The organism is Microbacterium sp. Au-Mic1 (assembly GCF_021341785.1).
Taxonomy (GTDB): Bacteria; Actinomycetota; Actinomycetes; order Actinomycetales; family Microbacteriaceae; genus Microbacterium.
The window spans coordinates 169,222-226,892 of the sequence record NZ_JAJTTF010000002.1; the positions used below are offsets into that span (position 1 = coordinate 169,222).

Annotated in this window: 46 protein-coding genes and 1 tRNA gene (2 of these 47 only partly in view); 30 read left to right on the forward strand and 17 right to left on the reverse strand. The window is 70.4% G+C overall.

Annotation, left to right across the window (positions count from 1 at the left end; translation table 11 throughout):
• From LXM50_RS03360 to LXM50_RS03370, 3 genes are all read left to right on the forward strand, one after another.
• Positions 1-342, forward strand: the end of a protein-coding gene (locus LXM50_RS03360) for a hypothetical protein (protein WP_233309821.1). Its footprint begins 387 nt before the window's first position; 342 of the gene's 729 nt are visible here — the last part of the coding sequence; its start codon lies off the left edge, out of view; its stop codon occupies positions 340-342.
• A gap of 24 nt (positions 343-366) precedes the next feature.
• Positions 367-996 carry a DUF2510 domain-containing protein gene (locus LXM50_RS18670; protein WP_233309822.1) on the forward strand — a complete coding sequence of 210 codons (630 nt, stop codon included), beginning with the start codon at positions 367-369 and terminating at the stop codon, positions 994-996.
• 599 nt (positions 997-1,595) lie between these two features.
• Positions 1,596-2,177, forward strand: coding sequence for a TetR/AcrR family transcriptional regulator (locus LXM50_RS03370; protein ID WP_233309824.1), 582 nt, complete (start codon positions 1,596-1,598; stop codon positions 2,175-2,177).
• Positions 2,178-2,198: 21 nt separating this feature from the next.
• Here the strand turns inward: LXM50_RS03370 and LXM50_RS03375 are convergent, their stop codons facing one another.
• The 3 genes from LXM50_RS03375 to LXM50_RS03385 all read right to left on the reverse strand — a co-directional run bounded on the left by LXM50_RS03375 (position 2,199) and on the right by LXM50_RS03385 (position 6,665).
• Positions 2,199-3,299, reverse strand: coding sequence for a hypothetical protein (locus LXM50_RS03375; protein WP_233309825.1), 1,101 nt, complete (start codon positions 3,297-3,299; stop codon positions 2,199-2,201).
• A gap of 55 nt (positions 3,300-3,354) precedes the next feature.
• Positions 3,355-6,168 carry a hypothetical protein gene (locus LXM50_RS03380; RefSeq protein WP_233309827.1) on the reverse strand — a complete coding sequence of 938 codons (2,814 nt, stop codon included), beginning with the start codon at positions 6,166-6,168 and terminating at the stop codon, positions 3,355-3,357.
• Between the two features lie 119 nt (positions 6,169-6,287).
• A complete protein-coding gene (locus LXM50_RS03385) occupies positions 6,288-6,665 on the reverse strand; it encodes an MmcQ/YjbR family DNA-binding protein (protein ID WP_233309829.1) in 378 nt (125 codons plus the stop codon).
• Positions 6,666-6,817: 152 nt separating this feature from the next.
• Here LXM50_RS03385 and LXM50_RS03390 point away from each other — a divergent pair, with 152 nt between their 5' ends.
• From LXM50_RS03390 to LXM50_RS03400, 3 genes are all read left to right on the forward strand, one after another.
• Positions 6,818-7,249: an SRPBCC domain-containing protein gene (locus tag LXM50_RS03390; RefSeq protein WP_233309831.1), complete on the forward strand. Its 432-nt coding sequence runs from the start codon at positions 6,818-6,820 to the stop codon at positions 7,247-7,249.
• Positions 7,250-7,392: 143 nt separating this feature from the next.
• The gene (locus LXM50_RS03395) at positions 7,393-9,111 is read left to right on the forward strand and encodes an amino acid permease (protein ID WP_233309832.1); all 1,719 of its coding nucleotides are present in this window, start codon (positions 7,393-7,395) and stop codon (positions 9,109-9,111) included.
• A gap of 1 nt (position 9,112) precedes the next feature.
• Positions 9,113-9,937, forward strand: coding sequence for a glutamate ABC transporter substrate-binding protein (locus LXM50_RS03400; protein ID WP_233309834.1), 825 nt, complete (start codon positions 9,113-9,115; stop codon positions 9,935-9,937).
• A 56-nt stretch (positions 9,938-9,993) separates the two neighbouring features.
• Here LXM50_RS03400 and LXM50_RS03405 read toward each other — a convergent pair whose 3' ends face one another.
• Positions 9,994-11,880 (reverse strand): bifunctional UDP-sugar hydrolase/5'-nucleotidase, encoded by a 1,887-nt coding sequence (locus tag LXM50_RS03405; protein ID WP_233309836.1) that lies wholly within the window; start codon positions 11,878-11,880, stop codon positions 9,994-9,996.
• 255 nt (positions 11,881-12,135) lie between these two features.
• On the opposite strand from LXM50_RS03405, the gene LXM50_RS03410 reads away from it, so the two are divergent.
• Positions 12,136-12,546 (forward strand): DUF4383 domain-containing protein, encoded by a 411-nt coding sequence (locus LXM50_RS03410; protein ID WP_233309838.1) that lies wholly within the window; start codon positions 12,136-12,138, stop codon positions 12,544-12,546.
• A 7-nt stretch (positions 12,547-12,553) separates the two neighbouring features.
• Positions 12,554-13,084: a hypothetical protein gene (locus LXM50_RS03415; RefSeq protein ID WP_233309839.1), complete on the forward strand. Its 531-nt coding sequence runs from the start codon at positions 12,554-12,556 to the stop codon at positions 13,082-13,084.
• A gap of 75 nt (positions 13,085-13,159) precedes the next feature.
• On the opposite strand, the gene LXM50_RS03420 is transcribed toward LXM50_RS03415, so the two are convergent.
• The gene (locus LXM50_RS03420; RefSeq protein ID WP_233309840.1) at positions 13,160-14,083 is read right to left on the reverse strand and encodes a M23 family metallopeptidase; all 924 of its coding nucleotides are present in this window, start codon (positions 14,081-14,083) and stop codon (positions 13,160-13,162) included.
• A gap of 252 nt (positions 14,084-14,335) precedes the next feature.
• Complete coding sequence (locus LXM50_RS03425) at positions 14,336-16,873, reverse strand: bifunctional lysylphosphatidylglycerol flippase/synthetase MprF (protein WP_233309843.1); 2,538 nt, start codon at positions 16,871-16,873, stop codon at positions 14,336-14,338.
• 193 nt (positions 16,874-17,066) lie between these two features.
• On the opposite strand from LXM50_RS03425, the gene LXM50_RS03430 reads away from it, so the two are divergent.
• A complete protein-coding gene (locus tag LXM50_RS03430) occupies positions 17,067-17,312 on the forward strand; it encodes a hypothetical protein (RefSeq protein ID WP_233309844.1) in 246 nt (81 codons plus the stop codon).
• 13 nt (positions 17,313-17,325) lie between these two features.
• Here LXM50_RS03430 and LXM50_RS03435 read toward each other — a convergent pair whose 3' ends face one another.
• Positions 17,326-17,802 (reverse strand): Lrp/AsnC family transcriptional regulator, encoded by a 477-nt coding sequence (locus LXM50_RS03435; RefSeq protein ID WP_233309846.1) that lies wholly within the window; start codon positions 17,800-17,802, stop codon positions 17,326-17,328.
• 113 nt (positions 17,803-17,915) lie between these two features.
• Between LXM50_RS03435 and LXM50_RS03440 the strand changes: the two genes are divergently transcribed.
• The 9 genes from LXM50_RS03440 (at position 17,916) to LXM50_RS03480 (ending at position 31,900) form a co-directional block, all read left to right on the forward strand.
• Positions 17,916-19,121 (forward strand): PLP-dependent aspartate aminotransferase family protein, encoded by a 1,206-nt coding sequence (locus LXM50_RS03440; protein WP_233309848.1) that lies wholly within the window; start codon positions 17,916-17,918, stop codon positions 19,119-19,121.
• A 127-nt stretch (positions 19,122-19,248) separates the two neighbouring features.
• On the forward strand, positions 19,249-20,514 hold the full coding sequence (locus LXM50_RS03445; RefSeq protein ID WP_233310082.1) for an MFS transporter: 1,266 nt from the start codon (positions 19,249-19,251) through the stop codon (positions 20,512-20,514).
• 147 nt (positions 20,515-20,661) lie between these two features.
• Entirely contained in the window at positions 20,662-23,016 is a 2,355-nt protein-coding gene (locus LXM50_RS03450) for a hypothetical protein (RefSeq protein ID WP_233309850.1), read from the forward strand.
• Positions 23,013-25,673, forward strand: coding sequence for an ABC transporter permease (locus LXM50_RS03455; protein ID WP_233309852.1), 2,661 nt, complete (start codon positions 23,013-23,015; stop codon positions 25,671-25,673). Before LXM50_RS03450 ends, LXM50_RS03455 begins: the two co-directional genes overlap by 4 nt.
• 75 nt (positions 25,674-25,748) lie before the next feature.
• The gene (locus LXM50_RS03460; RefSeq protein ID WP_233309854.1) at positions 25,749-26,702 is read left to right on the forward strand and encodes an ABC transporter ATP-binding protein; all 954 of its coding nucleotides are present in this window, start codon (positions 25,749-25,751) and stop codon (positions 26,700-26,702) included.
• Complete coding sequence (locus LXM50_RS03465) at positions 26,699-27,403, forward strand: ABC transporter ATP-binding protein (protein ID WP_233309856.1); 705 nt, start codon at positions 26,699-26,701, stop codon at positions 27,401-27,403. The genes LXM50_RS03460 and LXM50_RS03465 overlap by 4 nt, the downstream gene beginning before the upstream one ends.
• 83 nt (positions 27,404-27,486) lie before the next feature.
• Positions 27,487-28,074, forward strand: a complete 588-nt coding sequence (locus LXM50_RS03470) for a helix-turn-helix domain-containing protein (protein WP_233309857.1) — start codon at positions 27,487-27,489, stop codon at positions 28,072-28,074.
• The gene (locus tag LXM50_RS03475; RefSeq protein WP_233309859.1) at positions 28,071-29,369 is read left to right on the forward strand and encodes an MFS transporter; all 1,299 of its coding nucleotides are present in this window, start codon (positions 28,071-28,073) and stop codon (positions 29,367-29,369) included. The genes LXM50_RS03470 and LXM50_RS03475 overlap by 4 nt, the downstream gene beginning before the upstream one ends.
• A gap of 104 nt (positions 29,370-29,473) precedes the next feature.
• Positions 29,474-31,900 carry an HAD-IC family P-type ATPase gene (locus LXM50_RS03480; protein ID WP_233309860.1) on the forward strand — a complete coding sequence of 809 codons (2,427 nt, stop codon included), beginning with the start codon at positions 29,474-29,476 and terminating at the stop codon, positions 31,898-31,900.
• Between the two features lie 66 nt (positions 31,901-31,966).
• Here the strand turns inward: LXM50_RS03480 and LXM50_RS03485 are convergent, their stop codons facing one another.
• Positions 31,967-33,124 (reverse strand): acyltransferase, encoded by a 1,158-nt coding sequence (locus LXM50_RS03485; protein ID WP_233309862.1) that lies wholly within the window; start codon positions 33,122-33,124, stop codon positions 31,967-31,969.
• 70 nt (positions 33,125-33,194) lie between these two features.
• Positions 33,195-33,686 carry a YbaK/EbsC family protein gene (locus LXM50_RS03490; RefSeq protein ID WP_233309864.1) on the reverse strand — a complete coding sequence of 164 codons (492 nt, stop codon included), beginning with the start codon at positions 33,684-33,686 and terminating at the stop codon, positions 33,195-33,197.
• A gap of 63 nt (positions 33,687-33,749) precedes the next feature.
• Between LXM50_RS03490 and pepN the strand changes: the two genes are divergently transcribed.
• Both pepN and LXM50_RS03500 read left to right on the forward strand, forming a co-directional pair.
• Positions 33,750-36,242 carry an aminopeptidase N gene (gene pepN / locus LXM50_RS03495; protein ID WP_233309865.1) on the forward strand — a complete coding sequence of 831 codons (2,493 nt, stop codon included), beginning with the start codon at positions 33,750-33,752 and terminating at the stop codon, positions 36,240-36,242.
• An 80-nt stretch (positions 36,243-36,322) separates the two neighbouring features.
• Positions 36,323-37,492, forward strand: coding sequence for a cation:proton antiporter (locus LXM50_RS03500; protein ID WP_233309866.1), 1,170 nt, complete (start codon positions 36,323-36,325; stop codon positions 37,490-37,492).
• Here the strand turns inward: LXM50_RS03500 and LXM50_RS03505 are convergent.
• Together LXM50_RS03505 and LXM50_RS03510 are read right to left on the reverse strand one after the other, a co-directional pair.
• Complete coding sequence (locus tag LXM50_RS03505) at positions 37,461-37,988, reverse strand: GNAT family N-acetyltransferase (RefSeq protein ID WP_308192504.1); 528 nt, start codon at positions 37,986-37,988, stop codon at positions 37,461-37,463. The genes LXM50_RS03500 and LXM50_RS03505 overlap by 32 nt on opposite strands.
• 1 nt (position 37,989) lies before the next feature.
• On the reverse strand, positions 37,990-38,628 hold the full coding sequence (locus tag LXM50_RS03510; protein WP_233309870.1) for an MBL fold metallo-hydrolase: 639 nt from the start codon (positions 38,626-38,628) through the stop codon (positions 37,990-37,992).
• A gap of 129 nt (positions 38,629-38,757) precedes the next feature.
• Between LXM50_RS03510 and LXM50_RS03515 the strand changes: the two genes are divergently transcribed.
• The 7 genes from LXM50_RS03515 (at position 38,758) to LXM50_RS03545 (ending at position 44,740) form a co-directional block, all read left to right on the forward strand.
• Positions 38,758-38,830 (forward strand) — tRNA-Glu (locus LXM50_RS03515).
• Between the two features lie 156 nt (positions 38,831-38,986).
• Positions 38,987-39,721, forward strand: coding sequence for a DUF1684 domain-containing protein (locus tag LXM50_RS03520; protein WP_233309872.1), 735 nt, complete (start codon positions 38,987-38,989; stop codon positions 39,719-39,721).
• A 68-nt stretch (positions 39,722-39,789) separates the two neighbouring features.
• The gene (locus tag LXM50_RS03525; protein ID WP_233309874.1) at positions 39,790-41,298 is read left to right on the forward strand and encodes an ABC transporter substrate-binding protein; all 1,509 of its coding nucleotides are present in this window, start codon (positions 39,790-39,792) and stop codon (positions 41,296-41,298) included.
• A 37-nt stretch (positions 41,299-41,335) separates the two neighbouring features.
• Positions 41,336-42,307 (forward strand): ABC transporter permease, encoded by a 972-nt coding sequence (locus LXM50_RS03530; protein ID WP_233309876.1) that lies wholly within the window; start codon positions 41,336-41,338, stop codon positions 42,305-42,307.
• The gene (locus LXM50_RS03535; RefSeq protein ID WP_233309877.1) at positions 42,304-43,131 is read left to right on the forward strand and encodes an ABC transporter permease; all 828 of its coding nucleotides are present in this window, start codon (positions 42,304-42,306) and stop codon (positions 43,129-43,131) included. Before LXM50_RS03530 ends, LXM50_RS03535 begins: the two co-directional genes overlap by 4 nt.
• The gene (locus LXM50_RS03540; protein ID WP_233309879.1) at positions 43,131-43,955 is read left to right on the forward strand and encodes an ABC transporter ATP-binding protein; all 825 of its coding nucleotides are present in this window, start codon (positions 43,131-43,133) and stop codon (positions 43,953-43,955) included. The genes LXM50_RS03535 and LXM50_RS03540 overlap by 1 nt, the downstream gene beginning before the upstream one ends.
• On the forward strand, positions 43,952-44,740 hold the full coding sequence (locus LXM50_RS03545) for an ABC transporter ATP-binding protein (protein ID WP_233309882.1): 789 nt from the start codon (positions 43,952-43,954) through the stop codon (positions 44,738-44,740). The genes LXM50_RS03540 and LXM50_RS03545 overlap by 4 nt, the downstream gene beginning before the upstream one ends.
• On the opposite strand, the gene LXM50_RS03550 is transcribed toward LXM50_RS03545, so the two are convergent.
• The gene (locus LXM50_RS03550; protein ID WP_233309883.1) at positions 44,706-46,046 is read right to left on the reverse strand and encodes an acyltransferase; all 1,341 of its coding nucleotides are present in this window, start codon (positions 46,044-46,046) and stop codon (positions 44,706-44,708) included. The genes LXM50_RS03545 and LXM50_RS03550 overlap by 35 nt on opposite strands.
• A 227-nt stretch (positions 46,047-46,273) precedes the next feature.
• On the opposite strand from LXM50_RS03550, the gene trpS reads away from it, so the two are divergent.
• Positions 46,274-47,314: a tryptophan--tRNA ligase gene (gene trpS, locus LXM50_RS03555; protein WP_233309885.1), complete on the forward strand. Its 1,041-nt coding sequence runs from the start codon at positions 46,274-46,276 to the stop codon at positions 47,312-47,314.
• On the opposite strand, the gene LXM50_RS03560 is transcribed toward trpS, so the two are convergent.
• The 5 genes from LXM50_RS03560 to glgX form a co-directional block, all read right to left on the reverse strand.
• Positions 47,302-48,435, reverse strand: coding sequence for a DUF4349 domain-containing protein (locus LXM50_RS03560; protein ID WP_233309887.1), 1,134 nt, complete (start codon positions 48,433-48,435; stop codon positions 47,302-47,304). The two genes, trpS and LXM50_RS03560, sit on opposite strands and share 13 nt — an antisense overlap.
• On the reverse strand, positions 48,432-48,992 hold the full coding sequence (locus LXM50_RS03565; RefSeq protein WP_233309889.1) for an RNA polymerase sigma factor: 561 nt from the start codon (positions 48,990-48,992) through the stop codon (positions 48,432-48,434). The genes LXM50_RS03560 and LXM50_RS03565 overlap by 4 nt, the downstream gene beginning before the upstream one ends.
• A gap of 54 nt (positions 48,993-49,046) precedes the next feature.
• The gene (gene glgB, locus LXM50_RS03570) at positions 49,047-51,245 is read right to left on the reverse strand and encodes a 1,4-alpha-glucan branching protein GlgB (RefSeq protein ID WP_233309891.1); all 2,199 of its coding nucleotides are present in this window, start codon (positions 51,243-51,245) and stop codon (positions 49,047-49,049) included.
• On the reverse strand, positions 51,242-53,206 hold the full coding sequence (locus LXM50_RS03575) for an alpha-1,4-glucan--maltose-1-phosphate maltosyltransferase (protein WP_233310083.1): 1,965 nt from the start codon (positions 53,204-53,206) through the stop codon (positions 51,242-51,244). Before LXM50_RS03575 ends, glgB begins: the two co-directional genes overlap by 4 nt.
• A 163-nt stretch (positions 53,207-53,369) precedes the next feature.
• The gene (glgX, locus tag LXM50_RS03580; RefSeq protein WP_233309892.1) at positions 53,370-55,469 is read right to left on the reverse strand and encodes a glycogen debranching protein GlgX; all 2,100 of its coding nucleotides are present in this window, start codon (positions 55,467-55,469) and stop codon (positions 53,370-53,372) included.
• Positions 55,470-55,568: 99 nt separating this feature from the next.
• Here glgX and LXM50_RS03585 point away from each other — a divergent pair, with 99 nt between their 5' ends.
• Both LXM50_RS03585 and mnmA read left to right on the forward strand, forming a co-directional pair.
• The gene (locus tag LXM50_RS03585; protein WP_233309894.1) at positions 55,569-56,738 is read left to right on the forward strand and encodes a cysteine desulfurase family protein; all 1,170 of its coding nucleotides are present in this window, start codon (positions 55,569-55,571) and stop codon (positions 56,736-56,738) included.
• Positions 56,739-56,875: 137 nt separating this feature from the next.
• On the forward strand, positions 56,876-57,671 hold the 5' portion of the coding sequence (mnmA, locus tag LXM50_RS03590; RefSeq protein ID WP_233309897.1) for a tRNA 2-thiouridine(34) synthase MnmA. It continues 302 nt past the right edge of the window; 796 of the gene's 1,098 nt are visible here — the first part of the coding sequence; it begins with the start codon at positions 56,876-56,878; the stop codon falls past the right edge of the window.

Sequence of the window (57,671 nt, forward strand, 5' to 3'; positions counted from 1 at the left end):
GTCGCCGCGCTCAACCGATACGGGCAGGAAGGGCGCTTCTACTTCCTGGACGCACTCGCGGACAATCCGCAACGTGAGGAAAGTCCTCAGGTGTTCTGGGATGCTGCTGAGCGCGTTGCACTTGAGAATGAGCCCGAACTGAACGACCTCTTCCAACGCATGATCGGTGACTACTCGCTCTCCGATGAGTTCTACCGCAAGCTCAACGAGCGCATGGCCGATAGCTTGCAGCGGTATTGGGATCTCGTTGCGATTGCAGGTGTTCAGGGCGTGCTCGGGGACCGCGGCAAGGGGTGGGGGCACGACTTCAAACTGATCGGGCGTCAGATCGCGGGTGGCTGAGCGGGCGTCTGCCAAGATGTGGCCGTGGGGAAGAACGATTTGAACAAGCGCATCCTGGACATTGCGGCAATCACAGAGAAGGAAGCTCAGCGCGCGGCAGACGCGGGCGACTTGGCCGAAGCTAAGCGCGTCATCTCCAACGGCATACGTGATCTGCGCGACTACAAGCGGGAGCTCACCGAAGCAGAGCGGTCAATCCGTGAGCAGTTCCAGGATGCCAAGTTGAAGAACCGTGCGTCGGGGCAGACCGTGGGCATGTTCGTCGGCAGCAAGACGCGCGCTGCGATCGCGCGAGGTCGCGCGGCTGAGGGGCGTCGGCTTTCGTCCAATCAGGCTGCTGTGTTGCAGCCGTACGCGCGGGCGAAAGCGAACGTCGACCGAGCGATTGCGGCGATGGACCGTGCCAAGGCGGACGTCACGAACGAGGCAGCACGGATGCGCGAGGGGAAATCCTCATCAGCCACCAGCGCGACGAGCGCACAGGCGACCGTGACCCAAGCACCCGCTGCCCCCACCGCTCCACCCCCTCCACCGCCCGTGCCTGCTCAGTGGGCAACTGACCCACACGGGCGGCATCAGCACAGATGGTGGGATGGAACGCGCTGGACGGAGCACGTCTCGAACGACGGGGTTGTATCCTCCGATCCGGTCTAGCCGTTCATGCTGACGACCAGCGCGAGCGCGGGGTGGCTCGCCACGGCGGCGAGGCAGGCCATGTCGTCGGCGTGGTCGTCGCCGAACAGGCGCAGGTAATGCTTGTACATGGTGCCAACGCGTGTTCCTGTCCCACTCTTCGGGATCAGTTCGAGCGGAGCTCGTCCGTGTCGTGGCGCCGAGTTCCCTTCCTGGTCTGAGACAGGCGCGCCGCAGAACCATCGCGTCGACATTCCCTGAGCAGACCTGTCCTCATTAGTTGGACGGCTGACTTAGTATGATTAGGATCTTCGTGAGTCCGCCGCGCGCGGCTCGGGATGATCGGAGTGGCGGTGAGCGCAAGAAGGTCACCCGGGGGCATGTGGTGACCGCGTCAGCGCTGAGCGGCAGGGGGTGTTGCCGCACCGCCCGGAGTTCCCGTACCGATCGGGCGGTACGGGAACTCCTCAGCACGCGAGCGGGCGGCACGGGTCGCGTTCCGCCGATGATCGCGGCAAGTCCGTGACAGGAACCTACGATGTAGGGGGCTCGACACCCCGCTGTCGACGCAAGGACCGGGAGGCGCGATGGAGGCGAAGGCCGCGAAGCGAGCGAATGGCTTGGAGACGCAGCGCGCATTGCTGGTCGCCGCCGGAGCGGTGTTCTCGCGGATGGCGTACGCCGACGCCCGGCTGAAGGACATCGCCGAAGAAGCCGGGATCAGTCAGGGGTCGCTGTACTTCCACTTCGGGAACAAGGATGACGTGGCTCGTGCGGTCCTCGCCGTCGAGCAGGAGCGCATGGCGCAGGTCCTCTCCGACGTTCGGGCCCGTTCTGACTCCGGTCTGGACTGCATCCTCGGGCTGTTCGAGGGCCTCGCAGAGCTGATCGCGACGGATGAGCTCGTGCAGGCGGGGATCCGCCTCTCGATGCAGCCCGCGACGGGGCTGGAGGTCGACTCCAGCCCGCCCTACGCCGCGTGGGTCGATGTGGCCTCGGCCATCCTGAGCGACGGCGTCGCGGACGGATCGATGGCTGCCTCTCTCGAGGTGCGTGCGACCGCCGAGGTGTTGAACGAGATCTTCGTCGGTGCGCAGGTCCTGTCCGGGCTCGAGGACAAGTGGGCTTCCCTGCCGCGTCGGGTCGCCGTGGCGCAGGCGGGAATTCGGATGCTGCTCACGTCATCCCACCGACCGGAGTGATCGTTCCCGACTGAGGGCGGGTCACGGAACCGAGGGAGCCGTACAGGTCAGCCCCGGCTGATACACGCCGTAGCCGCGCCCTTCCGGATCCATCGACATGCCCACGTAGTTCTTGTAGAACGCGACGTGCGCGGTGAAGCCGGTGTGCACGTGCATCATGTCCGTCGGATCGTCGTACTCCGCATAGGTGCCGAGCAGCGCGGCGCGGACCGGCTTGCCGGTCGCGGTCGCGAACTGGGCTGCGAAGGCCGACGCGTTGGCCGCGCAGAACACGTACTTCAGGAACTTGAACTTCGTCGTGATCGTGGAGCGCGAGGGGAAGGGCGTCTTCAGGATCGGCAGCAGGAAGCCCTCGATGTAGTCGACGTCCTCCTTCACGACGCGATCGAGCGTCAACACCGTGTCGTCGTCGGTCCCGCTCGTCGCGTAGCCCTTCGCACCCTCCATCGCCCACATCGCGTGGTGGATCACCCGGGGGAACGCGCAGCCCCAGAGCCAGGAGAAGCCGTCCGTGGCGAACGCCGCCTTGAAGAGCGTGAGCGCGGCGGCGTCCTGCGTCGGCGCGACGAAGTCGTACTCGCCCCGGGAGTCCTTGTCGTTCGGATCCCGCTGGGTCGGCCCGAGCGTGGCCGTGATCGTGGTCGGTGCCCCGCCTGTGGAGGGCACGGGGATGATCGGGGAGCGGTCGTCGAAGCTGTTGACCAGGATCAGCCCGCCCATCCAGCCGTGCCCGAAGAAGCTCACCTCCTGGAGCGTGCCCGGCGCGTTCTGGCCGATGTCGCGGACTGCCGCGTACAGATCCGTGATCGACATCACGCTGAACTGGCCCGGTTTGAAGCCCGTGCGGCTCACCCCGGCGGAGTCGGTGAACGTGCCGATGCTCGAGCGGGCGACCGCCCCGAACGTCGCCACGACGCTCGACGTCTCGGTCTTCGTGCCGCCTGGATACGTGACGTCCACGCGCGTCACCTGGCCCGCTCGGACGTCCATCATGAGGAACCGCAGATCCGCCTTCGCGGTGTTCTGCCGCGTGAGGTACTTGCGGCGGTTCGTGGCCAGGACCTGGAAGTCCACCCCCTGGAACTCCCAGTCCACCCCGGCCATGATGATGTGGTTGCGCATGACTCGACCTCCTGCCGGTCGTCGTCGGCGACTGCCGCCCTCGGGGCGGTCGCCGCTAGTTCGACGGCTGCCAGTCCTCTCCGACCTTCGTCCAGGTCGGCAGCGCGTCGTCGGCGCGCAGCTTGGCGAGCGTCGTGGGCAGCCGCACCAGCCACGGGTCGCCGACCGGCACCTCGTCGCCGGGTGCTCCGGTCGCCTCCTGGATCTCCTTGACGATCGGCACGTACAGGGAGCTGGAGATGTCCGGTGCGGGTCCGCCGTTCCAGATCTCCCCGGTCTCCAGGTAGTGCACGACCGCGGCCTCGAACCCCGGCCGCACCGGGAAGACCACGCGGCCGGCGCCCGCCCTCAGGAAGTCGGCGAACTCGGTGTCGACGTCGTCGAGCAGCATCCGGTGCGACCAGGCGGGCTTCCAGCCCCAGAAGTACGGGTAGAAGAAGTAGACGACGTGCTCCCACTCGAAGGCCTGCTCGAAGAAGCGCACATACGGCATCTGCTGCTCGCTGCGCGGCAGATCCGGCTGCGGATACCCCTCGGCGGAGGTCTGCAGAGCGCCGAACGCGTCGAACTGCTGTGCGGTCAGCAGCGTGAGGCACTGCTTGCGCAGCTCCGTCGTCACGATCCGCGAGTTCCACATCGGGTTGCGGCCGGAGATGACGACGCCGGCAACGGCTGCCGCCTCGTCGAGCTGCGACTGGTAGGCCTGCTGCTTCGCGAGGTAGCCCTGGGTGAGCGCGGCGTGCGTCTTCAGCTGCCAGGCCGTCATCGCACGCGCGGTGCGCTCGCAGAAGATCTCGACGGTCGTCGCGAAGTCGCGGACCTTCCAGCCATAGGTGGCGATCGAGACGGATCCCACCTCGCCGGACATGTCCACGTACGTCGAGTCGGTGAAGACGTCGAGCGCGTTGTTGCCGATGATCAGATACCAGGCGTTGCCCGAGTAGGAGTACCACGCCGCCGTCCACAGGGCGTACTTCGCCTGGTAGCCGTCGTCGATCACGATGTCGGCCGACTTGCTGAACTCGTACGGATCCTGCGGCACGGTGCCGTCGTACGCCTTGCTGAACGTCTTGACCGGGGGCGGCGGCGCCTCGATCCCGGTGACGTCGTACTGGTGCGCCCAGAACGCGTAGTTGCCCTCTGTGACCTGCGTCGGCGTGAGGGTGAACGGCACCGGCGCGGTGAAGGTCTGCCCCTCGAGCTTGCCCTTGGTCTGCGCGACGATGAAGGCGGTGCCCGGTTCCGGCAGCGTGACGTCGAAGAGCATGCGCTTGCCGTAGTTGTAGACCTGCGCCTGCAGCACCTTGTCCACCCACTGGTACACACCGGAGATGTTGCCCGTTCCCGTGGTGTTGTCGAAGCCGTGCGAGTACTTCTCCTCGAACTCGTTCAGCGTCGTGGTCGTGCGCCGCTCGAGCACCCGGTCGACGACCTTGCTGACCGAGCGGGCGACGACGTCCTTGCTGAACTCCGACGCCTGCTTGGTCGACTCCTCCGACGAGTGGTTCGTGGCGAAGTCGGCGTTGGCCTTGACCTCCACGAACGGCCCGTACTTCGCGTCCACGGACAGACCCGCCTTGAACTGGGTGTCGTCCTTGATCGTGGAACTGGTCTCGCGGCTGAGCGAGAACCGGTCCGTCGACTGCGTGTCGCGCTCCTCCTCCTTGGTGGTCTCCTGCTCGGTGAGGATGGTGGTCTCGGTGCGCTCGAGACGCCGCGTCTCGCGGTCGAGGTGCTCGGACTTCAGCACGTTCTCGACGTGCGCGAGTTCGCCGCCCTCGTAGCGCAGGACGTGCTCCTTGACGAGCAGCAGGTCGCCGACCCCGACGGGACGGATGGATCCGTGCCCGGTCGGCATGCCGGTCGCGGGATCGCCGACGAGATCGGCGGCGCCTGAGGTCTGCACCAGCGCACTGCCCACGAGGGAGACGGCGGAGACCGCGGAGATCGGCACGGTGAGCGATGTCAGGAGCGATCCCCGCGCCTCGTCCAATGTCCGCAGCATGACGGGCAGAGGCGCGGTGGCGACGTCGAGCGACAGCCCCCGCAGGGTGCTGCGTACCGCGGTCGGCAGCTTCTGGACGGTGGTCGTGTCGAGGACCCAGGGGATCCGCGGGGTGACGGACCCGGAGCTCTCCGTGTCCGTCCGCGCGGTGCTCGTGCGCGCCGTGCCGCCGTCGCCGGCGGCTCGTGTCGTGCGGGTCTGCGGCCGGGGTGCCGCCGAACGGGTCTGCGCGGCGAAGCCCGAGGCGGAGAGCCCGCCCAGCGCGGCGATCGCACGGTCCAGGCGATCGATCTCGGCGCGGATCCTGCCATCGTCTGGCCCGGCCGGCGCCGGAGCCGGGCCCTGCGGGGGCGTCTCGGATGCGGGTCTGTCCGTCTTCGGCAGGCTCGCCGGCATGACGAGCGGGCGCACGGCGATCTCGGGGTCGCCGTGCGCCGTCCGCGCGATGACGTCGAGACCCTGCGCGACCGTCGCCAGGCCGCGCGCGTCGGTGCCCGAGGAGTCGGAGAGCGCCTTCGCAGCGATCAGCGTGTCCTCGACGCGCTGGCGGTAGGCGGCGAAGTCCCCTCCCGATGCCACTGCCGTCGATGCGCGCCCTGTCGCTGCGAGGATCACCGCCTCCGCATCGGCGTTCGCCATGCGCGCCACCCCGACCGCGGTCGCGACGTCACGGGCCGCGACGCCCAGCGGATCCTCGGTGACGGTGCGCACCGCGGCATCGGACTGGAGGAGCGCCTTCGCCGAACGCCGAAGGGCGGACGCGCCGTCGCCGATGTCGATCGCGTGGGCGTTGAGCGTGTGCACGTCGGCCGCGGCGGGCAGATCCGCCGGACGCATCACCATGAAGCGGAACAGCTCGTTCATCCTGATCACCCTGACTCTCATCGTGCTGGGATCCAGCGATGACAAGGAGTCAGGACGGCCGCTTCTGATACAAGCGGATCGGCCTCGCCGGCGTGCGCGTCGCCGAGGACGGACTCCGTTCAGAGCCGTCCGAAGACCTCAGGATCCACCGGGCGCTGCGCCCGCGGCAGCTTCGCGACGACGAGGCGATAGGCCTCGGTGACGAGCTCCTCGACCAGCCCCCGCTCGAGGCTGCCGTCGGCACGCAGCGTGATCCAGTGGCGCTTGTTCATGTGGTAGCCGGGGATGATCGCCGGGTACGTGGCGCGCAGGGCTTCGGCATCCGCCGGAGCCGACTTGAGCGTCACCCCCGTGCGGGTCGACGGCGAGAGCGCCATGAACATCAGCCCGCGCACGCGGAACACATCGACCTCGGGTCCGAACGGCTGATCCACCGTGACGCCGGGGAGCTCGTCGGCGCGCGCCTGCACCCAGTCCTGCATGTCGTCGCCTGTCATGCGCTGAGCCCTTTCGTCCGCACGGGTCCGGATCCGGATCCTCGAGTTCATCATGCCGTGCGTCGGGGACGCCGGTGCGAGGAGCGCGGCTCTGTACGCGTCTCGGATTTCGGCGGATCATGGGGCGGGAGCCGAACGAACGGGAGTCGAGCATGTCCGAGGATCATGTGGCCACAGCGAGCATCACGATCGATGCATCCCCCGACCGCGTGTGGGAGGTGCTGACAGACCCCGATGCGGTCCGGGAGTTCATGTTCGGCACCACGGTCGTCACGGACTGGACCGTCGGGGCGCCGATCCGCTGGCAGGGGGAGTGGGAGGGGCGCGCCTATGAGGACAGGGGTGTGATCCTGGAGGCCGACCCGGGCCGGCGGCTCGTCTGCACGCACTTCAGCCCGCTCACCGGGAAGCCGGACGTCCCGGAGAACTACCACACGCTGACCTGGACGATCAGCGGGGACCGCCCGGTCGAGTTCACGCTGAGTCAGGACAACAACCCCGATGAGGCGGCGGCCCTGCACTCGACGACGATGTGGGACAGCCTCGTGCGCACCGTGAAGGACATCGCCGAGCGACAGGGCTGAGCACAGGAACGGGAACGCGCCGCGGATCCATTGCCCTCGGTCCAGAAAACGTGCCATCCTCGGTACCACGTCAGCGCCGATGCTCCGAGCCGTCCTGCGACCCGCCCCACCGGTGACACGGGTGAACGACAGGGGGGAATCGCATGTCGCAGACCGATGCCGGCAATCTCACGCACGCCGAAGACCACGGCGCAGAGCACGACGCGGAGCAGGCCGGGTACAAGAAGAGCCTGAACCGCCGCCAGGTGCAGATGATCGCGATCGGCGGTGCGATCGGGACGGGCCTGTTCCTGGGATCCGCCTCCCGGCTGCACAGCAACGGCCCCGCGCTCGTGCTCAGCTACGCGTTCGTCGGCGTCATCGCCTACTTCCTCATGCGTGCGCTCGGAGAGCTCGTGCTGTATCGCACCACGTCCGGCGCCTTCGTGTCGTGGATGCGCGAGTTCTTCGGAGAGAAGGCCGCGTACTACACGGGCTGGATGTACTGGACGAACTGGGCGCTCACCGGCATCGCCGAGCTCAGCGCCGTCGGCCTCTACATCCAGTACTGGTGGCCCCAGATGCCCACGTGGGCGACGGTGCTCATCGCACTCGCCGTCGTGCTGGTCGTCAACCTGCTCTCCGCGAAGGCCTTCGGCGAGTTCGAGTTCTGGGCATCGGTGCTCAAGGTCACCGCGATCATCGTCTTCCTCGTGGTCGGCATCATCGTCGTCGCGTTCAGTTTCGACGTCGGCGGTCATCGCGCGGGGATCCAGAATCTCTGGTCCAACCCCGGCGGGTTCTGGCCCACCGGCGACGGGTTCGCCTGGTACGGGCCGATCATCGTGATGTCCGGCGTCGTCTTCGCGTACGCGGCCATCGAGATGGTCGGCATCGCGGCGGGCGAGATGGAGGATCCGAAGCGCGAGGTGCCGAAGGCCGTGAACGCGGTCATCGTCCGCATCGGCGTCTTCTACTGCGGCGCGCTGCTGCTGCTGGTCTGCATCCTGCCGACGAGCGAGTTCACTCCGGGCATCAGCCCGTTCGTGACCGTGTTCGGGCGGATGGGCATCCCGTGGATGGCCAACGTGATCCAGGCGATCCTCATCGTCGCGGCGATGTCGTCGCTGAACTCCGGGCTGTACACGACCGGGCGGGTGCTGCGCAGTCTCGGCATGGCGAAGCAGGCCCCGGGCTTCACGCTGAAGATGAGTCAGTCCGGCGTCCCGTGGGCCGGCATCGTGATGACCGCGGTCGTCTACGTGTTCGGATCCATCCTGAACGCGGTGAGCCCCGACGCCTTCGAGATCGCGCTGGAGGCGGCCTCGATCGCGGTGGTGTTCACCTGGGGCACGATCTTCATCTGCCAGCTGCGTCTGCGAAGACTGAGCGACCGGGGCGTGCTGCCGCCGAGCACGTTCCGCGCGCCCGGCACGCCGTGGACGAGCTACCTGGGGCTTGCCTTCCTCGTGTTCGTGATCGTCGGCATGGCGATCTCGGGCTGGCAGGCGTCGCCGTACTTCTGGCACAAGACCGGATTCGTCGTGGTGGTCGTCGGGATCCCGGTGCTGCTCGTGATCTTCGAGCTCGGCTGGCTGATCGTGAAGGGGCGGGTCGTCGCGCACACCGACGGCCGGATGCTCAGCAAGTGGACCGACACGGGCCTGCGCTATCCGCCTCGGGAACCCGGCCCGCGCACCGAATCGATCGCCGCCATCGGCACCGTCCAGTTCGACGTGCACGAGCGCGATGAGGACGAAGCGGACCACCACGGCATCGACATCGGACCCGTCGAGATCGAAGCGCACGAATGGGACAACCTCGAGGAGCCGGACAAGAACCCGCATGAGGGCGGGACCGGCAAGAGCGAAGGGGGACGGTGACATGCGCCGTCTCAGCGCCGTCGCGCTCGGCCTCGTCGCCGCATCGGTGCTCGTCGCGGGCTGCTCCTCCGCGACCCCGCAGAACACCGGCGACAACAGCGCGACCGGTTCCGGCACGCTCACGATCGGCATCGCCGACGATCTGCCGGGGGTGAGCCTCAAGACCGAGTCCGGGTACGCGGGCTTCGACATCGACACGGCCAACTACGTCGCGGGCAAGCTCGGCGTGCCGACGAAGAACATCACGTGGCAGCGCATCGACCAGGACGAGCGGGTGAGCGCGCTCACCTCGGGCAAGGTCGACCTCGTCGTCTCGACCTTCTCGATCACGGCCGAACGGGAGAAGGAGATCGCCTTCGCGGGGCCGTACTTCGTGGCCCATCAGGATCTGCTCATCCGCCGCAACGACGACACGATCACCGGTCCGGAGACCCTGGACGGGAAGAAGGTGTGCGCGGCCGCCGGCACGACCTCGATCGACTACCTCACGTCGCACTATCAGGGGAAGATCACCGTCGTGAAGGTGCCGTCCTGGTCCGAATGCGTTCGCGATCTGGCGGCGGGCACGGTCGATGCGGTGTCGACCGACGACCTCATCCTCGCCGGCTTCGCGACCCAGCCCGAGTACAAGGGCGTGCTGCGCGTGATCGGCAAGGGCTTCACCGACGAGAACTACGGCGTCGGTCTCAAGCAGGGCGACAACAGGCTCGACACGGTGCGCGCCGCGCTCAAGGAGTTCATCTCCTCCGGCGCGTGGAAGAAGTCCCTGGACGCGAACATCGCCCCGTCCGGCTACGCGATCCCGGCTCCGCCCTCGGTGAAGTAGCGGCGGGACGACGACGCCCTCCGTCCCGACGCCGGGACGGAGGGCGTCGTCGGCGATCAGAAGACCGGGGTTCCGGCGCGCGTGAGCTGCCAGTTCACGACGTGGAAATCGGCCGGGTCGATCGTGCCGGCGGCCGAGGCGTAGGCCACGATGGCCTCACGGATCGCGACCTGCGCGTTGTAGACGACCGGCGCGGTCGCGATGTGCGGGAAGCCGCCGCCGCCGGACTGGCGGTAGTTGTTCACCGCGACCACGAACTTCTGCGCCGGGTCGACGGGCGCGCCGTTCCAGGACAGGTTCTGGATCCGGGATCCCTGCGGCTGCGCGATGTCGACGTCGTAGGTCACTCCGGAGAACTGGTCGTAGTTGTAGTCCGGGGTGTTCAGCGCGTTCGTCCAGCTCGCCGGATCCACCGGGGCGCCGGGGGCCACCTGCTGGAAGTACTTCGCCGAGTACTCCAGGTAGTCCTTGATCTGCGCACCGGTGAGCACCGAGGCCATGAGCGTGTTGTCGTAGATGTACAGTCCCGCGACGTCTCGGATCGTGACCTCCCCGGCCGGGAAGGTGGCCTGCCGGTTGAAGGGCGCCGCGATCGACACGATCGGCAGCGATGCCTCCGCCGTGCCGGCGATCGCCTGCGACACGGTGTCGACCTGCACCTTGTTCACGTAGTCGAGGATCGCGGTGTCCTTCCAGCAGGACTCGGCGGCGGACAGCTCCTCCGTGGAGTTCGCCACCGGCTTGTTGACGTACGCGACCACGGCGTCGTGCTGTGCCTGGATGAGGGAGACGAGCGCCGGGTCGTCCTCGACCGTGTTCGTGTTGACGTTCGTGGACTTCTTCGACACGACCGTCCACTGACCCTTGACCTGCTGCAGCTCGATGTCGAACACGCTCAGGCGCTGGCCCCAGCACATCGGTTCGCTCAGCACGACCTGCTGTCCGGTCGTCGCGTTGGTCACGAAGCGCTGCGGGATGTCCTTGTGCGCGTGCCCGAACAGGATCGCGTCGATGCCGGGGACCTGTTCGGCGAGCAGACCCGCGGCGTTCTCGTTCGGCAGCGCGTCACCGTACGACGAGGTGCCACTGTCGCCGGAGTGCACGCTCACGACCAGCACGTCCACGCCCTGGGCGCGGATCACGGGCACCCAGCGCTTCGCGGTCTCGACGATGTCCAGGACCTCGAGCTTGCCGCTCACGTTCGCCTTGTCCCAGATGACGATGCCCGGGTTGGTGAGGCCGAGCACGCCGACGCGGATCGGCTTGGCGCCCTTGGGATGCAGCGTCTTGATCGTGTACGGCGTGTAGGCGGGCACGGTCGTTCCCGCACGCACAGCATTCGCGCCGAGGACCGGCGCCTTCATCTGCGAGATCCACGTGTCGAGGAAGTCGAGCCCGTAGTTGAACTCGTGGTTGCCGAGCGCCACGGCGTCGTAGCCGATCGCGTTCATCTGCGCGGCCATGGGATGGATCGCGCCGCTCTTCGTGATCGGATCCACCGTCGCGTAGTAGAAGCCGAGCGGGGTGCCCTGGATCGTGTCGCCGGCGTCGAACAGCAGGGTGCGGTCCTGTCCGCGGTCGGCGCGGATCTGGTTCACGACGCTCGAGACGCGCGACAGACCGACGACGTTGCCGGCCTTGTCGGAGTACGCCGCGTCCTTGTAGTAGTCCCAGTTCACCGCGTGCGAGTGGATGTCGGACGAGCCCATGATAGTGATGGTCACGGACTTGCCGACACCGCCTGCCGCTGCGGACGCCGGCTCGGAGCTGGTGGCGACCCAGCCGGCGGCGGCGAGGGCGCTCGCGGCGGAGACGCCGGTGAGGAATCCGCGTCGGCTCAGCCCTGAGCGACGCTCCTGCTCCACGTCGTCCGGGACGGCGCACGAGCACCAGCGGGGCTGCGGGGCGTCGGCGTGGCGGTGGAGATGTGTTTCATCTGTCATGAGGACCGATGCAACCATGCCGACGGGGGCTGGACAACAACGCGCGCGTTAACACTCGGGGAGCGCTCGCATGAGCGGCCTCTGCGCTCCGACATGCGCTCCCGAGCATCGTGAGCGCGCCCGAGTCGCTCGATGAGACGAGCGGATGCCACCTCGCGGCACGCGCCCGGGAGGCAGCAGGATCCATCCCCATCCGATCGGGCGCGGGCTCCGAACAGAGGGTGAGCGGCACCGTGCCGCACGCGAGGAGGAGAAATGCGTTCGTCACCGAACCGTCTGATCGCCGTCGTCTTCGGCGCCGTCTACATCGTCGTGGGGGCACTCGGCTTCGCCGTCACCGGGGGAGTGTCCTTCCTGGCGACCCAGGGAGGAATGCTGCTCGGCATCTTCATGGTCAACCCCCTGCACAACGTGGCGCACCTGCTCATCGGCGCGGTGCTCCTGATCTCGGGCCTCGTCTCCACGAGGGCCGCGAAGGGCGCCAACACCGTGATCGGGGCCGCGTATCTGCTGCTGGGCATCGTCGGGTTCTTCCTCGTGGGAACCGCGGCGAACATCCTCGCGCTGAACACGTTCGACCACTTCCTGCACCTCGCGAGCGCGCTGCTGCTGCTCGCGGTCGGGCTGGGGGTCGAGCGCAGCGCTTCCCGCGAGGCGATGGCCTGAGCTCATCATGTTGCGCAGCTGGCCCGCGCTCCTCGCCTGGGGCGCGGGCCTCATCCACCTCGCGGTCGGCGCCGCGATCACCCGTTCCGGTGCGCTGTGGCCCGGCAGCCTGCTGCTCGCGCCGATGCTGCTCGCCGGACTCGCCGAGCTCGGCTGGGGAGTCGCGGTGCTGCGCGCCGGTCGGATCCTCCGGGGAAGAGGCGCGGCGATCGGCGCGATCATCGTCGTGCTGCTGGGGGCTGTTGCCCTCCTGGGCGGCGCACCGGTGATCGCGATAGGGACCTCGTCCGCACTGACCGTCGCGTCGGGAGCGATGGCGGCGCGGACGCGGGAAGCGGGGGAGGCGCGGGCCGGCACTGGGGAGGAGCCGGCCCGGAAGCCCCGATCGCGGGCGGCGGGGGTGGTCCTGGGGGCCGTCCTCGTCGCCGCGCTCGCCACGCCGGGCTTGGCGCAGACCGATGCTGCGGCCAACGGCGGCAGGCACGATCACGGGGTCGGTGCCGAGCTGCCGCTCGTCGATCCGCACGCTCATCACTGAGCGGCGGGTCGGGAGGCCGGAACGAGAAGAGGCCCCCGCGGATGCGAGGGCCTCTTCTTCTGATCCGCGTTCGGATCAGAAGACGTTCGACTGCAGCCAGGCGAGCGGGTCGATGGCGCTGTCGTTGATGTGCACCTCGAAGTGCAGGCAGGATCCGACGGTCCAGCCGGTGTCGCCGACGCGGCCGATGAACTGACCCGCGGTGACGCACTCGCCGGCCTGGACCGCGCGGCTGCCGTAGGTCATGTGCCCGTAGAGGGTGGAGACGGCGTTGCTGCCGCTCAGGGACGGGTGCGCGATCTCGACGGTGACGCCGTAGCCCTGGTAGCTCTCGGAGGAGAGCGTGACGCAGCCGTCTGCGACGGCGTAGATCGGGGTGCCGATGCCGGCCGCGAAGTCCTGTCCCATGTGGCTGCGCCCGGTGCGGGCCGCGCCGAAGCCGTCGGTCAGGGTGTAGGAGCCTGCGGCCATCGGGTAGATGACCTGACCCGGCTTGGCGATCGACGCGACTCCGGTGCGCTCGGCGGCAGCGGTCGCAGCCTGCATCGCGCTGAGTTCCGAGGGGGTGGTCGCCGTGAACGTGCCGTGGACCTGCACATCGGGGAGCACGCCGCCTGCGGCCGTGAAGGACTGCGCCCGGATGTCGGCGGCAGCGCTGGTGGCGGGCTTGGCGTCGCTCGCGCGGACCATGCCGAGGGCGGGGAGCGCCGTGCCGACGACGAGCGCTGAGATCGCGAGGGCGGCACCGGTGCTGCGCCCGATGTTCCTGGCACCGCGGCGGGGACGCTTGCCGGCGGGGACGATGTGCGCAGGCAGCTGCTCGGGGGCTGCGGAGCGGGTCGTCGGCTCGGGGGCCTGCGGTGGTGCGGGGATGTGCGCCTGCGGTGCGGTGGGGTCGAACAGCCGTCGCTGGGCCGGCTCGGACGGAGCGCTCGCGGTGTCGGCAGGGGCCGGCGTCTGCACGGTGGCGGGCGCCTGTGCGGCGGCCTGCTCCCTCATCTCCCGGCGCGAACGGGGCGCGGCGGGGCCGGCGGTCGCGGAGGGGGATTCTGTCGTGCGGGCAGACGGGTGCGCGGTTTCGGGGGCTCGCGAACTGATGATGTGCTCCTCGGGCAGCGGAGAGGGTGTGACGTCTCCGCTTTCGGGGGGAACGGAGGGGTGTTACAACTCCGTAATAATACGGACCGTTCCTGAGAGTTCCATACATTGGTCGCGAAACGCCGTCTCGGCGTGGCGCGATCGGAGCGGTCGTCAGTGCTCGCCGCCGCGGTTGGTGATGGTCTGCACGAGCGCCAGGTACTCCTTCGGAGTGGCTTCCGGGAGATACGCACTGCCGATGGCCATGCCGATCGTGGCGAGCTGCGCCGGATCCGCGTACGCCATGTAGATCGTGTCGTAGCGCGGGTTGAACTTGCTCTTGAACCGGAACAGAGAGGTGAAGCCGTAGGCGGGCTCGAGCATCTCGCCGAGCCAGCCGAGCAGTCGGGTCATGACGGTCGGATCCGGGGCCTGCTCGCCCGGCTTGGTGGCCAGCGGCGCACCCGAGAGACTGAGCCTCTGCGCGCCCTGCTCCTTCATGTGAAGCGCCGCCGACGCGATGATGAACTCCATGATGCCCGGCATGGATCCGTCGCTGCGGCGCATGAAGTCGATGGTCCAGCCGGTGATCCTCCCGTCGGTCCAGCTGGGCAGCCAGCTCGTGGTCGCCTCGATTCCGCCGTCCTTGTTGAGAGCGAGGAAGATCCCGACGTCCGAGTCCTTGAGCTCCTCCATGCCGCCGAGCGTGAACCCCATCTCGGGGAGCTTCTTGTGGGCGACCCACTCCTCACTGACCGCCGTGATCTCCCGCGAGTAGCGGGTCGGCAGATCGTTCCATGTCGACCACAGGGTGGTGATGCCCTCGCGCTCGCCGCGGTTCAGCGGCTGACGCACCTTCTGCCATGCCTTGCCCGCCAGCTCGAAGTCCGGCAGGTCGATCACGGTCTCCTCACCGACGGACATGTACTGCCAGCCGAAGGACTGGAAGATCGGCAGGAAGCGCTCGTGGAAGCTGTAGAAGCAGGCGGACCAGCCCTGCGATTCGCAGTAGGCGATGAAGGCCTCGACGGTCTCGCGCTCGGTTCCCTCGGCGCAGACCGGATCCGACACGGTCAGCGCGATCTTGCGGATGACGCGGTAGGCGACGGCGCCCTGACCGTCCGCGGTGAACCAGTAGCTGTTGCCCGGCCAGGTGCCCATGAAGCCGAGGGTGCCGCCGCCTCCTGCGCGCAACAGCGCCCGGAATCGCGCCTCCTCGACCACGTGGCGGTCGACTTCGGTGGCGCGGAACAGCCGCACGCTCGCGACGATGAAGACGATCCAGAACGGCACGCCGATCCACTGGTAGACGAACAGCGCGGCCCCGTCGACCGGGATCCCCGCATCCGCGATGGCGGGGAGAAGGCCGCTGGAGACGAAGGGGCGCACCAGGTCGGCCAACAGCTCGCCGAGGGGCGGCTGTCCGTCCAGATAGTTGTCGCCGTCGATCAGGCCGATCACGAGGTAGATGCCGGCGCACACCACGAACGCGCCGATGACGGTGGCGGTGAAGCGCCGGACGGCGATCCGGGGCGCGACCACCCGGAAGTGCCGCCGGGCGACCAGCAGCAGGGCGATCACCCCGATCGGCACGAGTACGGCCAGGATCATCGCGATCCCGTCCTCGATCAGCAGTGTTCCGCGGATCTCGTCGTCGAGCAGATCATTGATGCCGACCGAGGTGGCGGTGAGCACGGCGATCACCACGTTGACGACCAATGCCATGATCCACGCCGCCCGGCGTCCGGTGCGCAGCCCCCAGGCGGCGACGAGCGTGAGCAGCAGCGGGACGAGGCTCACCAGGAACGGTCCGGGGCCGGAGTTGAGGATCGCGTCGGCCTGGCGCACGCAGTCCTGGGTGAAGTCGGTGGCGCACGAGGCGGGCATCTTGTCCACCTCGAGCGGGGAGAAGCCGGAGACGACGAGCCCGAGCGGCGAGTACCAGGCGCCGGAGATGAGCACGATGAACGGCCCGAGCCCGGTGGCCGCCACGATCGCCGCGACCAGGGTGCGCACCTCTCGATGAGAGCTGCGATGCCAGGTCGGTCGTGTGGCGCCGCGCGCCAGCACGAGACCGAGGAACAGCCCGAGCACGCCCGAGAGCAGCCGGAACACGCTGTCGCTGTCGGCGGCGTACAGCGCGAACATCACCAGCAGGGTGAAGCCGACGACGCGGATGCGGCGCTGCCACAGCGCGGGGGCGAGCGCGCTCGCGGCCATCAGCATGCCGACCGTGCCGATGGTGGGATCGGCGACGGCGTCGTAGCTGGCCAGCAGCCCCCACTGCGAACCCCAGGACACCATCAGCCATTGCGCGGTCAGGCCGATCACCATCGCGACCACTCCGGTCAGCAGGAAGGTCCATGCGGCGCGGACGCTGCCGAGCTTGCGCTCCGCGTACGCGCCGGCGGTCAGGATCAGCAGGATGGCGAGCACGCCGCCGATCACCGAGTCGCCGAAGAGCAGCGCGGTGAGCGGGGTCCACCAGCCGCCATCCTCGATGGTCGTGCTCACCGAGGCGGCGAACTCCTGGGGGAAGCGGCCCAGGAACGTGCCGGTGACGAAGCCCGCGGCCAGCACCACCAGGGCGAGCATCGCACTGAACGGGTTGCCGAGCAGGTACGCCCGCACGGACCGGATCCAGCGCGGCGTCTCGCGCGGTGCGGGCGGGGGAGTGACGGTGCCGGCGGGGGCGTTGTCAGAGGCGGTCATACATTGCTCTCTCTGCGAGGAGGCGCGGTTCGTACCGGATCCATGCGGCGGCGAGGCGCCACCTCCTTCAGAGTGCCCAACCTCCGCGGCGTTGTACAGTCGCCATGCCCTGCGCCGAGAACCTGTCCCCTTCGGTGCCGACGGTCGTACCCTGAAGAGGAGAGATGCGCCATCTCCCGATGGGAGGATCAGCATGAGCCAGGACGACCGACCCCAGATCCCGGATCCGCGCGACGGACTCGAGGGCACGTACACCGAGGTCGACGGGGAGCCCGGACAGGAGCGCACCGTGCACGGGCAGTACACCCGCACCGAGCGCGGCGGCCCCGATCCCGAGGACGAGGGCGCCTACGCCGATGCCGAGCACGGCGGCGGCGCGGAACCCCCGCGGCACTCCGCCCACGACCGCCACGGCAAGTACAACCGCCACGACCAGTGATCCGCTGAGGGCGTCAGCGCGGCGCGACGAGGCCCGAGCCGTCGCGGCGTTCGAACACGAGCTGCGTCTCCGTGGCGCGGACGACGTCGTGCACGGTGATGCGCTCCAGCACGATGTCGCGGAGAGCACCGGCATCGGCGACGGCGACGTGCACGAGGAAGTCGTCGGCGCCCGCGATGTGGAACACCTGCAGCACGCCCGCGGTCACCTCCAGAGCGTCGAACAGCGCCTCCACGCCCGCCTTGCTGTGGTTGCCCAGTCGCACCCGGATCACCGCCTGTACCGGACGGCCGAGTGCGGCCGGGTCGAGCTGCAGCCGCAGCCCGAGGATCACCCCATGCGATCGCAGCGAGCGCAGCCGGAACGCGCACGTGGAGGCGGGGATCCCCAGGGCGGCTGCAAGCTGCTTGATCGGCGCGTCAGGGCGTTCGGACAGGGCGCCGAGTATTCGCAGATCGAGTCCGTCGAGGCCGTGCTGCTCCGCGCTCAAGATCCGCTCCTCCTGCCGTCCGATGGTTGTGCTGAGAACAAGCATCCCACTCGTGTCGGCTCCCTGCAGCAACGCATGTGGTGGATCTCTGCGCACGGGGGGATCCTGGGGGCATGATCGACGACGATTCCCTGCGTGACATGCCCCTGCGTCCCGAGACGGTGGCGGTGCACGCCGGCCGAGCCGACCTCGCCGCCCTCGGCGTGCACGCCGCGCCGATCGACCTCTCCTCGACCAACCCGCTGCCGGACATCGTGCACGGCGGCGACTCCTATGAATCGATGGCGACCGGCGGCCACCCGCTGCCGGACGGCGGAAACGTCTACGCCCGCCTGTGGAACCCGACCGTCGCACGCTTCGAGGAGGGCCTCGCCGAACTCGAGCACGCCGAGGCCGCCGTCGCGTTCTCCAGCGGCATGGCCGCGATGACGGCGGCGATCCTGTCGCACACCACGGCGGCAGGCAAGCACCACATCGTCGCGGTGCGGCCGCTCTACGGCGGCACCGACCACCTGCTCGACTCCGGGCTCCTCGGCGCCGAGACCACCTTCTGCGCCGAGGACGAGGTGCGTGCGCATCTGCGTCCGGACACCGGCCTCGTGGTCGTCGAGACCCCCGGCAACCCCACTCTCGACCTGGTGGACATCGCCGCCGTGGTGGCGCAGGCGGGCGACGTGCCCGTGGTCGTCGACAACACGTTCGCGACCCCGCTGCTGCAGAACCCCCTGGATCTCGGTGCCGCCATGTCACTGCACAGCGCGACGAAGTACATCGGCGGTCACGGCGACGTGATCGCCGGCGTCATCGCGTGCTCGGAGGAGACGGCGCAGGCGCTGCGCCGCGTGCGTGCGATCACCGGGGCGCTGCTGCACCCGCTCGGCGCCTACCTGCTGCACCGCGGGCTCGCGACGCTGCCGGTGCGGATGGAACGGCAGCAGCGCTCCGCCGAGCGCGTCGTGGCGTGGCTCGCCGAGCACCCCGCTGTGGCCGAGGTGTTCTACCCCGGCATCGACGACGAGCGCGGTCTCATCCCGCGGCAGATGCGCGGCGGGGGCGCCATGATCGCCGTACGGCTGCGTGACGGCTACGCCGCCGCAGAGGCGCTCACCGGATCCGTGCGACTGTTCACGCATGCCGTGTCGCTCGGTGGCGTGGACTCGCTCGTGCAGCACCCGGCCGCGCTCACGCATCGTCCCGTCGCGGCCGAGGCGCGCCCGGGCGCCGATATCGTGCGACTCTCGATCGGGCTCGAGGATCCGGAGGATCTCATCGGCGATCTCGCGCAGGCACTCACCAGGATCGCCGCCCGCGTGGTGTGACGCGGCGCGCACCGCGCGCTCCGTCCTGACGCCCCGTTTCCCGAGCGGGTGCGGCGCGGCGAGGGGCGCGCGGAGGTCGCGTGCCGTCGATGTCCGAGGCACCCGGCAGACTTGACGGGTGACCGGAATGAGAGCCTTCTGGACAGCGCTGCCCACCGCGGGGCGCTGGCTGTTGTCGACCGTCGCGATCCAGACGTTGGGCCGCGGGCTGACCCTGCCGTTCACGATCATCTATCTGCATGAGGTGCGCGGGTTCGATCTGGGCGTCTCCGGTGCGCTCATGAGCGTCATCGCCGTGACCGGGCTGGTCGTCACCGGGCCCGCCGGCACGCTGATCGACCGCTACGGCGCCCGTCGGGTGCTGCTGGCCGGTCTCGCGTCGATGATCGCGGGCTGCACCCTCCTCGCCTTCGCGACGTCGCCGATCACCGCGGCGATCGCGCTCGTGCTGATGGGCGTGAACTTCGGCGTTTCCTGGCCCGGCTTCAACGCGCTGATCGCCACGATCGTCGCCGGCGAGCTGCGTCAGCAGTACTTCGGCGTGAACTTCGCCCTCGTCAACCTCGGCATCGGCGTGGGCGGGATCATCGGCGGCTTCTTCGTCGACGTGCATCGGCCGGAGACGTTCATGGCGATCTTCCTGATCGACGCGGCCAGCTCGCTGATCCCGATGGCGCTGCTGCTCGGACCGCTGCGGCATGTGCGCACGCACGCCGACCCCGGCGAGGAGCACGAGCAGCGTGCCGAGGGGTACCGGCAGATCCTGCGCCGCCCGGCGGTGCTCTGGCTCACGTTGCTGACGTTCCTCGCCGTGTTCATCGGGTACGGGCAGATGGAGGGCGGCTTCCCGGCCTTCGCCCGTCAGGTGTCGGGGGTCTCGACGCAGGTCATCGGGTTCGCGTTCGCCGTGAACACCGCCGTCATCGTGCTCCTGCAGTTCGCCGTCCTGAAGCTCATCGCCGGCCACCGGCGCACCAGCGTGATGCAGGTGATGACCCTCGTCTGGGGGTTCTCCTGGGTGCTGCTGGGACTCACCGGGCTGCTGCCGAAGACGCTGGCCTCCGCGATCGGCGTGCTGCTGTTCATGGGCGTGTTCGCCTTCGGGGAGACCATGCTGCAGCCCACGGTGCCAGCGATCTGCAACGACCTGGCTTCCGACCGCAGCCGCGGGCGGTACAACGCGATCAATGCGGCGGCGTTCCAGGGTGGGGCGATCGCCGGCCCGATCGCGGCCGGCGTGCTGCTCGGCGAGGGGCGTCAGATGTGGTTCATCGTTGCCATGGTGGTGGGATCCCTGCTGATCTGCGCTCTGACGATCGCGCTCGAGCGGCGTCTGCCCGCGGCCGCGAACGGTGTGCCGGCCGCGGCGGTGCCCGAGGTGCACGGCGCCTGACCGCGGGCTCGAGTGCGGCGCCGGTGGTGCGGAGAAAAGCATTGCGCGGCCGCGGCACTGCCTCCAGGATGGGGAAGTGCGTTTCGTTCGGATCGGTAACGATCCCCTGACGAGTGCGCGGAGCGGTCGGTGACACGGACGAGGACGATGACGTTAGCGGTGAGGCGGGCGCGGCAGCAGACCGCGCGACTCCTGCTCGTCCTGCTCGCCGCCGGCCTTGTCGTTCTCGGCGTCGGCGGAACCGAAGCCCTGTCGGTCCGGCTCGTGGGGGACGGGGTGCACCGGGTCGCGGAACGCGCAGAACCGACATCGCGCGCTGCGAACGTCACCGCGTTGCGCGCGGAGGATCCGGACGCGCAGGACCGCGCCGTGCGAGCGGCGATCGCGAAGGCGTTCGCCGGCGCACCGGTCGACGTCAGTCGGATCGCGGTGAGCGAGATCTCGGTGGGCAACCCCGACGCCGTGCAGGCGATCAACGGGAAGGACGTCCCCGGTCGGGGTGAGCTGGCCGACGGAGCCTGGCCGCGACGCTCCGGCGAGGCGGCCGTGCTGGCCGCCGCGGCGGAGAAGCGCGGATGGCGCATCGGCGACGTGATCCCGCTCGGGGCGGACGCGGCGGGGGGAGTCGTCGAGGTCACCGTGGTCGGAACCTGGACGGCGAAGGACCCTGCGGACCCCGCCTGGGCGGGGGATCCCGCGGTGGCGTCCGGCGACTCCGACGGTGCGGCGGGGCCCGTGCTCATCACCGCGGACGACATGGCGCGGCTGTGGACCACGCCGACGGTCACCTGGATCATCCAGCCGACGGCGCTGGCCGTCGACCGGCTGGACGGGTACCGCGCGGGGCTGGCACGCCTGGCGCAGCTCCCGGCCGAGGTCGATGCCGACAATCGCTCGAACACTGCGGTCGGGGGTGCGCTCGGCGACCTGCTGGATCGGGAGATCCGCGCGGTCGCAGTCGCCCGCGGCATGATGGCGGCGCCCACGGCGATCGTCGTGGCGCTGGGGGCGATCGCGATCGCCGTGATCCTCACCGCGTTGGCGGGAGCACGTCGAGAGGAACTGCGTCTGGTCCGCGCGCGCGGCGCTGCCGCGTCGGGCATCTCCGCGGCGGCAGCCGGCGAGGCCGCAGCGACGACCGGCGTCGGCGCCGCGCTCGCCCTGTGCGTTCTGCTCCCTGCCGGCGCGCCCGGCGTCCCGACGATCGTGGCGGGTGCGCTCACCGTGCTGATCGCCGCGGGAGTCGCCGCCTTCACCGCGGTGCGCGCCTCGGCGCCGACGACAGCGGCGCGTTCCGATGCCGGTCGGGGGATCGTGCTGGCGCTGCTGCTGCCGGCGCTGATCGTCGCAGCGCTGGCGGGGTTCGCGCTCTGGCAGCTGTTCGCGCAGGGCGGGGTGGTCTCGGAGGACGGCGCCGCGGATCCGGTCGCGTCCGCGGCCGGCGCCGCGTCACTGCTCGCGCTCGGCCTGTTCGTCCCTGTGCTCGCCGTGCTCGTCGCGGCGATCGCCGAACGCGCGGCCCGTCGCGGTCGCGGCATCATGCCCGTGCTGCCGCTTCGACAGATCGCGCGCCGTGCCGGGATCGCCGCGGTCGCCATCCTGTGCCTGGCCCTCGCCGCGGGTTCCGCGACGATGGCGATCGGCGCCGGGCCGCTCGCCGAGGCCGTGGACCGCTCCGCCGTCCGCGCCGCCCTCGGGCAGGACGTGCGCGCTTCGGTCGGCGCGCAGCAGGCGGTGCCGCTCACCGCGGCGGAGGCGGAGGCGCTGCCGACGGTCACCCGCGCCGCCGAGGTGCTGAGCCGGGATGCAGACGTCGGTGCGGACACCGTGGCGTTCGTCGCCGTCGACCCGTCTGCTGCCGCGATCCCCGCATCGGCGCGCGGGGTGCTCACCGCCCGGACCGGCGCCGACCTGCCCGTGGCGATCACCGCCGCACTCGCGCAGCGGCTGGGCGCCGTGCAGGGGACGCGCTTCGCGATCACGCTGCGTCCGGAGGGCACGCGCCTGCAGGCCGAGGTCGCCGCGATCCTGCCGACGATCGCGGGCATCGGATCCGGCCCCGGTATCCTCGCCGATCGCACCACCGCCACGACGATGGCCGAGGGGGTGCCCGCGAACGAGCTGTGGCTCGCGACCTCCGACCCTTCCTCCGTCGCCGCGACGATCCGGGCCCGGTCGAACACGCCGGTGCGGATCCTCACTCCCGCCGCGGTGAGCGTCGCGCCGATCACCGGGACGTCCGCGATCCTGCTGGCCACCGGCTCTGCGGCTGCCGCTCTCCTGGGCCTGCTCGGTTTCCTCTCGGCCGTCGCCGCGGATCGCTCCCGCCGGACGGAGGAGCGCATCATCCTGCGCGCCCTCGGGCTCAGCGCGGTGCGGCAGCGGTCTGCGAGGTTCGGCGAGGTGGCGGGCATCGCGGTCTTCGGCGTGCTCGGCGGCGTGGCCGCGGGGCTCGCCGTGGTGACCGTGGTGCTGCCGATGATGTGGGGGAGCGGATCATGATGCGCCGTCCCGCCACCGCCGCCGTGGTCGTGCGCACGGTGCTCACCGCGCCGCTGCTGTCGTCCTTCCTCGTCCTCGCGATCGCCGCCCTGACGTTCGTGGGCGTGCTGGTGCCCGCGCTCATCGACCAGGCGCGCACGGCGACGGTGCAGCACCAGATCGAGGAGATCCCCGAGATCGGCCGGCCGCTCACGGCGTCGCAGCCCGGGATCGCGGGTCTGTCCAACGGTGCTCCGGTCGAGGAGCACGCGTGGTCCAAGCCCCTCGCGGCCCTGCAGGCGGAGCGCGAGCGGCAGCCCGAGCCGCTGCGCAGTGCACTGGGCGCCCCTCGCGTGCTCGGGAGCTTCGGAGCGACGGCGCTGCAGGCCGAGCGCAAGGTCCCGCGCAACCTGGTGCAGCTGGTCATGGATCCGGGGCTCGAGCATCGCAGCCGCCTCGTCGCGGGGGCGTACCCGCAGCCCACCGACCCCGCCACCGGCATCGACATCGTGCTCACCGAGCAGGCTGCGGCGGATCTGGACTGGAAGGTCGGCGAGGTGCGTCATCGCCAGGACCTCACGGTGCGCCTGACCGGCCTGGTCGCTTCCAACGGCGCGGATCCGCTCGCCTGGAAGATGCTGGTCGGCTCCATGAAGCCGACCATCCAGTACAGCCCTGACGGGGACCGCATCCTGCAGACGGTCGGTTTCATGGCGCCCGACGAGGCCCTGCGGCTCGGGGACCTGCTCACGCAGACATCGACGGCGTCCTGGATCCCCCTGGATCCGCACGGGATCTCCGCTCCGGACGCGGCGACCGTGAGCACCCAGTTGCGGCTGTTCGTGGCGAACCCCGTGCACGTGGGCGAATCCGGGGGATTCTTCGATCGCGGTCTGCAGTTCTCCTCGCCGATCGCGGACGCCCTGGATCGCGGGGTCGCCCGCGGGAACGCGCTCGTCGCGGTGGTCGCGGTCGCCGCTGTGGGGCCGCTCGCCGTGGCCGGAGTGATGCTGGCACTGGCCGGACGGCAGCTCGCGCTGCGCCGCTGGCGGGCCGCCGCCCTCGCCCGGGCCAGGGGCGCTTCGATGGCGCAGCTGTCCGTGGTCCTCGGCGGAGAGGCACTCGTGCTCGGTCTGCTCGGCGCGGGGATCGGGTTGGCGGTCGGGGCGGTGCTGTCGCCGCGTGGTCCGGATGCGCTGAGCTTCCTGCTGGCCGCGGTGCTCGTGCTCGTCCCGACCTGTGCGGTCCCGGTCACCGTCACCACCGACCTGCGCCGTGCCGAACGCCGGGACGGGATAGCGAAGCGATCGCGGCCGTGGCGGCGCCTCCTCGCAGAGGCCGTCATCATGGCGCTCGCCGTCGCGTTCGCCGTCCTCCTCCTGGGTCGTGGTGAGGTGGTCCGGGTGGATCCCGTGCTGCTCGCGATGCCGGTGCTCATCGGCGGTGTGGGCACGGTGGCGGTGCTGCGGCTGCTCCCGCTCCTGCTCGACGCGCTGCACCGCGGTGCCGGGCGCCGCACCGGCCTGATCGCGCTGCTGGGCCCGGCACGAGCGCTGCGCGATGCCGCTCTGCGCACCGCGCCGGCGCTCGCCGCCGTGATCGGCATCGCGGTGGCGGTGTTCTCGGTGTCGTTCGCGGCGACCGTGTCGGACGGGATCGGCCGTACGGCGCGGGACGCCACGGGTGCCGACGTGGCCGTGTCGATGCCGTACTTCGAGGATGCGCAGATCGAGGCCGCACGGAAGATCCCCGGCGTCGAGGCGGTCGCGACACTGGACGCCGACGAGATCGGTCAGGGTGCCTCGCCGGGCGCTTCCGATCGGGTGCGCATCTATGCGATCGACCGGGACGCCTTCGCGCGCGTGCAGCGCGGCTTCGACGGCGCACTGCCGCTGCCCGCATCGCTGACGGCGGCATCGGGCGGATCCGTCCCGGTCGTCGCCTCCGAGCAGCTGCTCGCCCAGTTCGGCGACACGCTCACGGTGAACGGACACGCCGTGCGGGTCGTCGCCCGCACCGCGCAGCCGACGCCGTTCGGGAGCGCGGAGAAATGGGTGATCGTCGACCGCGGGAACATCGACAGGATCGGCATCGCCTCGCCGCTGGTCACGAGGCTGTTCGCCTCGGTCGCCCCCGGTCACGATCCGCGTACGGTCGCGACGGCGCTCACGGCGCGACTCGGCGACTCGGCCACCGCGACGACCGTCGACCAGATCATCGCGCAGGCCGCTTCGGATCCGGCGTCGTCCGCCCTGCGGACCGCGCTGCTCGTCGCGACGGCGGTCGTCGCGGTTCTGCTCGCGTTCGCCATCATGCAGACGCTCATGCTCGGGTCGGCGGCGCGTGCTCGACTGCTTGCACTGCTGCGCGCGGTCGGCTATCCCCGCCGGAGGGAGTTGCCGCTCGTGGCCTGGGAGGTCGGGCCGGCGCTCGTCGTGGCTGTTCCGGTGGGCGTGGTCTCGGGGCTCGCGATGTCGTGGCTCGTGGTCGGCGCGCTGGACCTGCGCGGCTTCACGGGAGGGCAGGCCGCTCCTGCGCTCAGCCTCCCTGTGGTCTGGCTCATCGCGGCGGTGCTCGGATTCGTGGCGGTCACCGCCGTGGCCGTGCTGCTGGCGACGGGCGCCGCGATGCGGCTGCGCAGCGCCGACGCGATCAGGGTCGCCGATGACGAGGGGTGATCGCATGCGGCGAGGACACAAGGGGCATGGCGATGAGGAACGGAAGATCATGAACGCACGAGGAGGGGCCGGGCGATGAGCGACGTCGACATCGCGTGCGAGGGACTGGTGCGCATCTTCACAGCCAAGGGCATCGAAGTGCAGGCGCTGCAGGGGCTGGATCTGCGTGTGCAGGCCGGGGAGATGGTCGCCCTCGTCGGCGCGTCCGGATCCGGCAAGTCCACGCTGCTCGGCATCCTCGCCGGACTCGATGCGCCGACGGCCGGCAGTGCGCGGGTCGCCGGGCACGACCTGGTGACGATGCGCGGCGCGGAACGACTGCGCTACCGCCGCCGCAGCGTCGGCTTCGTCTGGCAGCAGTCCGGGCGCAACCTGCTGCCCTACCTGACGGCGCGGGAGAACATCGCGCTCGCGCACGGCGTCGCCCACGTCGTGCCGAAAGGGGAGCGCGCCGGTCGCGCGCAGGCGCTGCTGGAGCTCCTCGACGTCGCGGATGTGGCCGATCAGCGGCCCGCGCAGCTGAGCGGAGGCCAGAAGCAGCGGGTGGCGATCGCCGTCGCGCTCGCGAACGAGCCGCGCGTGCTGCTCGCCGACGAACCCACCGGCGAGCTGGACGAGCGCACCAGTGCCGACGTGCTCGCCGCGATGCAGGCCGTCAACACCGAGCACGGCGTCACGACGCTCATCGTGACGCACGACGCCGCGGTGTCCGAACATGTCGACCGGACCGTCCGGATCCGCGACGGACGGACCTCGACCGAGACCCTGCGCAGCACGCACACCGATGACGAAGGGCGCGAGGTGCGGATCGCGCAGGAGTTCGCGGTGCTCGACCGCGCCGGCCGCATGCAACTGCCCGGTGAGTTCGTGAGCGCCCTGGACCTGCGCGATCGTGTGCGTCTGACCCTCGAACCCGACCATGTGCGGGTCGGGTCGGGCGCGGCTCCCGTCCCACCGGGCGGCGAGCCGAGGACCGACGACGCGCCGGGGCAGAGCGATGCGCCGGCGTCCGGGGAGGAGCGATCATGACCGAGGTGCTGCGTGCAGAGGGACTGACCAGGGTGTTCGCCGCACCCGGCGGTGACGTCACCGCCGTCCGCGACGTCGATCTGACGGTCTCGGCGGGAGAGCTCGTCGTGATCACGGGGCGCTCCGGATCGGGCAAGACCACGCTGCTGACCATGCTCGGGGGCCTCGATCGCCCGACCCGTGGACGTGTGCTGCTGGACGAGCACGATCTCAGCGCGGGGGACGCGAGTCATGTGCTGGGGGAGCGGGTCGCCTCGATCTTCCAGACCGCGGGCCTGCTGCCGGTGCTCTCGGCTGCGGAGAACGTCGAGGTTCCGTTGCGGATCCGCCGCACGCCGGTGGCAGAGCGGGAGCAGCGCGTGGCGCGGGCGCTGGAGGCTGTGGGGCTGGCCGATCACGCGCGGCAGCGCCCGACGGAGCTCTCCGGCGGCCAGCAGCAGCGCGTCGGGATCGCCCGTGCACTGGTGATGGATCCGGCGGTGCTGATCGCGGATGAGCCGACCGCGCAGCTGGACAGCGAGACCGGTGCGCAGATCATGGATCTCATCGCGGGCCTCGTCCACCAACGCGGGACGGCCGCGATCGTGGCCACGCATGACGCGGCCATGCTGACGCGCGCGGACCGGGTGCTGGACCTGCACGACGGCGTGCTGCACGAGCTCGGCCCCCGGGCGCTCGCGGCGAAGACAGGTCACCACTGACCTCACCGCCCCGCGGATCTCATCGTGCATGGAAGTTGTGCACAGTACTTGTGCATAACTTCTGTGCATGCAATCCTGGAGGCATGGACACCCCGGAACCTCCCGTCAGCATGCGCCTCGACGAGAAGGCTGTGCGCGTGCTCGCCCACCCGCTGCGATCCCGCCTCCTCGGCGAGCTGCGCGTGCACGGTCCCGCGACGGCGACGCAGCTGGCCGCGGCGCTCAAGACGAACACCGGAGCGACGAGCTACCACCTCCGTGCACTGGAGGATGTCGGTCTCGTCGCCGACACGGGCGACGGCGTCGGCAAGCGGCGGGTCTGGCGTGCGAGCACCGACTCGCATTCCTGGACCAACTCGGACTTCGCCGACGATGAGGACGCGCAGACCGCGTTGGGCTGGCTGCGTCGCGACTACGTGCGGCAGTTCGCCGCGCGAGCCGAGCGCTGGCTCGATGCTGAGAGCTCGTGGCCCGGCGTGTGGGTCGACCGGCTCGGCCTCGAGGACGTGCTGCTCACCGTGACCCCGGATCAGCTCGCGGACTTCCACACGGAGTTCGACGCGCTCGCCGAGAAGTACCGGCGCATCGGAGAGGGTGATCATGCCTCACGGCGGGTGCATGTGGTCGTGCAGAGCACGCCGGTCGACCTCGACCCGCCGGAGGAGTCATGAGCGCCGGCGTGGCAGACGTCGAGGCCGGGATCGCGATCGCGACGGCGCAGCGTCGGCTCCTGCTGCTCTCCGCACTGCGCTGGCTTCCGGTCGGCGTCACGCTCGGGGTCACGGTCCTGCTGCCGCTCGAACGCGGTCTGTCGCTCGCCGAAGTCGGATCCATCCTCGCCATCCAGGGATTCGTGGCGCTCGCACTGGAACTGCCCACCGGCGCCCTCGCCGATACCCTTGGCCGCCGTCCGGTGCTGGCCGCCTCCGGAGTGCTCGCGGTCGTGGCCGCCGTGCTGTTCCTGCTCGCCGACTCGTTCGCGCTGTTCGCGGTGTCGCTCCTGCTGCAGGGCGTGTTCCGCGTGCTCGACTCCGGTGCGCTCGAGGCCTGGTTCGTCGACGCCGTGCACGAGCACGATCCGCAGGCCGAGGTCGCGCGGCCCCTGGCGCGCGCCGGCACGGTGCTCGGCGTGGCGATCGCCGGCGGAGCGCTGCTCGGCGGCCTCCTGGTGGCGTGGCACCCGCTGAGCGCGCTGTCCGCGCTCGTGCTGCCGCTGCTCGTGGCGATCGGACTATACGCGGGATACACGATCCTCGTCATCGTGCTGGTGCGCGACAGCCCTCAGCCGGACGCAGCGCCGCGGCGGCTGGTTCAGACCATGGCACACGCCGCACGGCAGACCCCGCGGACGATCGTGGACGGGTTGCGTCGTGCGGCGAGCTCCCGGGTGCTCGCGGGGCTCGTGCTCGTCGAGGTGTTCTGGTCGGTCGCGATGATCGCCTTCGAGACCCTCACTCCGGTGCAGCTGGAGGGCCTGCTCGGCGGGGAGGCGGCGGCCGCCGCCGTCTTCGGGCCCGCGTCGGCGGCCGCGTGGGGGCTGTTCGCCGTCGGATCCCTGCTCGCCAGCCGTCTGAGCGGGATCATCGGCGTGACCTGGACGGCGATCCTGAGCCGCATGCTGAACGGCGCCTTCGTCGTGCTGATGGGACTCTCCTCGGGCCTGGTCGGCCTGCTGATCGGTTACGGGCTGACGTACCTCGCGCATGGTGCCGCGGGGCCGATGCACTCGGCCCTCCTGCACCGTGAGGCCGATCGGTCCACCCGCGCCACGGTGCTCTCCCTGAACTCGATGGTCTCCGGCGGCGCGTACAGCATCGGGCTGCTGGTGCTCACCGCACTCGCCGGCGCGACCTCCGCGGCGACCGCGACGGCCATCGCCGGGGCGTTCAGCATCCTGGGCGCGGCCTGCTATCTGCCGGCCCTGCGCCAGGAGCGCCGCAGAGGGGCGGCTCTGCACGTCGCCTGAACCGCGGGTGGCCGCCGGGCGAGGACGGGCGGAGCACGGAGCGGCTACCGGCCGGCCCCGGGCGCCCACCGACCCGGCCGAGCATGCGCTGTTACGGTGATCGCATGACACCCGGAAGCCCCGTCCCGGCGACCCGTGCCCCGCTGACCGCCGCACAGGTGGCCGAGAGGATGTCGCGCGGCGAGAGCAATCTCATCGAGTCGCGCACGAGCCGCAGCTTCGGGGAGATCTTCCGGGCGAACGCCTTCACCCGCGTGAACGGCATCTACCTGGTGATGCTCCTGCTCATCCTGGGTACCGGCTACTTCATCGACGGCCTGTTCGGTCTGCTCATCATCGTCAACAGCGTCGTCGGCATGGTGCAGGAGATCCGCGCCAAGCGCACACTGGACCGGCTCGCGCTGCTCAGCAAAGCCCCTGCCCGCGTGGAGCGCGCCAAGGGCGTCTCGGAGATCGACGTGGAGCACCTCGTGCTCGACGACGTCGTGCTGGTCGCGGCGGGCGATCAGATCCCCGTGGATGGCGAAGTGCTCGATGCGACGGGTTTCGAGGTGGACGAGTCGCTGCTCACGGGCGAGTCGGAGCCGGTTCTCGCCGGCGCCGGATACGAGCTCAAGTCGGGCAGCTTCGTCGCCGCGGGATCGGCGAGCTTCCGCGCGACGGCGGTCGGCGAGCACGCATTCGCCGCGCGGCTCGCGAAGGAGGCCTCCGAGTTCCGCAAGCCGTCCTCGCAGTTGCGCGCCGGGATCGATCAGATCCTCAAATACGTCACCTGGGCACTGATCCCGGTGGGCGTGCTCACCATCGTCAACCAGATCTGGGGGCACGCGGAGGACTGGCGCAACGCCGTGCGCGGCCTCGTCGCCGCGCTCGTGCCCATGGTGCCGGAGGGCCTCGTGCTGATGACGAGCGTCGCCATGGCGGTGGGCGTGATCCGCCTCGGCCGCCGGCACTGCCTGGTGCAGGACCTGCCCGCGATCGAGCAGCTCGCCCGGGTCGACGTGGTCTGCACCGACAAGACCGGGACGCTCACCGAGGACGGCATGCGGGTGGGCGCCGTGGAACGACTCGGCGAGGCCGATGACCGCATCGAGGGGGCCCTCGCCGCGATCGGGCGCGCGGAGGGCAAGCCCAACGCCAGCATGGCCGCGATCCTCGAGCACGTGGGTGACGTGCCGGCTCTTCCGGTGCACACCTCGATCGCCTTCTCCTCGGCCCGCAAATGGGCGGCGATGCAGACGGCCGATGTCGCCACCGGCGCCGTGGAGAGCTGGGTGCTCGGCGCCCCGGACGTGCTGCTCGCCGTCGGCGACGCCACGCGCACCCGCTCGGACGCGCTCGCCTCCGAGGGGCTGCGCGTGCTCGCCCTCGCCCGCACCGCATCGGCCCTGCCGGATGCCGAGGCCGATGGCGACGGCCTTCCCGACGGCCTCGTCGCGAGCGCGCTCGTGATCCTCGACCAGCGGCTGCGCGCCGAGGCGCCCGGCGCGATCGCCTACTTCGCCCAGCAGAACGTGGCGATCAAGGTCATCTCAGGCGACAACGCCGCGGCGGTGGGCGCCATCGCTGCCGAGGCCGGGGTGCCCGATGGACGCAACGCGGTCGACGCGCGCACGCTGGATCCGGAGTCCGCGCACTTCGATGCGGAGGTGCAGGGCCGCACCGCCTTCGGCCGGGTCACGCCCACGCAGAAGCGCGCGATGGTGCACTCCCTGCAGGGCGACGGCCACGTCGTGGCGATGACGGGCGACGGGGTCAACGACGTGCTCGCTCTGAAGGACGCCGATGTGGGCGTGGCGATGGGATCCGGGTCGCCCGCGGCGCGCGCGGTGTCGCGCATCGTGCTGCTGGACAACTCCTTCGCCACGCTGCCGCATGTGGTCGCGGAGGGGCGTCGGGTGATCGGCAACATCGAGCGGGTCGCGACGCTGTTCCTCACCAAGACGCTGTACTCGATCCTGCTGGCGCTGCTGGTCGCCGTCACGGCGGTGCCGTTCCCGTTCCTGCCCCGGCACGTCACTCTGATCGCCTGGTTCACGATCGGGATCCCGGCGTTCTTCCTCGCACTCGCCCCGAACACGGCCCGCGCGCAGGAAGGCTTCGTGCGCCGGGTGCTGGATGCGGCTGTGCCCGGCGGGATCGGCGCGGCGCTCGCGTCCTACGGCGCGTACCTGACCGCGCGCGCCGTGTTCGGCACGGATCACTCCGAGCGCGTGCTCACCTCGTCGACGGGGTTCCTGGCGCTCGTGATCGTGGCGTTCTTCGTGCTGATCACCGTGGCCCGACCGTTCCGGCCGTGGAAGGTCGGACTGGTCGGGGCGATGATCGGCGGAATGCTCGTCGTGATCCTCACCCCGCTCGGATCCCGGGTGTTCGACGTGGATCTGCACGATCCGAGGGCGGTGCTGATCGCGTGCGCTTTCGGTGCGACCGGGATCGCGGTACGCTTCGGCGCCCGCGCCGTGCTGCGCGGGATCTACGGCGCCGTGTCCCGGCGCCGCGTGCGCCGCGAGGCCGAGGCCCGCACGTGATCTCGGACCCCACCACCTCGTAGTCCTTCCGCTCCGAGTCGGAGTCGACGGGGTGCCACCTGGCCGCTACTGCGCGCGGGCGAGCACCACCCGGCGGGCCGCGCGGATCCGGCCCACGTGCACCCGCTCGGCCAGCGCCGCCCCGATGTCGCCGACCTGGCGGGCCAGGTCCTGCGCCTGCCTTTCGACGAGCGCGTGGAAGAGCGCCGCCGCGACGAGGCTCAGGGGCATCCCGATGAGGCACGCGAGCCACCACTGCTCGGCCCCGAGCAGGTAGCAGAGCGACGCCAGGATCGGCGCGTGCACGAGGTACAGGCTGAACGACACCGAGCCCAGCCACTGCATCGGCCGGGTGTCGAGCACCCGGTGCGCGCCCGGCCAGACGAGGGCGATCACGACCAGCAGCGCGGCACCGGCCCCGGCGAGCGCCCACAGCACGTCGGCCGCGACCGTTCCCGCCGTGAGCGGACGCGTCAACCAACTCGCGATGAGCAGGATCGAGGCGGCCACCGCGAACCAGGGGAGGAGCCGACGCACCCGTGGTCGCTCGGCCCAGGCCCGCAGATCGGGGAAGCGCACGGCGATCAGCGTGCCGAGCAGGAACACCGGCAGGTAGGCGAGCGCGGACTGTCCCGTCGTACGGCCCACGAACATCAGCACGATCGCGAGCACGGCGGCGGGCACCGCGAAGCGGCGCACCCGCAGCGCGACCCAGAGGTACAGCGGCAGCAGCAGCGAGAAGAACAACTCCCAGCGCAATGACCACAGCACGTTGTCGATCGGATAGTTCGACCGCAGCAGCGTCATCTGCGACAGCACGTCGCCGGCCGAGACGGTGGTGGCCTGCGCGTCCTGCATCCAGGAGTCCTCGGGCATCGTGGACGCATCGCGCGGGATCACCTGGACGAGCAGCGCGGCGCCGCCGAGCGCCGCGATCACCGGCACGTACAGCCGCACCAGGCGTGCCGGGTAGTAGCGCGCCCAGGAGAACCCCGTCCGCAGCGCAGGCAGGGCGACGACCATGCCGGACAGCACGAAGAAGACCATGACGGCCTCGGATCCGGCCAGGAGCAGCTTGAGCGGCGACTGCGTCAGCAGCGCCCACCCGGCGGGATCGACCCACGGCTCCGCGATGAGCGAGGCGTGGTGGATGAGGACGATCCCCGCCGCGAGGCCGCGGAGTCCGTCGAGAGAACTGATCCTGCTGTTACCGTTCCGTGACATCCCTTTCCACGGTAGGCACCGAGTCTGGACGCCTCCTGGATCGCACCACGGAGCCCGCGAAGGAGCGTGTTCAGTCCTCCGCGACGACCACGACAGCGCCGCCCGTGAGAGCCACGAGCTCGTCGAACGTCATCGGCATCACGGTGTGCGGGGTTCCGCCGGCGGTCCACACGGTCTCGTAGTCCCGCAGCGCCGCATCGACGAGGGTGCGCACCGGGGCGGGGTGGCCGACCGGGGCGACCCCGCCGATGGCCTGTCCTGTCACCTCGCGCACGGTCGCGGCGGGGGCCATCGCGACCGACTCCGCAGCCACGGCCGCGGTGAGAATACCGACGTCGACGCGGTGCCGCCCGCTCGTCATCACGAGAAGCGGCTCGCCGTCGGCGAGGAAGAGCAGACTGGATCCGATCGCGCCGACCTCGCAGCCCAGCGCGGCTGCGGCCTCGACGGCGGTGCGCGCGGAGTCGGGCAGCTCGCGCACCTGCGAGGCGAGGCCTGCCGCCCGCACGTGCTCCTGCACGATCCTGCTGCGCTCGGGGAGGGAAGCGGTCTGCTCTGTCATGCGACCATGCTGGCACAGCGCCCGGGCGCCCGGCACAGGCTCGGATCATGGAACGATGGATTCATGAGCACCGCCAACCTCACCCGCACCGAGACGGCCGAGCGATCCGCGGCCGTCGACCTGCACCGCATCCGCCTCGAGCTCGACGTCACCGGCGCCGTCGACGTCGCGAACACGGGATTCCCCGTGACGACGTCGCTCGAGTTCGACGCGAGGACGGCCGAGACCTGGGTGGACTTCCTCGGTGAGGCCGTGCACGAGGTCGTGGTGAACGGGCAGGCCCGTGACGTCGAGTGGGACGGTGCGCGCGTGCGCCTCCGTGGCCTGGCAGGGCACAACACCGTCGTCATCCGCGCCACCGGCGCCTACAGCCGTTCCGGTGAGGGGCTGCATCGCTTCGTCGATCCGGTCGACGGGGGCGTCTACCTGTACACGCACGACGAGCCGGCCGATGCGCGCCGGTTCATGGCGTGCTTCGAGCAGCCGGACATGAAGGCGGCGATCGCGGTCGTGGTGACCGCCCCGGAGGGCTGGGAGGTGCTGTCGAACCAGTCGCCGGTCACGACGAGCGTCCGTGACGGGGCGCAGACCGTCGAGTTCGCACCGACCCTGCCGCTGTCCAGCTATCTGACCTGCATCGCGGCGGGTCCCTATGCGCGCGTGTCATCGGAGTGGCGCCGTGACGACGTCGTCGTGCCGCTCTCCGTGCTCAGCCGCGCGTCGATGGCCGAGCACCTGGCCGCCGATGAGATCCTCGAGATCACGCGGCAGGGTCTGGACTTCTTCGCGGAGGCGTTCGCCTTCCCGTATCCGTGGGGGAAGTACGACCAGATCTTCGTGCCCGAGTACAACATCGGCGCGATGGAGAACCCCGGCCTGGTCACCTTCACCGAGGCGTATCTGTACCGCGGAGCCGCGACCCGCGCCCAGCGCCAGGCGCGCGCGAACACGATCCTGCACGAGATGGCGCACATGTGGTTCGGCGATCTCGTGACGATGCAGTGGTGGGACGACCTGTGGCTCAAGGAGTCGTTCGCCGACTACATGGGCTCGCACGCATCGGTCGCCGCGACCGAGTACACCGACGCCTGGGTCGCCTTCGCGAACCGGCGCAAGGCATGGGCGTACACGCAGGACCAGCTGCCGAGCACGCACCCGATCGTCGCCGACATCCCCGACCTCGAGGCCGCGAAGCTGAACTTCGACGGGATCACCTACGCCAAGGGCGCCGCGGTGCTCAAGCAGCTCGTCGCGTTCGTCGGCGAGGACGCGTTCTTCGAGGGCGCCCGCCGCTACTTCGCCCGGCACGCGTACGGCAACACCACGCTCGAGGACCTGCTGGTCGAGCTGGAGCAGGCGTCCGGCCGCGACATGCGGGTCTGGGCGCAGGCATGGCTGCAGACCACCGGAATGAGCACTCTGAGCATCGAGCGCGACGGGGACGACGTCGTCCTCGTCCAGACGGATCCGCGTCCGCATCGGCTGCAAGTCGGCCTGTACGACCTGCGGGACGACGCGCTCGTGCTGCGCGAACGGATCCCGGTCGATCTCGCCGAGGAGCGGACTGAGGTCGCCCTCCCGGACGCCGATCTGGTCCTGCTCAACGACGGCGATCTCACCTACGCGAAGGCGCGGCTCGACGAGCGTTCGCTGTCCGCGGTCGAGCGCGGCCTGTCCTCGCTGGAGGATCCCCTCGCGCGCGGCCTGGTCTGGTCGGCGCTGTGGAACGCCACGCGCGACGGCGAGCTCGCCGTCGCGACGTACCTCGAGATCGTCGTCGCGCACGCGCCGCGGGAGACCGACAGCGCTCTGCTCGGCGGGGTCGTGCTGAACGCTCCGTTCGCGATCGGGCACTATCTGCCGGACTCCGAGCGGGCCGACGCCCGGCGCGGCTGGCTGGACGCGACGTGGGCGGCGCTCGGCGGAGCTGCGCCCGGCAGCGACGCTCAGCTGATCTGGGCGCGCGCGTTCGCCGCCGCTGCCGCCTTCGACGACGGTCGGCGTCTCGATGTCTCCACGCTGCTGATCGGATCCGGGCCCGAAGGGCTCCCGATGGATGCCGATCTGCGCTGGGCGCTGCTCACCGCGCTCGTCGCGACGGGCCATGCCGGCGCGGAGGAGATCACGGAGGAGCAGCTGCGCGACCACACGGCGAGCGGGCGCACGGCCGCCCTCGCCGCGGCGGCCTCGACGCCGAGCGCCGCCGTGCGCGCGGCCGACTGGCGCGCCGCGTGGGGCGATCTGACGCTCACGAACGATCACCTCGACGCCACGATCCGCGGCTTCGACGCCGGCGGGCGCCGCGATCTCGTCGAGGTCTTCGACGCCGAGTACTTCTCGCGCATCGAGGCGGCATGGAACGAGCGCTCGATCGAGATCGCCCGGCGCCTGGTGATCGGGCTCTACCCCGAGGCGGAGAGCACGGAGCTCGTGGACGCCTGGATCGAGGCGCACCCGGACGCTCCTGCCGCGCTCCGCCGTCTCGTGCTCGAGCAGCGCGATCACCAGAGGCGTGCGATCCGCGTGCGCGAGGCGCAGGGCGTCCTCGTCGCCTGAGCCGCGCGCCCTGCGGGCGGCACGGCTCGGGCGCGCTCCGGATCCCGGACTACCCGGACCGGCGGATCTAGAGTGTGGCCATGACGTTCGCGACGCTGGCGCTGCTGGTGCTGGTGGGACTGGCCGGTCCCGTGCTCTCCGCGCGGCGCGCGTGGCGGATCCCGGTGATCGCCGGGGAGCTCGCTGCGGGACTCGCGATCGGATCGACCGGGTTCGGGTGGGTGGATGCGGCGGAGCCGACGTTCACGCTGCTCGCCCAGCTCGGGTTCGGCCTGATCATGCTCGTGATCGGCTCGCACATCCCGATCCGGGACACCGTCGTGCGCGCGGCGGTGGGACGCGGGGCGGCCGGAGCCGCGATCGTGGCCGCGGTCGCCGTGGCGCTCGGCGTCGGGGCGGCGCTGCTGTTCGGGACCTCGCACGGTGCGGTCTACGCCGTGCTCATCGCATCCTCGTCCGCCGCCCTCGTGCTGCCGATGCTGCAGTCCCTGGACATCTCGGCCGATTCCGCCCCGCAGCTGATCGCGCAGATCGCGATCGCCGATGTCGCGTGCATCGTGGCGCTCCCGCTCGTACTGCAGCCGGAGAGAGTGCCGCTCGTCGCGCTCGGCGGGGTCGGCATCGCTGTGGTGGGCGTTCTGCTCGTGGTGCTGCTGCGCCGGATCGGCACGCATCGGCTTCGCGTCCTGCACGAGGTGTCGGAGTCGCGCCGGTTCGCGCTCGAGCTGCGGTTCAGCCTGCTCGCCCTGTTCGGGCTGGCCGGCATCGCCCAGTTCACGCACGTCTCGGTCATGATGGCGGGCTTCACCCTGGGGCTCGTGCTCTCCGCGGTCGGGCAGCCACGTCGATTGGCCCGCCAGCTGTTCGGGATGACCGAGGGCTTCTTCGGCCCGCTGTTCTTCGTCTGGCTCGGCGCCTCGATCAATCTCCGAGATCTGGGATCCCATCCGCAGATGATCTTGCTGGGACTCGTGCTCGGCGCCGCGGCGATCATCGCCCACCTCGCAGGGCGCATCACGGGTCTGCCCTGGACGCAGGCGGTGGCGTCGGCAGGGCAGCTCGGCGTCCCCGTCGCGGCGGTGGCGCTCGGCGTCGAGACCAAGGCGCTGCTGCCCGGAGAGGGGGCCGCGATCCTGCTCGGGGCTCTCGTGGCCGTGGTCGCGTCCTCCGCCGCCGTCGCCGTCGTCTCGCGACGGAATGCCGCATCGTCGCCGCCGGCTAGCCCCGAGGAGCGACCTGCATCCCCATGACCGTGCGAACGATCCACGGATGAGCGTGGTCGTCGGCGATGTGCGTCATGCCGAGCTTGGCCGCCACCCGCAGCGACGCGGCGTTCTGCGGATGGACGATGGCGGTCAGCGCGGTCGGGGCGAACACGCTGCGCACGAGCTCGACGCAGGCCTGTGCGGCCTCGGTGGCGAAACCCTCGCCCTGCCGATCCGTGCGGACGTGGTACCCGACCTCGCGGACGGCGATGCCGTTGTACGCCTGCCAGGTGATCCCGCAGTCGCCCAGGAACTCACCCTCCGCGGTTTCGATGATCCAGAGGCCGTGGCCGTCCTGCTCATAGCGCCGGCGCTGGTTCGCGATCCACTCGGCGCTCTCGTTCCTCGTCTTCGGGGCCGGATAGAACGCCATGACCTCGGGATCCCCGAGGAGCGCGGCCATCGGATCGAGGTCGCCGTCGTCCATCTCCCGGAAGCGGATCCGGGGGGTCGGCGAGGGGAGGAGGCGTGAGGCGGCCACCTCAGACCTCGAGGTCGTCGCCGGGGTTCAGTTCGAAGAACTCTCCGCCGTCCTGCTCGGTGGCCCACTTCAGGCGTGCGCGGTGCATGGTCGCGCCGATCACCGAGAGCGTCATGTCGTGCGTGCCGAACGCGCGACGCGGCTTCACGGCGAGCACGAAGTCGATCGCCTCGCCGATCTTCAGCCAGGGTGCGCCGAGCGGCGCTGCGAGGGTTCCCACCTCGACGCCTTCCGGCACGGCGTAGGAGTCGCCGGGGTAGTACAGCTCGTCGTCCACGAGCACGCCGACGTTGTCGATGAGCGGGATCGAGGAGTGGATCTCGGCGTGCACGCCGCCGAAGAAGCGCAGTGTGAAGTCTCCTGCGGTCGCGGTGTCTCCGGGCGCGACCTCGGTGATCTCGTACCCCTCGGCGGCGCGGACGACGCCGGCCGGTGCGAAGATCGGCGTTCCCGCCGCATCGCGCAGGATCCGATCCAGATGGTCGGGTGTCCAGTGATCCGGGTGCTCGTGGGTGATCACGATGCCGACGAGATGCTGCAGCTCGTCCAGCGGGAGCGTGAAGCTCCCCGGATCGATCAGCAGGGTCTGCCCGTGGTCCTCGACGCGGAGCGCCGCGTGCTCATGCTTGGTGATGCGCATTCCTCGAGCGTAATCCCGCAGGGCCGCGACACACCCGGGGTTCGCGTCGGGCCCGGCTCGATTTGGCGGGCGCTGGGGGTCATGTCATACTTGAACGGTTGTCGCGAGACGGAAACGGATCGCAAAGACGGCCCCATCGTATAGCGGCCTAGTACGCCGCCCTCTCACGGCGGTAACGCGGGTTCGAATCCCGCTGGGGTCACAGGCAACACACGAAAGCCCTCGGTTCGCCGGGGGCTTTCGTGTTTCCGGGCCGCGCGGACCACTCCGACGACGCGCCCGGCGGTGCGCCGCGGGAATGCTACGCCCGGTGACATGCGTTCGCATCGATGTGAGCTCCGCGACCTACCCTGATAAGATGCCCGAGAACCCGACGCCAGACGTGTCCGCCGAGGCGGCCCACGCTCAGTGGAAGGCCGACCGGCTCGCCGCCGTGACCTCGCCGCAGGGCAATCTCGCGCTGATCGAGACGCGGTGGCTCCGGCCCGACGACACGACGACGGCCGCCCAGGCCGCGGAGGGACTCGCGCCCACGGTCGTCGTGACCGAACTGACCCGGCGCCACCTCGACACCGGGGAACCCGAGCGCGGGTTGCGATTCTGGGACTCGGCGTCCCCGGCCATCCGGGAGTTCGAGGGCATCGAGACCTTCGACTACGACCCGGCCTGGCGCATCACCGGTACCTTCACCCCGCTCGACGGCGGCCGTGCGGTGCCGTACGAGCACCTGCGCGACAACGGCTTCACCCGAGAGCTTCCGGTGCCCGGCGACCTCGCCGTCACGATCGACGGCACCGACTACGACCTGGACGCCTTCGATGACGGCGGCACCCTGCTGCTCGTCTTCGGCGACCCCACCAACCGCAGCGAGGATCCGTCCCAGCGCACCTACGGCCCCGGCCGCTTCCTGTTCGTGCAGGACGACTCCGGTCGCGCCTCGGGCCCGCGCGAGGTCGTGCTCGACTTCAACCGCGCGTTCGTGCCGCCCTGCGGCTTCTCCGACCAGTACAACTGCCCGCTGCCGCCGCTCGCGAACCGGATCGCGACGCCGGTGACGGCGGGGGAGCGCATCCCGCTCCCCGACACCCACTGACCCGTAACCGATCCGATCCGCCCCCGGGTGGATCCCGCGTCACCCGACGCGCCCTGCAGAGGACACCCATGAAGATCTCCCGGATCGCCGGCCTCGCCGCCGCCCTCACCGTCGTCGCCGTGCTCGCCACGGCGTGCTCCTCCGGATCCGGCTCGACTGCCGGCGGCAAGGTGGATCCCGACGCCACCATCCAGATCGGCTCGCTCGCCGCGCCGCGGAACCTCTCCAACGTTGACGCCGGCGGCCAGGGCGTGACCGAGGCGCTGAACGGCAACGTGTATGAGGGGCTGTTCCAGCTCACCGACGACGGCAAAGTGGAGAAGCGCCTCGCCACGGACTATCAGGTGAGCGCCGACGGCCTGACGTACACGGTCAAGATCCGCGACGGCGTGAAGTTCCACTCCGGCAAGACGCTCACGAGCGCCGACGTGAAGTCCTCCCTCGAGCGCGTGCTCGCCGACGGCTCGCAGTCGGCGCGCAAGTCGCAGCTGGCCGTGGTCGCGAGCGTGGACACCCCCGACCCGCAGACCGTCGTGTTCCACCTGAAGTCGCGGTCCATCTCGTTCCCGTACAACCTCACCTACGTGTGGATCGTGAACACCGACGCGAAGGACCTGAAGACCGCCGAGGACGGCACCGGTCCCTATGCGGTCGACAAGTTCAAGCGCGACAGCTCGCTGTCGCTCAAGCGCTTCGCCGGCTACTGGGGCACCGCCGCGAAGAGCAAGGAGGTCGTCTTCACCTACTTCACCGATGCCTCTGCTCTCTCCAACGCCCTGCTGACCAACGCGGTCGACATCGTCACCCAGGTGCAGAGCCCCGACGCTCTCACGCAGTTCACCGGCAACAAGGCGTACACCGTGTCCGAGAACACCTCCACGGTCAAGGAGCTGCTGGCCTTCAACGACAAGGTCGCGCCGTTCGACGACAAGCGCGTGCGCAAGGCGATCACCCAGGCGATCGACAACAAGAAGCTCCTCGACTCGATCTGGGCCGGTCGCGGCACCCTGATCGGATCCATGGTCCCGCCCACCGACCCGTGGTACGAGGACCTCACGAAGGTGAACCCGTACGACCCCTCCGCCGCGAAGGCGCTGCTGGCCGAGGCCGGGCAGTCGAACCTCGCCTTCACGCTCGACACCCCGTCCTACGACCCGCACCCCGCGGTCGCCGAGTTCATCAAGTCGGAGCTCGCGAAGGTCGGCGTCACCGTCACCATCAACACGATCTCCGAAGACCAGTGGTACACGAACGTCTTCCAGAAGAAGGCGTTCACCGCCACGCTCCAGGAGCACGTCAACGACCGCGACCTGGTCTGGTACGGCAACCCTGACTTCTACTGGGGCTACGACAACCCCCAGGTGGTGCAGTGGGTCGCCGACGCCGAGCAGGCGAGCACGACGGATGAGCAGACCGCGATCCTGAAGAAGGTCAACAGTCAGATCGCCGAGGACGCCGCGAGCGACTGGCTGTTCCTCGCGCCGCAGATCGTCGTGGCCTCGAGCTCGCTGAAGGGATACCCTGTCCACGGTCTGAACTCCCAGTTCTTCGTGGCGGGCATCGAGAAGACCCAGTGACCCGCGCCTGCACGCGCGCCGGGAGGAGAGCAGCGCGGTGACCCGGTATCTCGTGCGTCGCCTGTTCTTCCTGCTGCTGTCGTTCGTCGTCGGGATGCTGGTGGTGTTCCTGCTGCTGCGGGTGCTGCCCGGGGATCCGGCGAACGCGCTGATCTCGCTGAATGCGACGCCCGAACAGATCCGGGCGGCGCGCGAGCAGGTCGGATCCGACAAGCCGATCCTCGTGCAGCTGGTCGCGTGGCTCGGAGGCCTGCTGCGCGGTGATCTCGGCACGTCGTTCACGTCGGGGGCGCCGGTCGCAGCGGACATCGCCGCACGGCTCGCGGTCACGCTGCCGCTCGCGCTCATCTCGTTCGTCATCGCCACGCTGCTGGGCGCGGTGATCGGCGTGGTCGCGGCCACGCGGGCGAGGCGCTGGTACGGCGTTCTGCTCGGCGCGTTCACGCAGCTCGGCATCGCGGTGCCGGTGTTCTGGGTCGGGCTGCTGGCGGTGTGGCTGTTCGCGCTGACTCTCCGGCTGCTGCCGTCCGGCGGGTTCCCGCGGGACGACTGGGCCGACCCGGTCGCCGCGCTCACCTCGCTCGCGCTGCCGATCCTCACGATCGTCGTGGTGATGAGCGCATCGCTTGCGCGCTACGTGCGCTCCGCGACGCTCGACGTGCTCGACTCCGACTACCTGCGCACCGCCCGTGCGCTGGGCGAGAGCCGCACCGGCGCGTTCGTCGCGCACGGCGTGCGCAACGCCGCCGTCCCCGTGATCTCGATCCTCGGCATGGAGCTCGCCTCGACCCTCCTCGGCGCGGTCGTCGTGGAGTCGGTGTTCACGCTGCCCGGACTCGGCGCGCTGCTGGTCAAGGCAGTGGGCGAGCACGACTACCCGAGCATCCAGGGCGTGCTGGTCGTGACCACCGCGCTCGTCCTCGTGATCGGATTCGTCGCCGACGTCGTGCAGCGGCTCGTCGATCCGCGACTGCGCGGCAGCATCTCGGCCAGGGCGGCTGTCGCATGAGCGCCCGGATCGGTCGGCGCGACGTGACCCTCGTGGTCGGTCTCGTGATCCTCGTGATCCTGGCCGCTGCGGCGATCCTCTCCGCATTCTGGACCCCGTTCGCGCTGGACGACACCTCCGGCGGACGTCTCGCGCCCCCGGGCGGCGCGCATCTGCTCGGCACCGATCGGCTCGGTCGCGACCTGTTCAGCCAGGTGCTCGCCGGCACTCGCATCGCGATTCTGGTCGGCATCGGATCCGTCGCCCTGGCCGCGGTCATCGGCTTCGTCATCGGCACGACGGCCGCCCTGCTGCCCGGGTGGGTGGACGATGCGGTGTCATCGTTCCTGGATGTGCTGATCGCGTTCCCGACGCTGCTGCTGGCGATGCTGATCGTCGCCGCGCGCGGGCCGGGTCTGGACACCGCGATCGTCGCGATCGGAATCGCGGGGTCCGCGATCGTCTCGCGCTTCACCCGCATCCTGGTCAAGGGCGTGCTGTCGCAGAGCTTCGTGACCGCGGCGCGCACATCGGGCGCGCCGACCCTGGGCGTGCTCGCCCGGCACGTGCTCCCGAACATCTGGCCGGCTCTCGCCGTGAACCTCGCCGTGCTGTTCGGCGCGGCCATCATGGCCGAGGCCTCGCTGTCCTATCTCGGGCTCGGTGTGCCGCCGCCCAACTCCTCGCTCGGGCGCCTGCTGCAGGAGGCCCAGTCCACCGTGCTCACGTCGCCCTGGGGCGCCGTGATCCCTGGAATCGTGATCGCCTTGCTCGTGCTGGGCGCGAACGCCGTCGCGGACGGGCTGCGCGAGCGATTCGATCCGACTCGTCGGGGGAGGAGCTGATGGGCGCGGACGTACAGGTGCGGGGACTCCGCATCGTCTCCGACGCCGGCGCGGAGCTCGTGCGCGGCCTCGATCTCGACCTCGGCCCGGGCGAGCGGCTGGGGCTCGTCGGCGAGTCCGGATCCGGCAAGACGCTCACCGGCCTCGCCCTGCTGGGGCTGCTGCCCCCGGGACTCACCGCGACCGGGTCGATCCGGCTCGATGGCGCCGAACTGATCGGCGCCCCCGAACGTGCGCTGCAGCGGATCCGCGGGTCGCGGATCGCGGCCGTGTTCCAGGATCCGTCGTCGGCGCTCGACCCGCTCATGCGGGTGGGCGACCAGATCGCCCGCCCGGTGCGTCGGCATCGCGGCCTGCGGGGCGCCGAGCTGCGCGCCGAAGTGCTCGCCGCAGCCGCGGAGGTGCGTCTGCCCGATCCGGAGCGGCTGCTGAGACGCTACCCGTTCGAGCTCTCCGGCGGACAGCGCCAGCGCGTCGCGATCGCGATGGCGCTGGCCTGCCGTCCCGACGTGCTGCTCGCGGACGAACCGACCACCGCGCTCGACGTGACCGTGCAGGCGACCGTCCTCGAGCTGCTCGACGACGCCGTGCGAAGGCACGGGACGTCGCTCGTGTTCGTCTCGCACGATCTCGCGGTCGTCGCGGGGATCGCGGAGCGCGCGATCGTGCTCCGTCGCGGCGAGGCCGTCGAGGAGGGGCCGGCGCGGCGCATCGTGACCGCCCCCGAACACGACTACACCCGCCGACTGGTGGAGTCCGCCCGCGCGCTCGAGTCCGCACTCGACCGTCTGAGCGGTGCCGGGGGAGAGGGAGGCCGAGTATGACCGCGTTGTTCACGCTCGACGGCGTCTCGCACCACTATCGACGTTCGGCACCGGCGGCGCTTCAGGATGTGACCTTCGGGGTCTCCGCTGGGCGCAGTCTGGGGCTGGTCGGCGAATCCGGATCCGGCAAGACCACCCTGCTCTCGCTCATGCTCGGCCTGCGCCGCCCGACGTCCGGTGCAGTGCTGTTCGAGGGCGCCCCGCCGGCGGGTGGATCCCGGGAGTCCGTGCGGGCGTTCCGCCGCGCGGTGCAGCCGGTCTATCAGGATCCCTACGCCTCACTGGACCCTCGTCAGCGCGTCGACTCGATCCTCGCGGAGCCGCTGCGGTGGCTCGGCGAGGGAGAGAGCGACGGGGATCGGACGGCACGGCCATCGGGCCGGGGCCGGCTGGCCGAGGCGCTGCGCGACGTCGAGCTCGAGGACGACGCGCTGCTGCGCTATCCGCATGAGTTCTCCGGCGGTCAGCGGCAGCGGATCGCGATCGCCCGTGCGCTGATCACACGCCCCCGGGTGCTGCTCGCGGATGAGCCCGTGAGCGCTCTCGACCTGTCGACCAGGCTCGAGGTGGTGCGCCTGCTGGCGCGGCTTCAGGTCGAGCACGGCCTGACACTCGTCATGGTCTCGCACGACCTGTCGATCGTCGCCGAGCTCTGCGCGGACGTCGTGGTGCTGCAGGGCGGACGCGTGGTCGACGCGGGGCGGACCGCCGAGGTGCTCGCCGATCCGGAGAGCTCCTACACGCGCGCCCTCATCGATGCGGTGCCGAGGCTCCCGCGGGCGTGAGCGGAGCGCGGTACGCCCCGACCAGCATCAGCGCCAGGACGGTCCCGCTCAGGGCGCACACGGCGAGCGGCAGATCCAGGCCGTAGGCGGTGATGGCGAGGATCGGCAGCAGGAAGACCACGACCGCGACCGCCGTCCTGCCGAGGGAGGGCTGGGCGCCCATGGCCGGCGCCTTCTCGAAGCGCACGAGCCAGAGCGACAGCAGCCACACCGCAGCGAGCACGATGATGAGGAACGGCACCCTGGTCCACCACCATGCCGGACTCCCCGGAGCCGGCATGGGCACCGGCAGCAGCAGCTGCACGCCGATCAGGACCATGATCATCGGCAGATGCCACAGGTACACCGTCATGAGACGTGACCCGATCAGGAGCACCGCGCCCTGCACGACGCGCGTGCGCATGAGAGCGGTGAGCGGACCGTGCAGCATGGTGAGCCCCGCCGCCTGCACGACGGCGAGGATCGCGAGCGGGGTCGTCGGCGGCCATTGGTTGCTGAGCATGTTCCAGGAGTATCCGCCGAGCGAGACCAGACCCCAGATGCCGAGATAGCCGATCGCGATGACGCCGAGCAGCTGCCAGAAGCGGCGGCGGGTGAACCATCCGTCGTACAGGAGGAAGCCGACCTGCTGGGCGAACAGCCACACGAACGCCACATTGGGGATGCCGAACAGCTCACTTCCGATGCCATAGCCCGTCGACGGGACATGGCCGAGGCCGAGCAGGCCGCCCGCCACGAGGAAGCGCAGCGCGTCGGTCGCCGCGGCTCCGGCCAGCAGCACCAGAGGGACCCGCATGCCGAAACGGGCATGGAGCCCGACCATCCACGGAGCCAGGGCCTGCACGAGCAGGTACGCGGCGAGGAACCACAGGGGGGATCCGATGCCGATGGCGATCGTGTCGACCAGAGCGGGATCGACCCCGAGCAGCCGGGTCGCTGCGAGCGCAACGGTGAAGAAGACGAACACGGGGATCGCCGGGCGGGCCAGGCGGGCCAGACGCAATCGCACGAAGCCGACCGCATCCTCGCCACGATGCTGGGCGGAGCGCCAGCCGGCCCGCGCCGCGTAGCCGCCGACGACGAAGAAGAGCGGCATGATGTTCAGGATCCAGCTCGCCGCATCGAACCAGGACTGCCCTTCCACCGTGCGCTCGATGAGCAGGGAGCCGTCGGCCCGTCGGCCGACGCCCGTGAAGAGGATGTGCACGAACACCACGAGGACGACGCAGGCGACGCGGGTCAGATCCAGGGTGAGATCCCGTCCCTCGGGGACGACCCGGGCGGGGCTGGCGGCGGCGCTGCTCATGGCGACGACCCTAGCGGCGGAGGTATGCCGAGCCCGGCATCGGACGAGGCGGCGAGCCGCGGTCGCCGAGGGCGTACCATCGGGACATGCGCGTGACGAACTCCTGGTGGTGGCTGCTCTAGCAGCTCACGCGCACGAACGACCACTCACGCGGGCTGCATGGCGGCCCGCGTTCTCCGTCTCACACGCACGGCCTCCCTGCGGCTCCCCGATTTTCTGGAGCAGACATGGATACTTTCACCGCGACGACCGACCGCATGGGACGACTGCGATCCGAGATCGCCGAGCATCCGGCACGGCATCGGATCCTCACCGGCGAGCGGCCCACCGGGCGCCTGCATCTCGGGCACCTCTTCGGAACGATCCTGGAGCGGGCGCGACTGCAGGCCGCCGGCGTGGAGACCTTCGTCGTGCTCGCCGACTATCAGGTCATCACCGATCGGGAGAGCCCCGGCGCGGTCCGCGAGAACATTCTCGAGGCGGTGCGCGACAACCTCGCTGCAGGCCTCGATCCGGAGCGCACGGTGTTCTTCACGCATTCCTCGATCCCGGAGCTGAACCAGCTGATGCTGCCGTTCCTCAGCCTCGTCACCGACGCAGAGCTGCGGCGCAACCCCACGGTGAAGGCGGAGGCGCAGGATTCGGGACGCGCGCTGGGCGGGCTGCTGCTGACCTACCCGGTGCATCAGGCCGCCGACATCCTGTTCTGCAAGGGAACACTCGTGCCGGTCGGCAAGGACAATCTCCCGCACGTGGAGATGACGCGCACGATCGCGCGGCGCTTCAACGAACGGTACGCCCGGATCTTCCCGGTGCCGGCAGGGCTGGTGACGGACGCGCCGGAGCTCCCGGGCCTGGACGGCCGCAAGATGTCGAAGAGCCACGGGAACGGGATCGCGCTCGGCATGAGCGCGGATGAGACGGCGACCGCGATCCGGCGCGCTCGCACCGACGCCGATCGGCTGATCACCTACGACCCCGTGCGCCGGCCGGGCGTGTCGGGATTGCTCACGACCGCGGCGACGTGCTTGGGCATCGGCCCGGCGGACGTGGCCGCGCGTGTCGGAACCGGTGGATCGGCAGAGCTCAAGCGTGTGACGATCGAGGCGGTGAACGACTTCCTGCGCGGGCACAGGGAGGGCCGCGCGCGGATCACGCCCGAGGACGCGGCCGCGGCGATCCGCGCGGGCAACGCGCGCGCCCGTGGGATCGCCGCGGAGACCCTCGATGAGGTCCGCGCCGCGATGGGTATGGCCTACGGCTTCTGAGTCTCGGCTCCGGCTCCGGAGGTCTGCGGGCTCTCCGTGGCGACGCGTGTGCGACGAGCACGGCGCGTCCGCACGATCGCCCAGACGATGAGCGTCACCACGATCGCGACGGCGAGCCAGGGGAGGAGGAACCCGAGCGCGATCACGAGGGCGTTCAGCGAGATGATGAGACCCTTCCAGCCTGCGGCGAGACCGTCGCCGAAGCCGGCGGGGTCGGCCGCCGCGGGTGCTTCGCGCACGAGCGTCACCTGCACGGACGACATCGCGACCTGGGATTCGAGATCCTTCAGCTGCTGCTGCGCCGATTGCAGCTGAGACTGGCGGTCGGTCAGCGCGGTCTCGGCGGTGAGCAGATCCGCCACCGAGGTCGCCTGCGACATCAGCTGAGTCAGGCGCGTGACGGAGGCCGTCAGTGAGTCGATCTGGGCGCGCAGATCGGTGGTCGCCGTGGTCACGTCGTTCGTGCCGACCGAGGTCGCCAGCACCGTGCCCTGCGCTCGCAGCGCGTCCATCACGGCATCCAGGTCCGCGGCAGGTACGCGCAGCGTCACCCAGCCGTCACCGGTGGCCGGGGGGACGATCCCGCCGTCGGTCGTCATCGGTACCTGCGCGGATCCGATCTGCTGGCTCTCCACGAAGCCGCCGTACTTCTTCGCCAGAGCAGCCAGCGCATCGGCGGCCTTGCGCACGTCGTCGACCTGGACGGTGGCGGATCCGGTCCGGATGATGTCGCGCGGCGTGTTCGCGGAGGGAGCGGAGCCGCCCGCGGCACCGGATGTCGCGCCCTCCGAAGTCTGGGCGAGGTCCTTGGCTGCTCCTCCGGCCAGTGGCACCGACCCCGAGGTCGCGTGGTACGGGGCGGAGGCGGAGGAGCCGGAAGAACCGGAGGAGAGGGACCCGGTGGCGTTCAAGATCGCCGGGGTCACCAGCACGCCGACCACGAACGCCGCCGCGACGCCGCCCGCGGTCAGCCACTTGCGGCGGCGTGTGCGGTGGCGTGCGGCGGTGGAGCGCGCCCTCTCCGCGTCCCGCTCCTCGGCGATCTGCGCGAAGACGGCCTCCTCGATGCGGTCCACGCTTTCGTCGGACAGTGGAGGCAGCTCGGTCGGGGTGGTGGTCATGATGCGGGCTCCGTTTCGGTCACAGCGCCGCGCAGGCGGGTGCGCACGCGGGAGAGACGGTTGCGGACGACACCGTGCCCGACGCCGAGCTCGGAGGCCGCGGCGCGGTAGTCCCAGCCCTCGGTCGCGCACAGCCGGAAGATCTCCCGGTCGAGCACGCTCATGCCCTCGAGCTCCGCCGCGATCCTGTCGGCGAGCTCGGTGGCGATCACCTGCTGCTCGACGTCGATCAGGGCCGGGATCAGCTCGTCCACGCCCTCGGTGGTGTGCTCGGCATCGCGCTGACGCCGGCGCAGCCGGTTGGCCGCCTGGAAGCGGCAGATCGTGGCCAGCCACGGCAGCAGCGAATCGCCTGCCAGCTCGAGGCCCGGCAGCTTGCGCCAGGCGACGACGAACGCCTCCTGCGTCACATCCTCGGCATCGCCGGCGTCGTGCAGGATGCCGTACGCGATCCAGTAGACCGGGCGGACGTACGCGCGGTACAGCGTGCGGAAGGCGGTCTCGCTTCCCGCCGCTGCGCGCGCGACGAGCGTCCTGTCGTGTGCGTCGTGTGCCATGCCGGCTCCGTTCGGTGTCTCTCACTCCATAGTGTCGGCACCGGCGGAATCGTCTCAGCCCTTGCTGACGATCGGCACGTGCGGATCCTTCTGATGCCGCAGCCAGATCGTCGACAGGGCCGGGATGGTCAGGGTCGCCTGGGGAGAGCCGTTCTCGACATCGGTCGCGTACACGAGTCCGAGATTGCCCTCGCCGTGCCCGCCGAACTCGGCGGCGTCGGTGTTCAGCACCTCGGTCCACCCGTCCGCGAGCGGCAGATCGAGCCGGACGCCGTGCCTCGTGGAGCCCGCGAAGTTGCTGATCACCGCCAGATGCCCGCCGTGCGCATCGCGGCGAACGAACGCGACGATGTTCGGATCCCAGTCCGGTGCGCCGATCCGCGTGAACGAGCTGCTGTCGTGATCGCGCTCCCACAGCGGGGCGTTCTGCCGGTACGTGCTGTTCAGCGCGCCCACGAACTCCTGCAGCTGCCGGTGCGAGGGCTGGTCGAGCAGCCACCAGTCCAGGCCGCGGTCCACGGACCACTCCGAGAGCTGCCCGAACTCCTGGCCCATGAACAGCAGGTTCTTACCCGGGTGCCCCCACATGTAGCCGAGATACGCACGCACGTTCGCGAGCTTGGCGGCATGGTCGCCGGGCATCTTCGACAGCAGACTGCCCTTGCCGTGCACGACCTCGTCGTGGCTGATGGGCAGGATGTAGTTCTCGCCGAACGCGTAGACGAACGAGAACGTCATCTCGCCCTGATGGTGCGAGCGGTACAGCGGGTCGCGCTCGATGTAGACGAGCGAGTCGTTCATCCAGCCCATGTTCCACTTGAACCCGAAGCCGAGCCCGTTGTGATCGGTGGGGGCGGTCACGCCCGGGAAGCTCGTCGACTCCTCGGCGACCATCACGATGCCGGGGTGCTTGCGGTACGCGGTCGCGTTGACCTCCTGCAGGAACCGGATCGCCTCCAGGTTCTCCCGTCCGCCGTGCACGTTGGGCTCCCACTCGCCGTCGTTGCGCGAGTAGTCCAGGTACAGCATGGAGGCGACGGCGTCGACGCGCAGCCCGTCGGCGTGGAACTCGTCCAGCCAGAACAGCGCGTTCGCCACGAGGAAGTTGCGCACCTCGTTGCGGCCGTAGTCGAAGATGAGCGTTCCCCAGTCGCGATGCTCGCCGCGGCGCGGGTCCGGGTGCTCGTAGACGGCCTCGCCGTCGAAGCGGGCGAGGGCGAAGGCGTCCTTCGGGAAATGCCCGGGGACCCAGTCGATGATCACGCCGATGCCGGCCTGATGCAGCCGGTCGATGAGGTGCTTCAGGTCGTCGGGCTCGCCGTAGCGATGCGTGGCCGCGTAATAGCCGGTCACCTGATAGCCCCAGGAGCCGGTGAATGGGTGCTCCGCCACGGGCATGAACTCCACGTGCGTGAAGCCGGTGGCGGTGACGTGCTCGATGAGCTCGTCGGCGATATCGCGGTAGCCGAGGCCCGGGCGCCAGGATCCGAGGTGCAGCTCGTAGACGCTCATCGGCTGTGCGACGGCGTGCGTGGCCGCACGGCGGGTCATCCACGCTCCGTCGCCCCAGGAGTACTCCGAGCGGGTGACGATCGAGGCCGTGGCGGGCGGGACCTCGGCGAGCTGCGCCATCGGATCCGCCTTCAGGATCCAGGTGCCGTGCGCGGTGAGGATCTCGTACTTGTAGTGCGCGCCGACGTCCACACCGGGGAGGAACAGCTCCCACACGCCGCTCGAACCCATCGAGCGCATCGCGTCCAGGCGCCCGTCCCACTCGTTGTGGTCGCCGACGACCCGGACCGCCTTCGCGTGCGGCGCCCACACGGCGAATGCGGTGCCCTGGTCCCCGTCGACGAAGCGCGGGTGCGCGCCGAGCGCCTCCCACAGGCGTTCGTGGCGGCCTTCGCGGATGAGGTGCAGGTCGAGCTCGCCGATGGTGGGGGCGTGCCGGTACGGGTCGGCGGAGATCCAGTCCGGAGCGTCGCCGTACGTCGCCTTGATCCGGTAAGCGCCCGCGGGTCCCGTCACCTCGCCCTCCCAGATGCCCTCGGCGAGGTGCGTGAGCGGCACCTCGACGCCGCCGTCGAGCAGTACGGATACGCCCTTGGCGAGCGGGCGCAACGCTCGCACGATCGTCACGCGTCTGCCACCCGAGTCGGGCTGCGGGTGCGCTCCGAGCACGGAGTGCGGGTCGTGGTGCGAGCCCGAGGCCACCGCCTCGAGCACAGCCTCGTCGATCGCAGTGGTGATCATGGCTGCCCCTTCACATGGAGGATGTGCACCGGCTCCGTGAAGGCGTCCAGGCGCACGAAATTGTGATCCGTCCAGGTCCAGACGGATCCGGTGACGAGGTCCTCGACCTCGTACGCCGTTCCGGGCTCGACTCCCCAGGCGAGGGTGTCGAGATGCACGGTCGTCTGCCGCACCGAGTGCGGGTCGACGTTGGCGACGACGATGATCGTGTCGCCCGAGTCCGTGCCGGTGAAGGGCGCGTCCAGGTGCTTGGAGAACACCAGGACCGCGTCGTCGTCGCTCCAGTGCAGCTGCAGATTGCGCAGCTGCCGCAGCGCCGGATGTGCACGACGGATCTCGTTGAGCCGCGTCAGGTAGGGCGCGAGCGAGCGTCCCTCCGCCTCGGCCTTCGCCCAGTCGCGCAGCTTGTACTCGTACTTCTCGTTGTCGATGTTCTCCTCCGAGCCCGGACGGGCGACGTTCTCGAACAGCTCGTAGCCGGCGTACACGCCGTACAGGGGAGCCCCGGTCGCGGCGATCGCGGCACGGATCTTGTAGGCCGCGCGCCCGCCGAACTGGAGGTACTCGGTGAGGATGTCGGGGGTGTTCACGAACAAGTTCGGCCGCATGTAGTCGGCCGTCTCGTGCGAGACGGAGAGCAGGAACTCCTCCAGCTCCGCCTTCGTGTTGCGCCAGGTGAAGTAGCTGTAGCTCTGCTGGAATCCGACGGCGGCGAGACCCCGCATGGGCGCCGGGCGGGTGAACGCCTCGGCGAGGAACACCACGTCCGGATGCTTGGTGTTCACGGTGCGGATGAGCCACTCCCAGAACCGCAGCGGCTTGGTGTGGGGGTTGTCCACGCGGAAGATCTTGACGCCCTGCGCGATCCAGTGCTCCACGATCCGCAGCACCTCGGTGTACAGGCCCACCGGATCCCGGTCGAAGTTCAGCGGGTAGATGTCCTGGTACTTCTTCGGAGGGTTCTCCGCGTACGCGATGGTGCCGTCGGGGAGCTCTGTGAACCACTCCGGGTGCGCCTTCACCCAGGGGTGGTCGGGGGCTGCCTGCAGCGCGAGGTCGAGCGCGACCTCGAGGCCCAGCGCGTTCGCCTTCTCCACGAAAGCGCGGAAGTCCGCGAGGGTGCCGAGATCGGGGTGCACGGCGTCGTGCCCGCCCTCCGTCGCTCCGACGGCCCAGGGCGAACCCGGGTCCGCGGGTCCTGCGGTGAGCGTGTTGTTCGGCCCCTTGCGGTTGAGGCGGCCGATCGGGTGGATCGGGGGGAGGTACAGCACGTCGAAGCCCATCGCGGCGACCGCGGGGAGGCGCTCGGCCGCGGTGGAGAACGTGCCGCTCGCGATCGTGCCGTCGGCGGTGCGCACGGCGCCCTCGGAGCGCGGGAAGAACTCGTACCACGCGGCGGCCCCGGCGATCGTTCGCTCGACCAGGATCGTCTGCCACGGCGTCGCCGAATCGAGTGCCGTGAGCGGACGGTCGGCGAAGAGGGCGGCCAGCTCCGGGTCGGTCGCGACGGCGAGCGCCTCCTCCGCGGTCCCACCGGGGGAACTCAGCCCCTCGGCGACGGCGGCGAGGCGCTTGCGCTCGGGCTTCGGACGGGACTTGTCCTTCGCGGCGCGCGTCAGCAGCTGCGCGCCGAGCGCGCGCATCACCTCGACGTCCACGCCGGCGGCGATCTTCAGCTCCGCCGCATGAGCCCAGGTGGCGAACTCGTCGGCGAACGCCTCGAAGCGGAACGTCCACGCGTTCGTCTCGTCGAGGGCGACGTCGACCTGCCAGCGGTCGGTCCCGTCGCCCCTCGGCGTGAGGCGGTGCAGGCTCTCCTGATGGTTCGGCGTGCGCAGCCGCAGGTGGACCCCGATGATGTCGTGGCCCTCGCGGAAGGCCACGACCCGGAACGGGATCACCTCGCCGGCGAACGCCTTGGGGTGGAAGCCCTCGGGTGCCGCGGGGGACGGATCCGCCAGCGGGATGCGCGTGGTCTGTGCGTCCGCCGCATCGTTGTCGGGCAGTGCGCGCACCGGGATCTGCGCGGTGCTGCGGAGAGCATCGGACGAGGACTGTGCGGCAGATCGTTCGGACACACCCTGAACCTACCGCGCTCCGAGGTCGGAAGAGGTAACGGGCGGGTCACTCCGCGCGGAAGAGTCGCATCGACGTGCCGGGAAGGGCCAGCAGGTCACCCGGCCGGTGCACCGTCTCGACGGCCGAGGGGCGTTCGTCCGCGCTCGACCAGAGCGCGACGTACCGCGACACGCCGTCGATCACGGGCAGTCGGACATCGATCGGCGACTCGGTGCCGTGCACGACGAGGAGGATCCGATTGAAGGCCTCGGTGTCGGGCGTGGACGACGCCACGTACTGCAGCGTGCGGTTGCGGGGGTCGTTCCACTGCTCGACCTCCATCGTGTCGCCGTCCTGATCGAACCAGTCCATGACCGAGGCGTTCGGGATGTGCTCGCCGAGACGGGCGTATCGGAGCGGGCGCAGGGCCGGGTTCTCGTCGCGCAGCCTGGTGAGCAGCGACGCGTGTGCGAACAGGTCCTGCTGCCAGGGCTCGTGCTCCCAGTTCAGCCAGCTGAGCGCCGAGTCCTGGCAGTACGCGTTGTTGTTGCCGCGCTGGGTGCGCCCGAACTCGTCGCCGGCGGTGAGCATCGGCACGCCGGCCGAGAACATCAGGGTGCCCAGCAGATTGCGCATCGCCTTGCGCCGGGCGGCGAGGATGGCGGGGTCGTCGGTGGGTCCCTCGGCGCCATGGTTGAAGGAACGGTTCATGTCGGCGCCGTCGTGGTTGTTCTCGCCGTTGGCCTCGTTGTGCTTGACGTCGTAGGAGACCAGATCGTGCAGGGTGAAGCCGTCGTGCGCCGTGACGAAGTTGATGCTGGCGAGCGGGCCCCGCTCGTCGCTGAACGTGTTCGCGGATCCCGCGAGGCGGTTCGCGAATCCGCCGATGCCGGTCGGCGCAGAGGCCCGCCGGGCGTAGTCGATGTCACTGAGCCAGAAGTTGCGCACGCGATCCCGGTAGCGGTCGTTCCACTCGCTCCACCCGGTCGGGAAGTTGCCGGTCTGCCAGCCGCCGAAACCCACATCCCAGGGTTCGGCGATGATCTTGACGTCGGCGAGCACCGGATCCGTTCTGATCGCCTGCAGCAGCGGATGCTCCGGCGTGTAGGCGTTCGCCTCGTCGCGCCCGAGTGCGGTGGCCAGATCGAAGCGGAATCCGTCGACCTGCATCTCGGTCGTCCAGTAACGCAGGGAGTCCAGCACCAGACGCGCCGCTGCCGGGGTGGCCGTGTCCAGGGTGTTGCCGCAACCGGTGGTGTCGATGTAGCTGCCGTCCTGCTGCTGCCGGTAGTAGAGCGCGTTGTCGATGCCGCGCAGGCTCGTGCGCGGGCCGCCGATGCCCTCTTCGTTCGTGTGGTTGTACACGACGTCGAGGATCACCTCGATGCCGGCCTCGTGCAGGAGCTTCACCATGCCCTTGAACTCGCGCAGCACGGCCTCGGGCCCGCCCTTGCGCGCATCCTCGGTCGCGTACGCCGTGTGCGGCGTGAAGAAGTTCAGGGTGTTGTAGCCCCAGTAGTTCGTCAGGCCGCGGTCCAGCAGCCGCGGCTCCGACGCGAACGCCTGCACCGGCAGCAGCTCGACGGCGGTGATGCCGAGCTCCTGGTAGTACGCGATCATCGCGGGGTTCGCGACTCCGGCATAGGTGCCGTGGAGCGCGGGCGGCACACCGGGGTGGCGCTTGGTCAGCCCCTTGACGTGGCCCTCGTAGATCACGGTGCGGTCGAGGGGCGTCTGCGGCTTGGCGACGTCGCCCCAGTCGAATCCGTCGGCGATGACGACCGAGCGCCATTCCTCGTAACCGTCGCCCTGGGCGAGGCCCCGCCCGTACGGGTCGAGCAGGAGCGTCTCCGGGTTGAACGTGTTGCCAGGGCTGTGTGCCCCGTCCACGCGCAGAGCGTAGCGCGTTCCCGGCTGCAGCAGCTCGGTCGTGATCTCCCACACGCCTCCGGGCTCGCGCTCGAGCGCGAGCTGTGCGGTCTCCCAGTCCAGGTCGGTCTCATCGAAGATCACGAGCTCGATCGCGGACGCGTTCTGCGACCAGACGCGCAGCGTGGCGGTCCCGTCGTGGAGTCGGACGCCGAGGTCGTCCAGGGACGGGCTGCACAGGGAGCAGGTGTCGCCGTCGGGTGCCGGCGTCTCGTCCTCTATCGCATGCGGACACATGAGGGACAGAATACGCGGCAGGAGCCGGTCGGGATGCTACCGCGTCCCGCGATCCGTGCCACCGAGTCCCGTCCCAGGCCGAGGTGCGAGAGTGGTGGAGTGCACTACCTGGATCATGCGGCCACCACCGACCTGCGGCCCGAAGCCGCCGACGAGTGGCTGCGCGTCGCCCGGCAGACCGGCAACGCCTCCTCCACGCACGGCGCCGGACAGCGGGCACGTCGGATCCTGGAGGAGTCGCGCGAGCGTCTCGCGTCGGCACTGGGGTGTGATCCGATCGAGGTCGTGCTCACCTCGGGGGGCACCGAGTCGGTGAACCTCGCCGTACAGGGACTGTGGCGCTCCCGTCCGGAGGGGAGCGACGCGATCGTGCTTCCGGACGGGGAGCACCACGCGACGCTCGACACCGTCGCCGCACTCGCGGCAGGGGGCGCCCGCGTGAGGCCGGTCGGCCTGGACGCGGTGGGGCGGATCCCCGTCGACGCCTTCGCCGCTGCGCTCGCATCGGACGGAGTGGCCCTGGCCACCGCGCTGATCGCGAACAACGAGGTGGGCACGGTCAACGACGCCGCCGCGCTCGCCGGCTCCGCCGCGTCGGCCGGGGTTCCCCTGCATCTGGACGCCGTCGCGGCTTTCGGGCATCTGCCGCTGTCGTTCGCGAAGCTCCGCGGCGACGCGCCGGCGGGTGCCGGCCTCGTGGCGCTCAGCGTCGCTGGGCACAAGATCGGCGCGCCCACCGGCACGGGGGCGCTCGTCGTCACCCGCACGGCCCGCCTCGCGCCGCTGCAGCACGGCGGAGGGCAGCAGCGCGGACTCCGCTCCGGCACGCAGGACGTCGCCGGTGCTGCAGCGTTCGCGCTCGCCGCGGAGCTCGCCGTCGCCGAGCGAGCCGCGGAGTCCGTGCGGCTGGGTGCGCTGCGCGATCGTCTCGTGGCGGGGATCCGCGAGCGGGTGCCCGCCTCCGAGGTGCTCGGGGATCCGGATCCCGCTGGGCGGCTGCCGGGCAACGCGCACCTGCTGTTCCCCGGCGCGCCGAGCGAGAGCCTGCTTTTCCTGCTCGACGTGGCGGGGGTCTCGGCTTCGGCCGGATCCGCCTGCCAGGCCGGGATCGCGGAGCCCTCGCACGTCGTCCAGGCTCTCGGACGCAGCGAGGCCGAGGCGCGCAGCGTGATCCGGTTCACGCTGGGGCGGACCTCGTCCGACGCCGACGTCGACGCGGTGCTCACAGCGATCGGCGGCGCGTACGAACGGGCTTCAGGCGCGGCGTAGCCCCGGGGTCGTCGGGCGAGCACCGGTGGAGCCGGAGCGAGACGAGGCACGCTGACACCCAGGACGGGGTGTTTCGCCGCGGTCGCGGTCGTGCGGCGCCCGGCGCCTGCTCAGTCGTGCGCTCGTACACTGGATCCATGCGTGTGCTGGCGGCGATGAGCGGGGGAGTGGACTCCGCGGTGGCGGCGGCGCGCGCCGTCGAGGCGGGTCACGACGTCGTCGGCGTGCACCTCGCGCTGTCGCGTGCGGGTGGAACCCTGCGCACCGGCAGCCGCGGCTGCTGCACGATCGAGGACGCGATGGATGCACGCCGCGCGGCCGACCTCCTCGGGATCCCGTTCTACGTCTGGGACTTCTCCGAGCGGTTCCGCGAGGACGTGATCGACGACTTCGTCGCGGAGTACCGCGCCGGCCGCACACCGAATCCGTGCCTGCGCTGCAACGAGAAGATCAAGTTCGCCGCTCTCCTGGAGCGTGCGATGGAGCTCGGTTTCGACGCCGTGTGCACCGGACACTACGCCACGCTCGTCGACGGCACCGACGGCCTCGAACTCCACCGCGCCTCCGATGCGGCCAAGGACCAGTCCTACGTGCTGGGTGTGCTGAACGCCGAGCAGCTCGCGCACACCTACTTCCCGCTCGGATCCACGCCGTCCAAGGCGCTCGTGCGGGCCGAGGCCGCGGAGCGCGGATTGAGCGTGGCGCAGAAGCCCGACAGCCACGACATCTGCTTCATCCCGGACGGCGACACCCGCGGCTGGCTGGCCGAGAAGGTCGGCGCCGAGCAGGGAGAGATCCTGGACCGGGGCGGCAACGTCGTCGGCACGCACGACGGCGCGCACGCGTTCACGGTCGGGCAGCGCCGTGGACTGCGCCTCGGCGTGCCCGCCCCCGACGGCAAGCCGCGGTTCGTGCTCGAGGTGCGCCCGGTGT

Bases quoted from the DNA above. Each gene is read 5' to 3' on its own strand.
- LXM50_RS03375 (WP_233309825.1), bottom strand. From the start codon at position 3,299: ATGCGCAACCACATCATCATGGCCGGGGTGGACTGGGAGTTCCAGGGG.
- LXM50_RS03380 (WP_233309827.1), bottom strand. From the start codon at position 6,168: ATGAACGAGCTGTTCCGCTTCATGGTGATGCGTCCGGCGGATCTGCCC.
- LXM50_RS03385 (WP_233309829.1), bottom strand. From the start codon at position 6,665: ATGACAGGCGACGACATGCAGGACTGGGTGCAGGCGCGCGCCGACGAG.
- LXM50_RS03390 (WP_233309831.1), top strand. From the start codon at position 6,818: ATGTCCGAGGATCATGTGGCCACAGCGAGCATCACGATCGATGCATCC.
- LXM50_RS03395 (WP_233309832.1), top strand. From the start codon at position 7,393: ATGTCGCAGACCGATGCCGGCAATCTCACGCACGCCGAAGACCACGGC.
- LXM50_RS03400 (WP_233309834.1), top strand. From the start codon at position 9,113: ATGCGCCGTCTCAGCGCCGTCGCGCTCGGCCTCGTCGCCGCATCGGTG.
- LXM50_RS03405 (WP_233309836.1), bottom strand. From the start codon at position 11,880: ATGACAGATGAAACACATCTCCACCGCCACGCCGACGCCCCGCAGCCC.
- LXM50_RS03410 (WP_233309838.1), top strand. From the start codon at position 12,136: ATGCGTTCGTCACCGAACCGTCTGATCGCCGTCGTCTTCGGCGCCGTC.
- LXM50_RS03415 (WP_233309839.1), top strand. From the start codon at position 12,554: ATGTTGCGCAGCTGGCCCGCGCTCCTCGCCTGGGGCGCGGGCCTCATC.
- LXM50_RS03420 (WP_233309840.1), bottom strand. From the start codon at position 14,083: ATGAGGGAGCAGGCCGCCGCACAGGCGCCCGCCACCGTGCAGACGCCG.
- LXM50_RS03425 (WP_233309843.1), bottom strand. From the start codon at position 16,873: ATGACCGCCTCTGACAACGCCCCCGCCGGCACCGTCACTCCCCCGCCC.
- LXM50_RS03430 (WP_233309844.1), top strand. From the start codon at position 17,067: ATGAGCCAGGACGACCGACCCCAGATCCCGGATCCGCGCGACGGACTC.
- LXM50_RS03440 (WP_233309848.1), top strand. From the start codon at position 17,916: ATGATCGACGACGATTCCCTGCGTGACATGCCCCTGCGTCCCGAGACG.
- LXM50_RS03445 (WP_233310082.1), top strand. From the start codon at position 19,249: ATGAGAGCCTTCTGGACAGCGCTGCCCACCGCGGGGCGCTGGCTGTTG.
- LXM50_RS03450 (WP_233309850.1), top strand. From the start codon at position 20,662: ATGACGTTAGCGGTGAGGCGGGCGCGGCAGCAGACCGCGCGACTCCTG.
- LXM50_RS03455 (WP_233309852.1), top strand. From the start codon at position 23,013: ATGATGCGCCGTCCCGCCACCGCCGCCGTGGTCGTGCGCACGGTGCTC.
- LXM50_RS03460 (WP_233309854.1), top strand. From the start codon at position 25,749: ATGAGCGACGTCGACATCGCGTGCGAGGGACTGGTGCGCATCTTCACA.
- LXM50_RS03465 (WP_233309856.1), top strand. From the start codon at position 26,699: ATGACCGAGGTGCTGCGTGCAGAGGGACTGACCAGGGTGTTCGCCGCA.
- LXM50_RS03470 (WP_233309857.1), top strand. From the start codon at position 27,487: ATGGACACCCCGGAACCTCCCGTCAGCATGCGCCTCGACGAGAAGGCT.
- LXM50_RS03475 (WP_233309859.1), top strand. From the start codon at position 28,071: ATGAGCGCCGGCGTGGCAGACGTCGAGGCCGGGATCGCGATCGCGACG.
- LXM50_RS03480 (WP_233309860.1), top strand. From the start codon at position 29,474: ATGACACCCGGAAGCCCCGTCCCGGCGACCCGTGCCCCGCTGACCGCC.
- LXM50_RS03485 (WP_233309862.1), bottom strand. From the start codon at position 33,124: ATGTCACGGAACGGTAACAGCAGGATCAGTTCTCTCGACGGACTCCGC.
- LXM50_RS03490 (WP_233309864.1), bottom strand. From the start codon at position 33,686: ATGACAGAGCAGACCGCTTCCCTCCCCGAGCGCAGCAGGATCGTGCAG.
- pepN (WP_233309865.1), top strand. From the start codon at position 33,750: ATGAGCACCGCCAACCTCACCCGCACCGAGACGGCCGAGCGATCCGCG.
- LXM50_RS03500 (WP_233309866.1), top strand. From the start codon at position 36,323: ATGACGTTCGCGACGCTGGCGCTGCTGGTGCTGGTGGGACTGGCCGGT.
- LXM50_RS03510 (WP_233309870.1), bottom strand. From the start codon at position 38,628: ATGCGCATCACCAAGCATGAGCACGCGGCGCTCCGCGTCGAGGACCAC.
- LXM50_RS03520 (WP_233309872.1), top strand. From the start codon at position 38,987: ATGCCCGAGAACCCGACGCCAGACGTGTCCGCCGAGGCGGCCCACGCT.
- LXM50_RS03525 (WP_233309874.1), top strand. From the start codon at position 39,790: ATGAAGATCTCCCGGATCGCCGGCCTCGCCGCCGCCCTCACCGTCGTC.
- LXM50_RS03535 (WP_233309877.1), top strand. From the start codon at position 42,304: ATGAGCGCCCGGATCGGTCGGCGCGACGTGACCCTCGTGGTCGGTCTC.
- LXM50_RS03540 (WP_233309879.1), top strand. From the start codon at position 43,131: ATGGGCGCGGACGTACAGGTGCGGGGACTCCGCATCGTCTCCGACGCC.
- LXM50_RS03545 (WP_233309882.1), top strand. From the start codon at position 43,952: ATGACCGCGTTGTTCACGCTCGACGGCGTCTCGCACCACTATCGACGT.
- LXM50_RS03550 (WP_233309883.1), bottom strand. From the start codon at position 46,046: ATGAGCAGCGCCGCCGCCAGCCCCGCCCGGGTCGTCCCCGAGGGACGG.
- trpS (WP_233309885.1), top strand. From the start codon at position 46,274: ATGGATACTTTCACCGCGACGACCGACCGCATGGGACGACTGCGATCC.
- LXM50_RS03560 (WP_233309887.1), bottom strand. From the start codon at position 48,435: ATGACCACCACCCCGACCGAGCTGCCTCCACTGTCCGACGAAAGCGTG.
- LXM50_RS03565 (WP_233309889.1), bottom strand. From the start codon at position 48,992: ATGGCACACGACGCACACGACAGGACGCTCGTCGCGCGCGCAGCGGCG.
- glgB (WP_233309891.1), bottom strand. From the start codon at position 51,245: ATGATCACCACTGCGATCGACGAGGCTGTGCTCGAGGCGGTGGCCTCG.
- glgX (WP_233309892.1), bottom strand. From the start codon at position 55,469: ATGTGTCCGCATGCGATAGAGGACGAGACGCCGGCACCCGACGGCGAC.